Annotated in this window: 51 protein-coding genes and 7 pseudogenes (2 of these 58 only partly in view); 22 read left to right on the plus strand and 36 right to left on the minus strand. The window is 70.3% G+C overall.

Annotated features, from left to right (window positions below):
- A pseudogene (locus OG823_RS00255) lies at positions 1-13 on the plus strand (TetR/AcrR family transcriptional regulator); its annotated part reaches 77 nt to the left of the window's first position; the annotation flags it as partial.
- 545 nt (positions 14-558) lie between these two features.
- Here the strand turns inward: OG823_RS00255 and OG823_RS00260 are convergent.
- Positions 559-1,167 carry a TetR/AcrR family transcriptional regulator gene (locus OG823_RS00260; RefSeq protein WP_371476413.1) on the minus strand — a complete coding sequence of 203 codons (609 nt, stop codon included), beginning with the start codon at positions 1,165-1,167 and terminating at the stop codon, positions 559-561.
- A gap of 156 nt (positions 1,168-1,323) precedes the next feature.
- Here OG823_RS00260 and OG823_RS00265 point away from each other — a divergent pair, with 156 nt between their 5' ends.
- From OG823_RS00265 to OG823_RS00290, 6 genes and pseudogenes are all read left to right on the plus strand, one after another.
- Entirely contained in the window at positions 1,324-2,037 is a 714-nt protein-coding gene (locus OG823_RS00265) for an SDR family NAD(P)-dependent oxidoreductase (protein WP_371484252.1), read from the plus strand.
- A gap of 205 nt (positions 2,038-2,242) precedes the next feature.
- A pseudogene (locus tag OG823_RS00270) lies at positions 2,243-2,803 on the plus strand (transposase); the annotation flags it as partial.
- Between the two features lie 67 nt (positions 2,804-2,870).
- On the plus strand, positions 2,871-3,347 hold the full coding sequence (locus OG823_RS00275; protein ID WP_371484752.1) for a hypothetical protein: 477 nt from the start codon (positions 2,871-2,873) through the stop codon (positions 3,345-3,347).
- 121 nt (positions 3,348-3,468) lie between these two features.
- Positions 3,469-4,845, plus strand: coding sequence for an IS1380 family transposase (locus OG823_RS00280; protein WP_371476415.1), 1,377 nt, complete (start codon positions 3,469-3,471; stop codon positions 4,843-4,845).
- 172 nt (positions 4,846-5,017) lie between these two features.
- Positions 5,018-5,278 (plus strand): transposase, encoded by a 261-nt coding sequence (locus tag OG823_RS00285; RefSeq protein WP_371484254.1) that lies wholly within the window; start codon positions 5,018-5,020, stop codon positions 5,276-5,278.
- Between the two features lie 210 nt (positions 5,279-5,488).
- On the plus strand, positions 5,489-5,872 hold the full coding sequence (locus OG823_RS00290; RefSeq protein ID WP_371476417.1) for a barstar family protein: 384 nt from the start codon (positions 5,489-5,491) through the stop codon (positions 5,870-5,872).
- A gap of 163 nt (positions 5,873-6,035) precedes the next feature.
- On the opposite strand, the pseudogene OG823_RS00295 reads toward OG823_RS00290, so the two are convergent.
- The 4 genes and pseudogenes from OG823_RS00295 to OG823_RS00310 all read right to left on the minus strand — a co-directional run.
- A pseudogene (locus OG823_RS00295) lies at positions 6,036-6,521 on the minus strand (transposase); the annotation flags it as partial.
- A gap of 114 nt (positions 6,522-6,635) precedes the next feature.
- A pseudogene (locus tag OG823_RS00300) lies at positions 6,636-7,196 on the minus strand (Uma2 family endonuclease); the annotation flags it as partial.
- Positions 7,197-7,329: 133 nt separating this feature from the next.
- Positions 7,330-7,842 (minus strand): hypothetical protein, encoded by a 513-nt coding sequence (locus tag OG823_RS00305; RefSeq protein ID WP_371476419.1) that lies wholly within the window; start codon positions 7,840-7,842, stop codon positions 7,330-7,332.
- A 67-nt stretch (positions 7,843-7,909) separates the two neighbouring features.
- Complete coding sequence (locus tag OG823_RS00310; protein WP_371476420.1) at positions 7,910-8,584, minus strand: hypothetical protein; 675 nt, start codon at positions 8,582-8,584, stop codon at positions 7,910-7,912.
- 559 nt (positions 8,585-9,143) lie between these two features.
- Between OG823_RS00310 and OG823_RS00315 the strand changes: the two genes are divergently transcribed.
- The 3 genes from OG823_RS00315 (at position 9,144) to OG823_RS00325 (ending at position 11,490) form a co-directional block, all read left to right on the plus strand.
- Positions 9,144-9,563 (plus strand): transposase, encoded by a 420-nt coding sequence (locus OG823_RS00315; protein ID WP_371476422.1) that lies wholly within the window; start codon positions 9,144-9,146, stop codon positions 9,561-9,563.
- Positions 9,564-9,848: 285 nt separating this feature from the next.
- The gene (locus OG823_RS00320; RefSeq protein ID WP_371476423.1) at positions 9,849-10,334 is read left to right on the plus strand and encodes a tyrosine-type recombinase/integrase; all 486 of its coding nucleotides are present in this window, start codon (positions 9,849-9,851) and stop codon (positions 10,332-10,334) included.
- Positions 10,335-10,425: 91 nt separating this feature from the next.
- Positions 10,426-11,490, plus strand: a complete 1,065-nt coding sequence (locus OG823_RS00325) for an IS630 family transposase (protein ID WP_371476424.1) — start codon at positions 10,426-10,428, stop codon at positions 11,488-11,490.
- A gap of 544 nt (positions 11,491-12,034) precedes the next feature.
- On the opposite strand, the gene OG823_RS00330 is transcribed toward OG823_RS00325, so the two are convergent.
- The 4 genes from OG823_RS00330 to OG823_RS00345 form a co-directional block, all read right to left on the minus strand.
- Positions 12,035-13,102, minus strand: coding sequence for a YncE family protein (locus OG823_RS00330; RefSeq protein WP_371476426.1), 1,068 nt, complete (start codon positions 13,100-13,102; stop codon positions 12,035-12,037).
- Between the two features lie 185 nt (positions 13,103-13,287).
- Positions 13,288-13,548 carry a hypothetical protein gene (locus OG823_RS00335; protein WP_371476427.1) on the minus strand — a complete coding sequence of 87 codons (261 nt, stop codon included), beginning with the start codon at positions 13,546-13,548 and terminating at the stop codon, positions 13,288-13,290.
- A 207-nt stretch (positions 13,549-13,755) separates the two neighbouring features.
- Positions 13,756-14,985, minus strand: coding sequence for an LCP family protein (locus OG823_RS00340; protein ID WP_371476428.1), 1,230 nt, complete (start codon positions 14,983-14,985; stop codon positions 13,756-13,758).
- Positions 14,982-15,527, minus strand: coding sequence for a SigE family RNA polymerase sigma factor (locus tag OG823_RS00345; RefSeq protein WP_371476429.1), 546 nt, complete (start codon positions 15,525-15,527; stop codon positions 14,982-14,984). Before OG823_RS00345 ends, OG823_RS00340 begins: the two co-directional genes overlap by 4 nt.
- Positions 15,528-16,556: 1,029 nt before the next feature.
- On the opposite strand from OG823_RS00345, the pseudogene OG823_RS00350 reads away from it, so the two are divergent.
- A pseudogene (locus OG823_RS00350) lies at positions 16,557-16,850 on the plus strand (murein biosynthesis integral membrane protein MurJ); the annotation flags it as partial.
- A gap of 161 nt (positions 16,851-17,011) precedes the next feature.
- On the opposite strand, the gene OG823_RS00355 reads toward OG823_RS00350, so the two are convergent.
- A complete protein-coding gene (locus OG823_RS00355) occupies positions 17,012-17,674 on the minus strand; it encodes a ScbR family autoregulator-binding transcription factor (protein ID WP_371476431.1) in 663 nt (220 codons plus the stop codon).
- Positions 17,675-17,788: 114 nt separating this feature from the next.
- Here OG823_RS00355 and OG823_RS00360 point away from each other — a divergent pair, with 114 nt between their 5' ends.
- Both OG823_RS00360 and OG823_RS00365 read left to right on the plus strand, forming a co-directional pair.
- Positions 17,789-18,730, plus strand: coding sequence for a ScbA/BarX family gamma-butyrolactone biosynthesis protein (locus OG823_RS00360; RefSeq protein WP_371476433.1), 942 nt, complete (start codon positions 17,789-17,791; stop codon positions 18,728-18,730).
- 352 nt (positions 18,731-19,082) lie between these two features.
- On the plus strand, positions 19,083-19,772 hold the full coding sequence (locus OG823_RS00365; protein ID WP_371476434.1) for an HAD family hydrolase: 690 nt from the start codon (positions 19,083-19,085) through the stop codon (positions 19,770-19,772).
- A 101-nt stretch (positions 19,773-19,873) separates the two neighbouring features.
- On the opposite strand, the gene OG823_RS00370 is transcribed toward OG823_RS00365, so the two are convergent.
- The 3 genes from OG823_RS00370 to OG823_RS00380 all read right to left on the minus strand — a co-directional run bounded on the left by OG823_RS00370 (position 19,874) and on the right by OG823_RS00380 (position 23,544).
- Positions 19,874-20,527, minus strand: coding sequence for a DAK2 domain-containing protein (locus OG823_RS00370; protein WP_371476435.1), 654 nt, complete (start codon positions 20,525-20,527; stop codon positions 19,874-19,876).
- Positions 20,528-20,541: 14 nt separating this feature from the next.
- Positions 20,542-21,552 carry a dihydroxyacetone kinase subunit DhaK gene (locus tag OG823_RS00375; RefSeq protein ID WP_371476436.1) on the minus strand — a complete coding sequence of 337 codons (1,011 nt, stop codon included), beginning with the start codon at positions 21,550-21,552 and terminating at the stop codon, positions 20,542-20,544.
- Between the two features lie 756 nt (positions 21,553-22,308).
- Positions 22,309-23,544 (minus strand): amidohydrolase family protein, encoded by a 1,236-nt coding sequence (locus OG823_RS00380; RefSeq protein ID WP_371476438.1) that lies wholly within the window; start codon positions 23,542-23,544, stop codon positions 22,309-22,311.
- 134 nt (positions 23,545-23,678) lie between these two features.
- Between OG823_RS00380 and OG823_RS00385 the strand changes: the two genes are divergently transcribed.
- On the plus strand, positions 23,679-24,131 hold the full coding sequence (locus tag OG823_RS00385; protein ID WP_371476440.1) for a MarR family winged helix-turn-helix transcriptional regulator: 453 nt from the start codon (positions 23,679-23,681) through the stop codon (positions 24,129-24,131).
- Positions 24,132-24,462: 331 nt separating this feature from the next.
- Here the strand turns inward: OG823_RS00385 and OG823_RS00390 are convergent, their stop codons facing one another.
- On the minus strand, positions 24,463-25,449 hold the full coding sequence (locus OG823_RS00390) for an alpha/beta fold hydrolase (protein WP_371476441.1): 987 nt from the start codon (positions 25,447-25,449) through the stop codon (positions 24,463-24,465).
- Positions 25,450-25,592: 143 nt separating this feature from the next.
- On the opposite strand from OG823_RS00390, the gene OG823_RS00395 reads away from it, so the two are divergent.
- A complete protein-coding gene (locus tag OG823_RS00395) occupies positions 25,593-26,198 on the plus strand; it encodes a helix-turn-helix domain-containing protein (protein WP_371476442.1) in 606 nt (201 codons plus the stop codon).
- A 418-nt stretch (positions 26,199-26,616) separates the two neighbouring features.
- Here OG823_RS00395 and OG823_RS00400 read toward each other — a convergent pair whose 3' ends face one another.
- Positions 26,617-27,060, minus strand: a complete 444-nt coding sequence (locus OG823_RS00400; protein WP_371476443.1) for a hypothetical protein — start codon at positions 27,058-27,060, stop codon at positions 26,617-26,619.
- Between the two features lie 165 nt (positions 27,061-27,225).
- On the opposite strand from OG823_RS00400, the pseudogene OG823_RS00405 reads away from it, so the two are divergent.
- A pseudogene (locus tag OG823_RS00405) lies at positions 27,226-27,652 on the plus strand (IS6 family transposase); the annotation flags it as partial.
- 288 nt (positions 27,653-27,940) lie between these two features.
- Here OG823_RS00405 and OG823_RS00410 read toward each other — a convergent pair.
- The gene (locus tag OG823_RS00410; protein ID WP_371476445.1) at positions 27,941-28,240 is read right to left on the minus strand and encodes a DUF6342 family protein; all 300 of its coding nucleotides are present in this window, start codon (positions 28,238-28,240) and stop codon (positions 27,941-27,943) included.
- A 479-nt stretch (positions 28,241-28,719) separates the two neighbouring features.
- On the opposite strand from OG823_RS00410, the gene OG823_RS00415 reads away from it, so the two are divergent.
- Complete coding sequence (locus OG823_RS00415) at positions 28,720-28,875, plus strand: hypothetical protein (RefSeq protein ID WP_371476447.1); 156 nt, start codon at positions 28,720-28,722, stop codon at positions 28,873-28,875.
- A gap of 311 nt (positions 28,876-29,186) precedes the next feature.
- On the opposite strand, the gene OG823_RS00420 is transcribed toward OG823_RS00415, so the two are convergent.
- A complete protein-coding gene (locus tag OG823_RS00420; protein WP_371476448.1) occupies positions 29,187-30,383 on the minus strand; it encodes a hypothetical protein in 1,197 nt (398 codons plus the stop codon).
- Between the two features lie 285 nt (positions 30,384-30,668).
- Between OG823_RS00420 and OG823_RS00425 the strand changes: the two genes are divergently transcribed.
- Positions 30,669-30,836 carry a hypothetical protein gene (locus OG823_RS00425; protein ID WP_371476450.1) on the plus strand — a complete coding sequence of 56 codons (168 nt, stop codon included), beginning with the start codon at positions 30,669-30,671 and terminating at the stop codon, positions 30,834-30,836.
- A 138-nt stretch (positions 30,837-30,974) separates the two neighbouring features.
- Here the strand turns inward: OG823_RS00425 and OG823_RS00430 are convergent, their stop codons facing one another.
- The 17 genes from OG823_RS00430 to OG823_RS00510 all read right to left on the minus strand — a co-directional run bounded on the left by OG823_RS00430 (position 30,975) and on the right by OG823_RS00510 (position 50,974).
- The gene (locus OG823_RS00430) at positions 30,975-32,717 is read right to left on the minus strand and encodes a beta-propeller fold lactonase family protein (protein WP_371476451.1); all 1,743 of its coding nucleotides are present in this window, start codon (positions 32,715-32,717) and stop codon (positions 30,975-30,977) included.
- A 628-nt stretch (positions 32,718-33,345) separates the two neighbouring features.
- Positions 33,346-33,750 carry a hypothetical protein gene (locus OG823_RS00435; RefSeq protein WP_371484256.1) on the minus strand — a complete coding sequence of 135 codons (405 nt, stop codon included), beginning with the start codon at positions 33,748-33,750 and terminating at the stop codon, positions 33,346-33,348.
- A gap of 16 nt (positions 33,751-33,766) precedes the next feature.
- Complete coding sequence (locus OG823_RS00440; RefSeq protein WP_371476452.1) at positions 33,767-34,567, minus strand: DEAD/DEAH box helicase family protein; 801 nt, start codon at positions 34,565-34,567, stop codon at positions 33,767-33,769.
- Complete coding sequence (locus OG823_RS00445; protein WP_371476453.1) at positions 34,507-34,704, minus strand: hypothetical protein; 198 nt, start codon at positions 34,702-34,704, stop codon at positions 34,507-34,509. The genes OG823_RS00440 and OG823_RS00445 overlap by 61 nt, the downstream gene beginning before the upstream one ends.
- A gap of 197 nt (positions 34,705-34,901) precedes the next feature.
- Entirely contained in the window at positions 34,902-35,876 is a 975-nt protein-coding gene (locus tag OG823_RS00450) for a carbohydrate kinase (RefSeq protein ID WP_371476455.1), read from the minus strand.
- A gap of 114 nt (positions 35,877-35,990) precedes the next feature.
- A complete protein-coding gene (locus tag OG823_RS00455; protein WP_371476456.1) occupies positions 35,991-38,471 on the minus strand; it encodes a GH32 C-terminal domain-containing protein in 2,481 nt (826 codons plus the stop codon).
- A gap of 150 nt (positions 38,472-38,621) precedes the next feature.
- Positions 38,622-40,661, minus strand: coding sequence for a glycoside hydrolase family 32 protein (locus tag OG823_RS00460; protein ID WP_371476457.1), 2,040 nt, complete (start codon positions 40,659-40,661; stop codon positions 38,622-38,624).
- A 79-nt stretch (positions 40,662-40,740) separates the two neighbouring features.
- Positions 40,741-41,748, minus strand: coding sequence for a glycosyl hydrolase family 32 (locus OG823_RS00465; RefSeq protein ID WP_371476459.1), 1,008 nt, complete (start codon positions 41,746-41,748; stop codon positions 40,741-40,743).
- Between the two features lie 112 nt (positions 41,749-41,860).
- Complete coding sequence (locus OG823_RS00470; RefSeq protein ID WP_371476460.1) at positions 41,861-42,769, minus strand: carbohydrate ABC transporter permease; 909 nt, start codon at positions 42,767-42,769, stop codon at positions 41,861-41,863.
- Between the two features lie 3 nt (positions 42,770-42,772).
- A complete protein-coding gene (locus OG823_RS00475) occupies positions 42,773-43,765 on the minus strand; it encodes a carbohydrate ABC transporter permease (protein WP_371476461.1) in 993 nt (330 codons plus the stop codon).
- Between the two features lie 111 nt (positions 43,766-43,876).
- The gene (locus tag OG823_RS00480; protein WP_371476463.1) at positions 43,877-45,169 is read right to left on the minus strand and encodes an extracellular solute-binding protein; all 1,293 of its coding nucleotides are present in this window, start codon (positions 45,167-45,169) and stop codon (positions 43,877-43,879) included.
- A gap of 95 nt (positions 45,170-45,264) precedes the next feature.
- Complete coding sequence (locus tag OG823_RS00485; protein ID WP_371476464.1) at positions 45,265-46,332, minus strand: LacI family DNA-binding transcriptional regulator; 1,068 nt, start codon at positions 46,330-46,332, stop codon at positions 45,265-45,267.
- A 103-nt stretch (positions 46,333-46,435) separates the two neighbouring features.
- Entirely contained in the window at positions 46,436-46,729 is a 294-nt protein-coding gene (locus OG823_RS00490; RefSeq protein WP_371476466.1) for a hypothetical protein, read from the minus strand.
- Between the two features lie 227 nt (positions 46,730-46,956).
- Entirely contained in the window at positions 46,957-47,979 is a 1,023-nt protein-coding gene (locus OG823_RS00495) for a LacI family DNA-binding transcriptional regulator (protein WP_371476468.1), read from the minus strand.
- Positions 47,980-48,051: 72 nt separating this feature from the next.
- On the minus strand, positions 48,052-48,888 hold the full coding sequence (locus OG823_RS00500; protein WP_371476469.1) for an ATP-binding cassette domain-containing protein: 837 nt from the start codon (positions 48,886-48,888) through the stop codon (positions 48,052-48,054).
- Positions 48,888-49,883, minus strand: coding sequence for an ABC transporter permease (locus tag OG823_RS00505; protein ID WP_371476471.1), 996 nt, complete (start codon positions 49,881-49,883; stop codon positions 48,888-48,890). The genes OG823_RS00500 and OG823_RS00505 overlap by 1 nt, the downstream gene beginning before the upstream one ends.
- 125 nt (positions 49,884-50,008) lie before the next feature.
- Positions 50,009-50,974, minus strand: a complete 966-nt coding sequence (locus tag OG823_RS00510) for a sugar ABC transporter substrate-binding protein (RefSeq protein ID WP_371484258.1) — start codon at positions 50,972-50,974, stop codon at positions 50,009-50,011.
- 331 nt (positions 50,975-51,305) lie between these two features.
- Between OG823_RS00510 and OG823_RS00515 the strand changes: the two genes are divergently transcribed.
- Both OG823_RS00515 and OG823_RS00520 read left to right on the plus strand, forming a co-directional pair.
- Positions 51,306-52,271: a carbohydrate kinase gene (locus OG823_RS00515; RefSeq protein ID WP_371476473.1), complete on the plus strand. Its 966-nt coding sequence runs from the start codon at positions 51,306-51,308 to the stop codon at positions 52,269-52,271.
- Between the two features lie 268 nt (positions 52,272-52,539).
- Positions 52,540-52,833, plus strand: coding sequence for a putative quinol monooxygenase (locus tag OG823_RS00520; protein ID WP_371476474.1), 294 nt, complete (start codon positions 52,540-52,542; stop codon positions 52,831-52,833).
- A gap of 1,115 nt (positions 52,834-53,948) precedes the next feature.
- Here the strand turns inward: OG823_RS00520 and OG823_RS00525 are convergent.
- Positions 53,949-54,278: a hypothetical protein gene (locus OG823_RS00525; RefSeq protein ID WP_371476475.1), complete on the minus strand. Its 330-nt coding sequence runs from the start codon at positions 54,276-54,278 to the stop codon at positions 53,949-53,951.
- 67 nt (positions 54,279-54,345) lie between these two features.
- Between OG823_RS00525 and OG823_RS00530 the strand changes: the two are divergent.
- Positions 54,346-54,886: pseudogene (locus OG823_RS00530) on the plus strand (IS6 family transposase); the annotation flags it as partial.
- Between the two features lie 162 nt (positions 54,887-55,048).
- On the opposite strand, the gene OG823_RS00535 reads toward OG823_RS00530, so the two are convergent.
- Positions 55,049-56,428, minus strand: coding sequence for an FAD-dependent oxidoreductase (locus OG823_RS00535; protein ID WP_371476477.1), 1,380 nt, complete (start codon positions 56,426-56,428; stop codon positions 55,049-55,051).
- Positions 56,429-56,552: 124 nt separating this feature from the next.
- Between OG823_RS00535 and OG823_RS00540 the strand changes: the two genes are divergently transcribed.
- Positions 56,553-56,707, plus strand: partial view of an ArsR/SmtB family transcription factor gene (locus OG823_RS00540; protein ID WP_371476478.1) — the beginning only. Its footprint extends 202 nt past the window's final position; only the first 155 of its 357 coding nucleotides appear in the window; the start codon lies at positions 56,553-56,555; the stop codon falls past the right edge of the window.

Genomic DNA, 56,707 nt, shown 5'->3' on the forward strand with positions numbered 1-56,707 from the left:
CGGCGACAAGAGCGCCCTCTTCCGCAAAAGCCTCCAACGGTACGCGCAGACCCACCACCCGCTGTACGAGCAGGCGCTGTCTGGCCCCCACCCGAGCCCGAGCGCCGTTCTGGCCGCCTTCCTCCAGGTCGCCCTGAACCGTATCGCCGATCCGACGGTCCTGGATGGCTGCCTGCTCAGGGTGTCGGCAACGCAGTTTCCGGCGCTTGACGCGGAGGGCCGGGCGATGGTCCGCGCCATGATCGACGGTTTGCGGGCGAGGCTGGAGCAGGCGTTGCTGGCGGCGGGGGCCGGTGCGCAGGAGGCGGCAGAGCTGGCGTTGTGCACGCTGGCGACGAACAAATCTCTGGCGTACTGAGTGGTGGGCGCTGGAAGTCCTTCGGGGGTTGACTTGAAGCCCTCGTCCTGTGGAGTCCAGGTAGCGGACCGGACGTGCCACTGGTGCAGTTGCGCATGACGCCAGCGTGGCCCATCTGCAGCCAGCCGGGAGATCCGGATCTGGACCCGGTCTGTGGCAGCGAGTGTGTCCGTCCACGGGGGCTGGTTGGCCGCTGCGGGTCAGCCCCGCACCGCAGCCAGGCACTCGTCGTATAGGTCCATGATTTCTCCCTTGCCGTCGTTGGCGACCCACGTGATCGATGCGGCATCCAGGCACCCGAACGCCGTCGCAATTACCGCGCGGACCTTCGCGCCCTCGTTGCCGGTAGCTGCGTTCATACGGGTCTCGATGAGCGGCAGCAGGTCCTCCTGGAACCGCAGTCGCTTTTCGAGCCAACCGGCACGCAGAGAGGCGGTGTTGTGCAGGAGACGGAACCGCTCCAGGGCCTGCTCGCGGCTGTTATGCAGGGCCAGTACGGCAGCCACCCCTGCGCGCAGGGCCTCCCAGACGCTGACGTCGGCCGGCAGTTCGCTGATCGTGTCTGTCAGGACCTGCCCGAACCGGTCCTGGTCGCCGCCGAGAAGGTCCTCCTTGGTGCCGAAGTAGCGGAAGAGGGTGCGCTGGGAAACGCCGGCCTCCCGGGCGATCTGGGCGATGGTCGTCTCGTCGTAGCCCTGCTCGATGAACAGGCGCAAGGCTGTCTCGAGGATCTCTCGGGAGGCCATCTGTCGTGTCCGGTCCCACAGCGTGATCGGAGTCCTCGTCGCTGCCTTTGCGTCCTGCTGCATACCACCAGATTACCCGGCGCTGCCAAGACGGCACACCCATCCCATGTGACAGTCGCCGCCAATCTGGCATACGCTGCCATGAGTGGTGTGCGGCGCCGCCCACTGCCCCAGACAGAGCTGCTCACCCCCGCCCAGAAGTACGCAAAGGAGCGCATCATGCCTGCACCCACAGCTCTGATCACCGGTGGAACCAGCGGCATCGGCAAGGCGACCGCCGAACTACTCCACTCCCGCGGCTACCGCGTCATGGTCACCGGCCTCGGCAATGTCGCCAACGCCGGACTTCCCGAAGACGTCACGGCTGTCCGGGCCGACGCACGGTCCCTGCCGGACATCGACCAGGCGATCGACCAGGCGCGCCAGCAACTCGGCTCCCTCGACCTGCTCTTCCTCAACGCGGGCATCTCCCGCCCCGGCCCGATCGAATCAACCGACGAAGACGCCTTCGACGCCCTGTTCGACATCAACGTCAAGGGAAATTTCTTCACCCTGCAAAAGGCACCGCCGCTCCTCAACGAGGGCGCCTCGGTCGTGCTCACCGTGGGCGCCGCCGAAGGGCTCGGGGCCGCAATGACAGCCGCCAAGGGTGCTCTGCTGCCCCTCATGCGGTCCCTCGCACTCGAACTCGCCCCCCGCCGCATCCGCGTCAACGCGGTCAGCCCGGGAATGATCAACACCCCTGCCTACAGCAAGATGGGTGTCTCCCAGGAAATGATCGACTCCTGGGCCCGGGACGTCCCGCTCGGCCGCGTCGGTGCTCCCGCCGACATCGCCGAAGCCGTGGCCTTCCTCGCCTCGGACGCCGCCGGCTACATCACGGGCGACAACCTGACCGTCTCCGGGGGCATTGGTTTTCACTCCAACGCCTGACGAGTAATTTGGCTCTGACCTGGAAGGTTCACCGGGTCCAATGCTCAGCCCGGATCCACCGGGTGATCGCTACCAGGGAAGCCCCTGTACAACGAAGAGATGCCTTGCGACCTGCGATGATGGGAGTTCTCTAGGCTCCACCACGCACAATCAGCAAGGCATCTCGTAAGTGCAATCATCTCACGCTGTCCCGGCCGTCTCCGTCGTGTTCGACGAGCCGAATCTGATCGCGGACGCCGGACTGCTCCCGCTGGTCCGCCTGGCCGAGCGCGCCGGCCTGCCCGCCCTGGTCGGCGACAGGCTACGCATCGAAGGCACCGACAACGGTGCCGGCGCCAATCCGGGCGCGAAGGTGATGACGCTGGTCGCGGCGATGTGCGCCGGGGCCGACTCGATCGACGACACCGACCGGCTCCGGCACGGCGCGGTAGGCCGACTGTTCGGCGGGGTACGAGCACCGTCCACCCTGGGCACCTTCCTGCGCTCGTTCACCCACGGGCACAACCGCCAACTCCATTCGGTGCACCGGGACTTCCTCGCCCGCCTGGCCCGGACCACCCCCCTGCAGCCCGACGTCGACCGGGTGGCGTTCGTGGACATCGACCCCACCCACCGACGCGTCTACGGCCGCGCCAAGCAGGGCGCCGAGGTCGGACGGTTCAAGGGCGTACGCACCCTGCACCCGATCCTCGCCACCCTCTCCACCCCGTCGGCCCGCCCGGTTATAGCGGCGGTCCGACTGCGGCGGGGCAAGGCCGCCGACGCCCGCGGAGCCGGGCTCTTCACCGCCGAGGCACTCGCGGCCAGCCGGCAGGCCCGGCGCGAGCGGCACGGTGATCGTCCGCGCCGACAGCCAGCTCTACAACGCCGACGTCGTGGCCGCCTGCCGCCGGGCGAACGCCCGATTCTCCGTGACCGTGCGGATGAACCCGCACGTCGCCGCCGCGATCAGCGCCATCGACGAGGCCGCGTGGACGCCGATCCGCTACCCGGACGCGTTTGTGGACCCCGACACCGGCGATCTGGTCTCCGACGCCGAGGTCGCCGAGACCACCTACACCGCGTTCACCGGCCGCAAGAAGGCCGAGCACGTCACCGCGCGCCTGGTCGTGCGCCGCGTCCGCCGCCTGAACACCGAGGTCACAGCCGGGCAGGGCGAGCTTTTCGCGGCCTGGCGCTACCACCCGGTGTTCACAGACAGCCCGTTCGAGATGCTCCAGGCCGAGCTGCAGCACCGCCAGCACGCAGTGATCGAGCTGGGGGTGCCCCCTCTGGGGGAGTCATCGCGGACGGCAAGGGATCGGCCCTAACCTCGCGCTTTCATGAGCGGCTCGTCCAAACCTTGATCAAATAAACGGAGAGTGCTTCTGACCTGCAACGATGGGACTTGTCTAGGGTCCTGTCCGCTGCAAGGAAAGAAGCACTCTCCAGGTGAAGAAGCTTATCGGGTCCTACCCGCGCGTCCGCGTCCAGGGCGACGGCGGTGCGGTGGTCTCGCAGGCCGGCGGGGTGCTGCTGGTGGAGACCGTGCGCAAGACCGGGTTGGACACAGCGATATCGGCGGCGCTGGCGCCGTGGCGCAAACAGCGTGCGGTGCACGACCCGGGCAAGGTGCTGCTGGACCTGGCCCTGGCGGTGGCGCTGGGCGGGGACTGCCTGTCGGACGTGGCCGTGCTGCGTGCCGAACCGCAGGTGTTCGGGCTGGTGGCCTCCGACCCCACCGTCTCGCGCCTGGTGGAGACCCTGGCCGCGGCCGGGCCCCACGCGCTGACCGCGATCCGCCGGGCCAGGGCCGAGGTCCGCGAACGGGTCTGGAAGCTTGCCGGGGCCGATGCCCCCGACGCCGGAGGGCAGGTGATCGTGGACATCGACGGAGTGCTGGTGCTGGCGCACTCCGAGAAGCAGGACGCGACCGCGACCTGGAAGCGGACCTTCGGACACCACCCGCTGGTCGCGTTCGTCGACCACGGAGCGGGTGGTTCCGGGGAACCGGTGGCCGCACTGCTGCGGCCGGGCAACGCCGGCAGCAACACCGCCGCCGACCACATCACCACCACCCAGCTCGCCCTGGCCCAACTTCCCAAGCGCCACCGGCGTGGACGCCGCACCCTGATCCGCACCGACTCCGCAGGAGGCACCCACGACTTCCTGAACTGGCTGACCACACGCGGCCGGTGGCTGTCCTACTCGGTCGGGATGACGATCACCGACGCGGTCCACCAGGCCGTGCTCCATGTCCCGGCCCCGGCCTGGACGCCCGCGGTCGAACCCGACGGCCAGGTCCGCGACGGCGCCTGGGTCGCCGAACTCGCGGGCGACGTCCTCAACGGCTGGCCGAAGGGAATACGGCTGATCGTCCGCAAGGAACGACCGCACCCCGGAGCCCAGTTGAGGTTCACCGACGCCGACGGGATGCGCCTGACCTGCTTCGCCACCAACACCCCCGGAACCGCGATCGCAGCCCTGGAACTGCGGCACCGCCAGCGCGCCCGCGCCGAGGACCGCATCCGCGCCGCCCGCGACACCGGCCTGCGCAATCTCCCCCTGCACCACACCGCCCAAAATCAGCTCTGGCTGGAGATCGTCCAACTCGCCCTGGACCTCCTCGCCTGGATGCCCACGCTCGCCCTCACCGGCCGAACCCGCAGATGGGAACCCAAGCGCATGCGGCTGCGACTGTTCTCCGCCGCCGCCCGCCTGGTCACCACCGGCCGCCGCCGCATCCTCCGCCTGGCCAACCACTGGCCCTGGACCGACGTGATCACTACCGCGTTCAGCAGGCTGCAAGCACTACCGAACCCTGGCTGACCAGCGACAACGACCCACCCCGACGAGCAGCCGAACACCTCCGGAACCGTGGAATCCGACGCGCACCCGACGCGACAGTCGGGCCCTCGGCCTACCCACCACTACCCACACAAGCCGAAACGGCCCGCCGACCACGCCAACGGACCGTCATGAAAAATCGAGGCTAACCCACCTGCCCTCCGGCAACTTCCAGGCCAACAACGCCTGGCTCACCCTGTGGGCGATCACCCACAACCTGCTGCGGGCCGCCGGCAGCCTCGCCGGCTCCTTCCACGCCAGAGCGACCACCGCCACCCTGCGGGCCCACCTGATCAACGTCCCCGCCCGCCTCGCCCGCTCAGCCCGTCGGCAAACACTCCACCTGCTCGACCGATGGCCCTGGCAACACGCCTTCACCGACCTGTTCGACACCGCCCACGCCCCGCCCACCTGATCGCCGACCCGACCACCCCGCCCGCCAGGGCCCAACCGGAGCAAACGTGGAAGAGCTGGGCAGACCAGCGGACACCCCACGCCCTCCAGCCGGTCACCCCGATCAAGCCGCCGAAACGATCAGTTCGGAATCAGCCCGGTGGATTCGGGCTGAACAGCACGGGTTCAAAACGAATAGGCAGGCCGCCGGGCCGGACGTAGTCTGCGGGCTGTGACGGTGAGATACGTGTTGGACGGCAGCCAGGTCGAGACGCTGGAGGACTTCTGGCGGGTCGCAGGCGAAAGCATCGGTTGCGGCGGATACTTCGGCCGGAATCCTGACGCCTTCGCTGACTGCCTCCGCGGCGGCTTCGGGACACCGGACGACGGCAACTTCATGATCGAGTGGCGTGATCACGAAGCCTCCCGCCAGAACCTCGGATACCACGAGACTGCTCGTCAGCTCGAGATGTGGCTCGCCCGCTGTCATCCGACGAACAAGGCCCGCATGGGCGCCAGGCTTGCAGAAGCCCGCGCTGGACGTGGCCCCACCGCCTTCGACTGGCTGGTCGAGATCATTGAAGAGGAACTTCCGGGGGGCCTGCGTCTTCGTTAGCCTCGATCTTTCGTGACGGTCGGCCGGTTTGTCCGGCGGCCTGTTTCGGCTTGTCGGGGTGATGGCGGGCAGGTTGGCGGCCCGACTGTCGCGTCGGGTGTGCGCCGGATTCCACGGCTCCGGGGGCGTTCGGCTGCTCGTCGGGGTGGGGTTTTGTTGCTGGTCAGTCGGGGTGCGGCAGGGCTTGCAGTCGGGTGAACGCGCTGGTGATCGTGTCGGTCCAGGGCCAGTGGCGGGCCAGGCGGAGGATGCGTCGGCGGCCGGTGGTGACCAGGCGGGCGGCGGCGGAGAACAGTCGCAGCCGTAGGCGTTTGGGTTCCCATCGGCGGGCGGTGCCGGTCAGGGCGAGCATCGGCATCCAGGCGAGCAGGTCCAGGGCGAGTTGGACGATCTCCAGCCAGACCTGGTTCTGCGCGCTCTGGTGGAGGGGGAGGTTGCGCAGGCCGGTGTCGCGGGCGGCACGGATGCGGTCCTCGGCACGGGCGCGTTAGCGGTGCCGCAGTTCCAGGGCCGCGATTGCGGTGCCGGTGGTGTTGGTGGCGAAGCAGGTCAGGCGCATGCCGTCGGCGTCGGTGAAGCGCAACTGGGCGCCGGGGTGCGGGCGTTCCTTGCGCATGATCAGCCGCATCCCCGCTGGCCAGCCCTTCAGGACGTCGCCGGCGAGGCAGCAGAACGGGTCGCGCGAGTAGGACAGGACCATGTGGAAGGAGTAGACCTTCGCGATGCCCGGGTCGTCGAGGCCGGTGGTCTGGCCGGCCTGGACGAGGCGGTCGACGTAGGTGCCGCGCTCGAGGTGTCCGAGGTAAAGGCGCGGGGCGGGATCGAGTTCGAGGCGCCAGTAGTGCGCGATGCCGGCCGCTGCGTACAGCGACGGCTTCATCTTCTTGTCGGTGACCTGGGTGGACGGCGAGGCGATTTCGATCGCGACGACGATGTCGTGCGCGCTGAGGGTGGTGTTGGCGTCGGCGGCCGCGGCCGCGTCGGCGACGACCAGGCCGGGGATCAGCAGCCCTTCGTGCACGACGATGTTGACGGCCTCCAGCACCTCGAACGGGGCGGCGGATGCGGTGATCGCGGTGTCCAGGAGAGCGGCGAGTCGGGAGCTGGCCCGTTGGTGCGCGATCCCGGCGTTTGGGCTCATCAGCATCGCTCCGCCGACCAGTTCAATGCGGTGGTTGGTGTCCTCGGGCAGGGCCAGGACGTCATCGACGGTCCAAGGCCCGCTGTGATCGGCGACGGCATTGCCCACGCCCTGTCCTCCCACCGGGTGCTTGTCCTCATTGTGCCGGGAGGCGAGGACGTTGCCGCAGCGGGCGGCGCCCATCGCGGCGGCGCCGAGGGCGGCGTGCAGGGGCCGCCGGCCTGGGCCACGCGGCGGCCGCCCTCCAGCACCTCGCAGCTCCCTGCGGACAGACCACGGGGACGACCTCCCGCTCACGGACGGGTGTGCCCAGCGCTCAGTGGGGCGTGGTGGCGGTCTGGAAGGTGAGGTGGTGGGCCATGGCGCGGAGGTCGTCGGTGCCGGCGACGGCGAAGGTCTCGGTATCGAGGGTGGCGCTGAGGGCGAAGTAGCCGTCGCGGGTGATCGCGGTGGCGGTGACCGGGGTGCCGTCGAGGTGAAGGGCGGCGAGGTCCCCTAGGTCGGGGAGGGTGATCGGCGGCGGGGTGTCGTCGCCGTGGTTGGCGATGTAGGTCCGCAGGAAGCCGTCGAGGGTGAAGAGGGGCTGGACGCGGGCCTGGGCCGGGACGGGGCGTACGGTGCGCACCAGCAGCCGGTGCTGGCCGTCCTGGTGGTACTGGACGTCGACATCGGTGAGGAATCCGTCGGAGGCCTGACGGGCGTGCAGGGCCGTCCAGCCCGGGTGGGGATGGGCGAGGACGGCGACCCGGCCCTCGAACTCGCGCAGCGTCCGCTCCCAGTCGGGGCCGGCGGGGTGGTGGGGCCCTAGCGGGCCGGGGACGCGGATCATCGAGGTTCCCTTCTTGCGGTCCGGCCGGGGGCACGCGAGGTGCCCCCGGCCGGACCCGACGGTGGTGTCAGTTGATGCCGTAGTGGACGGTGACCGGCCCGGGGTAGCAGTAGGCGCCGTCGATGAGGGCGGCGTAGCTGCTGGAGCTGTCGATCCAGGCGCGGCCGTTGCTGGGGCTCAGGCCGCCGACGGTGCGGTGGCCGCTCCAACTCCGGCGCTCCGCGAGGCCGGAGGGGCCGAAGTCCTGGTGGCTGGTGCCGCCGGCGTCGGACAGGTAGACGTTCCAGTAGTAGAAGATCGCGGCGTCGCCGGCGTTCAGTTCGAAGCCGGTGGAGATGTCGACGGAGAGGTTGCCCAGCGCGATGCCGGACAACCAGGCCTTCCCGCAGGAAGGGGAGATGAAGTCCGAGTAGTCCTCCTGGATGGGCTGCACGCCCGCTCCGGTCTTCTTCACCGTCTTGCCCCATCGGACGGCGGCCTTCGCCTGTGCGGCGGTGTCCTGCTCGGGGGTGGCGTCCTTCACCACGGAGTACTCGAATCCGGCGGGGCTTGTCTTGATCGTGTAGCCGTGGGCCTCGGCCACCGCCTTGTCGTAGCCCTTGAAGACCAGGCCCACCTCGACCGAGGTCGCGGTCGGCTCCGTCGGGTCCGCCGTCGCAGCGGATGCAACGGGCGCCGCCATCAGCCCCGATGCCGCGAGTGCCACAGCCGCCGCGGCGGTGGCGAGCTTTCGATGCGTCATGTCCCTCCCCTTTCCAACAGACAGCCCCCCGGCTGTCAGAGACATGACTATCGAACCGCGGGCCCCACCGGCACCCTCCATAACGGAGGTGGCCAGATCACCCCGACCAATGTCTGAATACGAACAGCAGCACGGAAAAGAGGATCCTCCGGGAACGTCCTGGCGGCTACGGGCAGAAAACCACGCCCCAACCGCCCTACGCCGGACAGTTGTCACCGAGGCGGAGGCGCCAGCGGCGATGCGGGTAGTCCGGCCCCGCGGCCCCGCGTGGGGAAGCTGGGGACTCAGAGCGTGGTGGTGAACCGGGTGGTGTTCGGTGGGGTGGGTCGTGGATGCCTTGAACGTTCATGCTGGCCACTGGATGGGTGTAGACGAACGGGCCTCTTGGTAGGAGTGCGGTTGTCGAGACCAACCCTCCGGCCCAGGAGGCCCGTTGCCGTACCAGTTCACCATCCCTGTGCCGGGCGATGCCACTTCGGACACTCTGGCGTGTGACTGCTTCGTTCACCAGTACGGGGCAATCGCGGCGGGGCGGCGTGCGCCGCACTACCCGTCCGACATGACGGATGCGGAATGGGCCCAGGTCAAGGCCTCGATGCCGGTGCCGGCCTGGTTGGAGGGCCGGGGCGGACGCCCCGAGGCCTACTGCCACCGTGAGATGGTCGACGCAGTGCGCTACCTCGTCGACAACGGAGCCAAGTGGCGGGCGATGCCCGTCGACCTGCCCGCCCCGCGCAAGGTCTACGACCTCTTCCGCCGCTGGTCGCGCCACGGATACGTGCGCGAGCTCTACCAGCGGCTACGTCGCCTGCAGCGCAAGCGGGAGGGCCGGGCGGCCGAGCCGAGCGCGGGAATCATGGACGCGCAGTCGGTGGACGGCTCGGAGACCTACCCCGCCGCCACGCGCGGGATCGACGGTAACAAGCGGCGCGACGGACGTTATCTTGAGCCCGTTCTGGCCTGTCCCTCATGTGTGTGAAGCACCTCGAAGGTCCGCTGGTTTGCGTGGTGGATGCGGTTATCTGCCGCTATCCATCACGGACGAGCTGGAGGTGCGATGCGAGTGCAGCGGGTGTTGGCGCCGGACTCGGGGGCGGAGTCGTGGACGCTGTTGGGGAGCGATCTGCGGCCGGTCGGTCCGGTGGAGTCATTCCTGGCCTTCCTGTCGGCTGTTGAGCGGTCGCCGAACACCGTCAAGGCTTACGCCCACGACTTGAAGGACTAGTGGACCTACCTCGACGGCAAGGGCCTGGAGTGGCGGTCGGTGGACCTGGAGGCGATGGCCGGGTTCGTGGCCTGGCTGCGGCTGCCGCCGCCAGCCCGCGGCGGGGCCGTCTCGGTGCTGCCGACAGTCGAGCCCCACTGCTCGGCCTCCAGCGTGAACCGCAAGCTGGCGGCGGTCGGCTCGTTCTACGAATTCCACGCCCGCAGCGGTGTCGCGGTCGCCAACCTGCTGGTGGTGATGCGTCCGGCCGGGCGGCACCGGGCCGCGGCCACTTCCTTCAAGCCGTTCCTGCAGCACATCGCCTCCGGCAAGCCCGAGCGGCAGCGGACCATCAAGCTCAAGGCCGACCGGCGACGTCCCCGCGTCCTGACCGCCACGCAGGCCCAGGCGATCCTGGATGCCTGCGAGCACTTGCGCGACCGACTGCTGTTCGCGCTGCTGCTGGACACGGGGGTCCGGATCGGTGAGGCCCTGGGCCTGCGACACGACGACCTAGTGGCTCTGCTCGATAGGTGGACCTGGTAATTGATCTGTTGATGGTCGGGCGTCAGGCTGTCTCCAGGATCTGATCTTGGAGGTGGTCGTGGGGCGTCGTCCGGGAGTGTTCGTCCGGCGGATGAGCATGGAAGAGGGGCGTCGGCTGCAGCGGATCAGCCGGACCGCGAAGGACCCGGTGAGACTGCGGCGGGCGATCGTGGTGATGATGTCCGCGCAGGGCCAGTCGGTGCCGGACACCACCTCGTTGATGCAGGTCAGCGCCGACTACGTGCGGGACGTCATCCATGCCTTCAACGAGCGGGGGTTCGAGGCACTGGACCCAAAATGGAGCGGGGGACGCCCCAGGACGATCGGTAGCCAGGTGCGCGAGCACATCTGCCTGATCGCCCGGACGTCCCCCGCCGACTGGAAGATCACCGCGTTCTCCACCTGGAGCCTGACCAAGCTCGCCGAGCACCTGGTCAAACAGAAGGTCGTCCCGGCGATGAGCAGAGAGACCCTGCGTCGCATACTGCGCGAGGGCAAGGTCTCCTGGCAGACCACCACGACCTGGAAGTCCTCGAACGACCCGGACTTCATCGCCAAGATGCACCGGATACTCGCCCTCTACGACACTCCGCCCAGCGACGGCCGAGTTGTCTGCGTGGACGAGTTCGGCCCGCTGAACCTGCTGCCCCGCAAGGGCAAGGCGTGGCGCCAGGCAGGCTCACCGCGCCGGCTGCGGGCCGCCTACAACCGCTACGACGGGGTGATGCACATGCTCGCCGCCCTCGACCTGGCCACCGGGAAGATGTACTACCGCATCCGCCAGCGCAAACGCTGGCGCGAGTTCCTGGCCCTGCTCAAGTCCCTGCGCACCCGCTGGCCCGGTGAGAAGCTCTACGTCGTCCTGGACAACTTCTCCCCGCACAAGCACCCGAACGTCCGGACCTGGGTCGCGGCCAACAACGCCGAACTTGTCTTCCTGCCCACCTACGGATCCTGGCTGAACTGGATCGAATCCGAGTTCGCCGCCCTGCGCTACTTCGCCCTCAACGGCACCGACCACCGCAGCCACGGCGAGCAGAACGCCGCCATCGCCGCCTACATGCGCTGGCGCAACGCCCCCGCAGAGCCGAAGTCCAACTTCGCCCCCGACTCGCCGATACGCACCTGGACCGAGTACCCGGCGCTGGCCGCCTGACGTGCCCTGCCGACCCGCGCTACAGCTCCACGAGCCGTTCGGCAGCGGAGGGATCCGACGCGGATCCGTACCGCAACACCACATTCCCCGGGCGGAACGGCAGGTCGCGCAGGACAGGTGCCATGACGGCGAAGAGCGCATCGGCATCAGGGCCGTAGGCGAAGAGCACCACCTCACCGCCCCCGAACTCGTTGCCGTCGAACTCGCCGACATCGGCTCGTTCAATCGCCTCGGTCAGAGGTTCTGGGCCGCGCGGACAGCCGCCCGGTCGCCCGGCCCACCGAACCCATCGTCAGTCAGTCGATACCGCGCAATGACAGCGTGTTCGACGCTTCTCCCTACCGCCGTCAGCCGCATGAGTCACGCAGAAACGATCTCACCTCGGACTGACATCAGCGGATTTCCCGGCCAAGGATCCGAGCTGAGCCACTAGAACGATAGAGCCCCTAGACAAGCCTCATCGTTGCAGCTCAGAAGGAACTTTCGCTTTTCCGATCATGATCCGGACGCGACCCCGAATGAAACGCGCAGGCTAGTGCCGCCGTCACAGCCGGCCGGTGGCCACCCCCATGGTGTCGCCGGCGCCGACGGCGATGGGGGTCACCGCGTCGGTCGCGGTGTCGATTGCGAACACCGTCCCCTGGGGTGTCCCGTGGCCGTAGGAGCCGACCACGTAGGCGTTCTTTCCGTCGGGGGTGACGGCAACCTCCGAGGGAAGGAAGTACCTGCCGGACCCGTTGGTCGGCAGGGTGTCGCCGATGGGGATGGTCTTGGTGACCGTGTCGGTGGTGGTGTTGATCACCGACACCTTGCCCTGCTTGGCCTTGTTGTCGACGCCGACCACGTAGGCTCGTTTGCCGTTGGGGCTGATCGTCACGCCGCCGGTGCCGACGTCGGGGATGGTGTGGACGATCTTCCGCTTCGCGAGGTTGATCACGGAGACGGTCCCGTTGTTCCCGGTGACGTAGAGGCGCTTGCCGTCGGGGGTGACCGCCATGCCGTTGGCCGGCTCGTCGAGGTGGATGGTGGTGATGATCTGGTCGTTGGTGGTGTTGATCACGGACAGGCCGCCCTTGTCGCCGGTGACGTAGAGGCGCTTGCCGTTGGGACTGATCACCACCTGGTGGGGCCTGCTGACCTGGATGGTGGCGGAGACCTGCTTGGTGGCGGTGTCGATCACCGACACCTTGTCCCCGTGGAAGGGGTTCTGGACGGCCACGTAGGCGTGCTTGCCGTCGGGGGCGATCGCTTCCCCGTAGAGGATGTCGGGAGACAGTTCGCTCTGGTCGAAGGGGATGTTCGTGACGGTCGTCTTCGCGATGTTGACCACCGACACGTACTTGAGGGCGTTCGTCACGTAGAGACCGGCACCGTCAGGGGTGACCGCCACCTGGTCCGGGCCACCGCCGACAGTGGTGGTCCCGAGCCCCTGGACCCTGTTGGTTCTCGTGTCGATCACGTACACGTGGCCGTCGAGGCTGGTGACGTAGGCGTAGACCTGCGGTTTCGGCGGGTGCGGGGCGGCCGTGGCGGCCGTGGGTGTCAGGAGTGCCAGCCCTGACGTGACGGCCAACGCGATGGTTCGCCGTACAGCGGATCGCTGAAAGTGCACGTGGACCTCCGGATCGACGTGATGGTCTCTCGTGACACCCGGTGTACCGCCGTAGATGACCGGCCATCAGGGGATCAGTGCGTCAATCACTCGGAAGAGTGCCAGCACGAGCAGCACGCGACAGCCCCCGACGCGACAGGGGGTAGGTCGCGACAACCCCCGCGACAGCCCCCGGGAACCGGAGCTCACGCTGTGCGGTTCTTCACCGGGTAGAACTCGGCGTGCCGCACCCGGCCCTTCCCCCAGGGGTCGGCCGCCTTCGTCGAACAGCACGGCCATCCCCGGTGCCGCGCCCCGACAAGCCGGTGCTGGAGATCGTGGAGGTCGGCCGCGCGGGGGACGGCCAGGTAGTGGTGTCGCACTTCGCGCCGGGTGCCTGGCTCAACAACCAGAAAGCCCGCCGGGCGAAACTGTCGGCGGCCCATCTCACTCAGCTGGCCGAGCACGGCGTCGAGTGGGCACAGCGGGCCACCCCCGACCGGGCTGGCATGCCCGGCGGTACGCTGCCGAGGCGCTGGGAAAGCACTGGCGGCCGCCACCATGTGGTGGCGGCCGCCAGCAGTCTTCGGAGATGCGGTCAGCCCGCCGGTCCTCGGATCCGTCGGGGACGTCGTCGCGGCGACGACGAATTGGATGTCAGCTCGCGTGCCCGCTCAGTCCACGCATGGCACCCCGTTCACAGCCGGTGCCGCACTCGTTCCCTCACCGGTCAGAATCTCCTTCGCCTTGCCCGGCTCCGCCATCAGCACCATGCCCTTGTACTGCACCGGCAGCTCCGAGGTTGCCGCTCGCCCCTGCGCGAAGGCGGGCACCTGGCGGACGAAGTCGACCGGGCTCCACCCCTTGTCGACCACCATGTCCTCCTTCACCGCGTCGTAGAGCGCCCCCAGCTTGCCGGCGTCCGCCGTCACCCCGCCGGCACGCAACTTCTGCAATATCCCGGCGAGGAACGCCTGCGCCCGGCGCGTGCGCTGCAGGTCCGAGTCGTCACCCACTCCGTGCCGCTGCCGTACGAACGCCAGCGCCTGCGCGGGGCCGAGCTCGGAGCGGCCGGCGGGCAGGCTCGCTCCGCTGAACGTGTCGTCCACCGCACGGTTCAGGCAGATCGGCACTGTGCCAACGGCTTGCGCGGCGCGGTAGAACCCGGTCATCGTGACCTCTGCGAAGTGGTCTACCGGCACACCTGCCAGCTCTTGCACGGACCGGATCAACGCGGCCCGGCCGGCCTCCCGGCCGCGCCATCGCAGTTCGGCTCCGGAAACGCCCTGCCCCTGAAGGCGTGTCGTCTCCGCAGCCTCGGCCTGCGCATACACCTGGTTGATGGCAACCTTGGCACCGCCGCCGGCCGCGTCGACCAGCACGTCCCGGGGAATCGACAGCTGACGCGCTGTCCCGCCCCCGGCCGGAATGTGCACCAGCACCAGGGTGTCCGCCCTGTCCACGTCGGCTGACCCGGTGTGCAGCTCCCCGCGGAGCAGTTCCGCAGGCGCCGGTCGGCCCTGGGCGTCGGTTGTGGCGTCCAGCCCGATCAGCAGGATGGTCACCCCGCGGTCGAGCGGCGCCGGCGCACCCGCCGAAGCGGCGGCAAGCGCATCGGAGGCCCGCCCCGGCAGCCCGGACGGAAGGGTCAGCGCGCTCACCCCCGCCGCCACCACCAGGGTCAACGCGCCGGCCAGCATGACCGTCCGCCGCCGTCCCCGCCGGCGCCGCCGTCCGGCCTCCAAACCACCATCGACCAGCCGGGCGGCTGCGGCCACACCGAGACCGTCCGCGGCCCGTCCGAACGCCGTGCTCAACCGAACCTCGAACTCTTCTTCCCCGCCACTCACTTCGCCACTCCACTCACCGAAGACCCCATCCACCGAATCGTCCCGCCCGCTCACCGTGCCACCAGCTCCGCCAGGTCGGCCCCCAGGAGGGACCGCAGCCGGGCCAGCGCCCGGGTGCACCTGGTCCGCACCGCCGCCGAGCTGTCCTTGACAATCGCCGCGGTCTCCTCCACGCTCCGGTCCTCCCAGTAACGGAGCACCACCACCGCCCGGTCGCGCGGCGGAAGCTGGGCCAGGGCGTCGACCAACGCCAGCCGCAGCGCCGCGTCCTGCTCGGGCGCCGGCGCCTCCGGCAACACCTGGCTGGGCCGCTCGGCATTGCTGCGCCTGCGGTGGTGCGTCAGGTAGGCCCGGACCAGCACGGTCCGGGCGTAGCCGGCCGGGTTGTCGATCCGGCCTGCCCAGCTCGGCCGTTGCAGCCGGTGCCACTGCGTGTACATCTGGCCCAGTGTGTCCTGCACCAGGTCCTCGGCCAGGTGCGCGTCGCCCCCGGTGAGGAAGTACGCCGACCGGTAGAGCTGCCCGCTGCGGGCCGTCGCGAAAGCGACGAAGTCCTCCTCCGAGGCCGCCCGATGTCGAGCTGTGCCCACTGTCATCTCCCGTTCCCTCGCGGTATCCGTCCTATGACGACACGAGGGCACCCGAATGTTTCACAGCAAATTTCGACGGGCCGTGAGGTTCAGCTGTCCGGTGGTGGACAGGCAGCCGCCACACCTGCCGCCGGACAGTAGATCCAGCAGGCCTTTCAGCACTGCTGCTGGCACGGTTGATGAGCCGGCCAGACGGACGTGCTCACACCAGAGTGGGGCCGCGCGCTCGAGGAGATCGACCCCGTGGACTCCGGTCTGACCGATCACCTGGCGGGACGCCTACGCCACCACCCGGTCGTGGTGGCTGAAGTTGGACGGCCTGGTCGACCGGACCGTGCTTCCGCAGGACACGGTGTTCGAAGGCGAGCAGCTCGGCCAATAGGTGCTGGCGCAGCGGGCCGGGTGGCCGGGCCTGGGGGCCGATCAGCGGGACCTGCTGGCGGCGATCGGCATCGAGGCCGACCCCGAGCTGGCGGCCGCCGAGGCGAAGCCGGCGGTGTCCCGCACGGACCGGTTCCGGCAGGGCCTGGCAGCGCTGACCGCCGACGTCGAGCGCACGGCCGTCCCCGGGTGCCGCGCCCCCACAAGCAGCCGCTGGAGACCGTGGAGGCCGGGCCTGGAGGTGAGGACCAGGTGTGGTGTAGCGCTTCGCGCTGGGCACCCGGCTCAACAACCAGAAAGGCCGCTGGGCGAGCTGAGCCCGGGGCAGCCCGCGCAGCTCGCCGGGCACGGCGTGGAGTGGGCATGACGGGCAATGGGTTGCCCGGTCTCCGTTGTTGGGTGGGGCAGCCCGGCAGCGTCGGCCGCGATCGTCACGGAGTCCGCCGGCCGAGTACCGACGGGTACTGGTGACGAGACCATCTGACCGGGTTCGGCCGGCCGCGGAGCGTTTGATGACGAATTCCGAAGGACGCCGCCGGGCGACACCAGGCCCCCGCCGGTCGCCTATCCGACCCACTGCGAGGAGGCCGGAGGCGGCGTGCGGGCGGGTGATCTCCGGGCCGTAGGTAGGGCGGATGCTGGAGGGAACGCCGGATTCGGCGCGGGTGCGGGGGAAGCGGGGCCGGGGGGCATGCCGCTGCGAAGTCGGGCGAGGCGAAGAGCGGGCTGCAGCGCTCGTCTGTGCTGATGGCGGCGGGAACGATGGTGTCCCGGGCGACCGGGCTGATCGGACAGGTGCTGCAGGCCGGATCGCTGGGGACCGCGTTGCTGGCCACGACCTACAACCAGGCCAACGTCGTGCCGGCGAGCCTCTACTTCCTGCTCATCGGCGGAGCACTGAACTCGGTCCTGGTACCGCAGTTGGTCCGGGCCAGAATCAACCAGCCGGCCGCGGCCGGGCAGGAGTCGGCCCAGGGACCCGGACGCTCGATTCCTGGTCGCCCCGCGGGGAGATCCGACAGAGTGGCCGGGGAAACCGCGTTCTCGCGCGGTTGCGGCACCGCCTGCCGGAAGGGCCGCCCACCTCGCCTCCGCCGGTCGGCGACCGGTCAGTTCGAAGCGTGGGCGGGCGCCGGCAACTCGGACCGGGGCAGGGGGCCGCGCACGTCCGCGATCAGCGCGGCCGGGTCCGGGCGCGCCTGCAGGGCGGGGAGCAGGAAGTGCCACAGGTCGGTGAGATCGTCCTCGATGCCGGTCCGTCCGTCCAGGGCGTCCGAGACGGTGTGCAGCCCGAAGAAGGCGCACACCACTGCGTGGGCCGCCTGCGCGGGTTTGACGTGGGGCGCGAGTTCGCCCGCCGCGGCGGCCTGTTCCAGCAACGCGCGCACGGCGTCCGTCCAGTCCACGAACGGCACCGGCATGGCGACGTCGATGGCCCTGCGCTCGGCCCAGAGCCGGGCTCCCGCACTGACCACGATGTCGTCGCGGAAGGCCCTGGCCACGGCGTAGCTCAGTCGGAGCAGACGCTCCAGGGGCATTCGGCCGACCGTCGCCTGTTGCTCGATCAGGCGCGGCCAGGTGGCGAAGTGCTCCTTGATCACGGCGAGCGCGAGCAGTTCCTTGCTGGTGTAGTGGAAGTAGATCGCGCCGCTGGTACGGCCCGACAGGCAACTGATGTCGCTGATGCTCGTCCCCGCGTAACCGCGGTCGTTGAACAGTCGCGCCGCCGCTTCGAGGACGGCGCGTCGGGTCACTTCCGCACGGCTCTGCACGATTTCACTGTCCCCGTTCGAAGTGTCGGACCGACGGGTGAAACCTACCGGGTCGGCACTCCGGAGAGGTGTCCAAGACATGCGAGACCTGCGAGTTTGGTATTTTCTGTCTGTATGCATATAGGGGATCCGTCCTGCTGGCCGGGTCTGCTGCGACAGGCGGGACCGCTGAGCCGCTCGCAGACCGTGCCCCGCGAGTCGGTGCACCGTGTCTCGCCCGCCGAGGTACTGCTGACGGATGTGCGCCTGAGAAGGCCCGGCCGGTTCGAGGCCGCCGCGCGGTGGCCGCACTCCCATGTCACCGTCCCCTGTGGCAAGGAGGTTCGGCACAGTTTCCTGATGGTGGTGGAGACACTCCGCCAACTGGGCATCCACATTCCGCACCGCTATTTCGGCGTCCCGACGTCCATGCACTTCCTCATCACCGACCTGTCCTGGCGGATCGACGCCGCCGCGCAGCCGGCGAACCGGCGCGGGGCCGACGAGATCACCTGTCTGGTCGCGTCCGAACAGCCTCGGCGCGCGCCGGGCACCGGCCTGCTCACCGCACTGCGTCTGCGGGTCCGGTTCCTGGCTGGGGCGCGCTGCTTCGCCCACGCCGAGGGCGGCGCCCGGTTCGTCGACGACGCCCGCTACGCGAGCCTGCGCGGGCGGCCCGGACCGGCTCCCCGGGACCTCCCTCACGTGTCCGGCGACGCCGGGGCCGGCCTGCGGCCCGAGCCGGCGCGCGTGGTCGTGGGATCCTCACGCGACCTCCTCGTCGCCCGGTACGGCGACCGACTGTGCGTAGATCCGGCCGATCCGGGCCATCCCTTCTTCTTCGACCACCCCAGCGACCACGTGCCCGGGGTGGTGCTGCTGGAGGCCGCCCGCCAAGCCGTCGCGATCCGCAGCGCAGGCCGGCTGGTGCGGCCGGTCGCCTGCCGGTTCGGGGCGCTGCGCTTCACCGAGTTCGCGCCCCGGGCCCAGGTCGACTGCACACTGCACGGCCGTACGGCGGTGTTCCGGATCCGGCAGGCCGCCGGCGTCACGGCGGTCGGGGCGATGGACTACTGATCCGTCGGCGCCCGGTCGCCTGTGCGACGGGCCACTGACCCGCCGGTTCCCCTGCCGGCGGCGCGCCGGACCGCCGGCCGGTCACGTGCTGCGAAAAACTCCCCGCCGACACGCTGCGCGGTCGTTTGACTACAAAAATAACGAACGTAACGTTGCGACCGTTATGTCCGGACTGTCCCTCCGGACCGAGCGCCCCGGGCGACCGTCCCGGGCCCGGCTCCACGGCGCACCGCCGGTCGCCCGGCCGAGCGCAGTCGCCAGAGGTCGGGCCCTCGGCGCGCGGACCGCGCCGGCGCGGCCGCGGCCGTGCCGCACCGGGCGTGCTCTCCTCTCCCCAAGAAGGGCTACAGGCATGACTGCAGCGCGCGTTCTCGACTGGACCCCCAGCGCCGTCGTCTTCGACTGCGACGGCACCCTGATGGACACCGAACTCCACTGGCAGGAGGCGCGGGACCTGGTCCTGCGCGGCTACGGCGTCGCCCCGGACGCCGGTTTCGCGACGCGGGCCAAGGGACTGCACTACACGGAGTGCGGCCGGCTGATGGCCGAGGTCGCCGGTGAGCCGGCCCAGGCCGAGCCGATGACGGCCCACCTGCTCGACGCCTTCCGCAAGCTCGTCGCCGACGACCCCGCCACCATGCCCGGAGCCGCCGCACTCGTGCGCCGGGTCGCCGACTTCGCGCCTCTGGCGGTCGCCAGCAACTGCCCGCTCGACGTGGTCGAGTCCTGCCTGGAGGGCGCCGGGCTGCTGTCGTACTTCGCCCACGTGGTGGTGCCGGGGGACGACGTCCTGCCCAAGCCGGCCCCCGACGTCTACCTGACCGCGGCCGCCCTGTGCGGTGCCGAGCCGGCCGACTCGCTGGCGGTCGAGGACTCGTACTGCGGGATCCGGGCCGCGGGTCGGGCGGGCCTGCGGATCCTCGGCGTCGGAGCCCACCCGTCCGAGGAGGAGGCGGCAGCGGTCGACCTCTGGGTCCCCGACCTCGCCGAGCCCGGTCTCGTCGACTGGGCGAAGAGCCGGAGGTTCGCCACCACCGCCTAGGACCGCACGGCACACCGCCACCGCGCCCGCGCGAACCGGGTCGGGGCCGTGTGGGCCGGCACCGGCGCGCACGGCCCCGACGCTCCGTCCGGGACCGCGGCTCACCGCTCCCGCAGGAACTCCGCCAGGCCGGTCAGTTGCCGCCCGGCCGAGGCGAACAGCACGCCCACGCCCAGGGCGCCCGGATCGGGTACGCCGGAGGCCCGTTCACCCAGGTAGCTCGCCCGCCCGCGGCGGGCCCGCTGGGACATCGTGCTCCGCACCCCCGCGAACGCCGCGTCGGCCGCGATCGCCAGCGCCTCGTCGGGGCGGACGTCCGGGGCGAGAGCCTGCAGCGCTCGGGCCGCCGGATCGAGGGCGTCGACCAACGTCTTGTCACCCGGCTGGGCATCGCCCACTCGCTGCACGGCGGCCAGTCCCCCGGTGACTCCGGCCGCCAGGGTCGCCGAGGTCAGCCCAGGGCCGACGGCGACGGCGAGTTCCTGCAGGACGAGACCGAACAGCGGGCCGCTCGTCCCGCCGACCTCGTCCAGGAAGGCGGTGGCCGCCGTCCGAAGCGGCGCGGCGGCGGTACGCGGCCCGGGCGGCAACCGGTCCAGCGCCGCCACCGCGAAGCCGGTGCCCGTCCGGAGGTTGGCGCCGAAGTCGCCGTCTCCCACCTGCTGGTCGAAGGCGGTCAACTCGCGTTCGGTCGCCGCCACCGACATCGCGAAACGCCGCATCCACTCCTCGGTGAACGTGCCGTCGAAGTCCATTGCGACACTCCCTTCTAGCCGATGGCCGACCGGTTCCACTGCGGCGTGTGCGCCGGCGCGTCGTAGAGACCGAGGATCTCCTCGTCGGCGAGGAGCAGCGAGATCGAGAAGCCCCGCATGTCCAGGGCGGTCGCGAAGTCGCCGGCCAGACTCCGCGCCATCGGCGTCCCCCGGCGCTCCAGCACGTACGCCAGCTCGTTCACGACGGCGTACAACTCCAGCCGGGTCACCGCGCCGAGCCCGTTGACCAGCGCGATCACCGGCGTTCCGGCTGCGGGCTCCAGCGCGTCCCAGAGCGCCCCGGCCATCCGTTCCACCAGCGGGCCGAGCGGTTCGGCCGGCAGGGACCGCTCGGCCCGCTCGCCGTGGATCCCGACCCCGTACTCGAACATGTCCGCGGGGAGGTCGAAGGCGGCCCGGCCGGTGGCGGGTGAGGTGTGGGCCGCCGAGGCGACGGCCAGGCTCCGGCAGCGTCCGACGAGGGACCGGCCCATCGAGGCCAGCGCCTCCAGGCCGAGGCCGCCGTCCGCCGCCGCGCCGAGCACCTTCTCCACCAGGACGGCCGCCGCCGTGCCCCGTCGGCCGACGGCGATCTCCGCCGAGTCGGTCGCCAGGTCGTCGTCGACGAGGACGCGGGCACACGGGATGCCCTCGTGTGCCAGCCGCTCGGCGGCGATGCCGAAGTTGATGCGGTCGCCGGTGTAGTTCTTGACGATGTGCAGCACGCCCTCGGCGCCGGCCACGGCGCGGGAGGCCTCGAAGATCTGCCGGTTGTGCGGGGACGCGAAGACCTGGCCCGGACAGGCGGCGTCGAGCATCCCGGCTCCGACGAAGCCCAGATGCATCGGCTCGTGCCCGGATCCGCCGCCGGACACCAGGCCCACCCGGCGGGTCGGCGCGCCGTGCAGTGCGCGGACGAAACCGAGGTCGGAGTGATGGGCCACCAGGTCCGCGTGCACCCGGGCGAAGCCCGCCAGCGCGTCGGACACCAGCGACTCCTGGGCGTTCTCGAAGTACCGGGCCATGTCCGAATCCCCTGTCGGGCCGGAAGCCACCGCTTTTCGCGCGGACAGCCGCTTGTCGCGCCCATCCTGGGTCACCCCGGGGTGACTGGCAACCCGCCAACCCGCACTGGCGGCGCGCCTGCCCCGGTCGTCCGCCAGGCGCACGGCCGGGCGTACGGCGGTGCACGGCCCGGGCGTCCCCCGCTCGTCGCAGGCTCCGGGAGCACGACGCGACCGCCGTTCCGCGCCCGGCGCCCGGCCGTCGCCGTGAACGTCCGGCCGGCGGGACGGGGCCACTGTCCCTGGCTCCACCCCGCCGACAGCTCTCGGCTCACCGCGGCGGCGGCATGTACGCGGGGCCGTTCGGGTGATTCGTCGTTCAGTACCGAGGCCGGCCGAGGATCACCGAGCTATCCGCCCGCAGGTACTACCGCGTGCTGGCCGGAGTCCGAACCCGACGGCCACCTGCTCGCGGCCGACAGGCCTGCCGCGGTACGGATCGACCGGCCGACACGTTCTGCGAAGGCGCCCCGGTGACCGGCACGGACGAGGCGGTCCAGCCGATCGGCCGAGCCGGCGGGACGATCGTCCGGCACCGAGGATCATCGCGGTGACCCGGTCCAGTTCGTGGGCGGCCTGCTCGTCGTCGGGTGCTCTCCAGCTTCCTTGTCCTCGGAGACAGCCGCCGCTGAGGCATGGCTTCCAACGTATCCGATCCAGTTACCTGGGACTCTGCGTACCGGAGGTCTTCTCCCGGTGCGCAGAGCCGGTCCGGTGTCAGGCGGCGGTGAGGCGGGTGCCGCGGCGCCAGACGGCGCGGGTGTTAAGGGTGTCGCTGATGGTGGTGGTGGGGTCGCCGTCGACCAGGAGCAGGTCGGCTCGCAGTCCTGCGGCGATGCGTCCGCGGTCGTCCAGGCCGAAGCGGTGGGCGGGGGTGTGGGTTGCGGCACGCAGGGCCTGGAGGGGGGTCAGGCCGGCTTGGACGAGGTACTGGAGTTCGTGGTGCAGGCTGGCGCCGTGGGCCATGCCGCCCAGGAACGTCTCGGGCAGGGAGACGTCGGTGCCGGCCAGGATGTCGACGCCGGCGTCGTGGAGTGCCTTGACCGAGTCGAGGACGTCCTGCAGCCTGCCCTGGGGGTAGCCGTTGTAGCTGCTGTTCAGGGTGTCCAGCCAGGCCCGGTCCAGGCGGGAGCTGACCCGCGGGTCCTGGGCCAGGGCGTGGCCGGTGATGCCCATCATGGAGGCGTCCAGGACCACGCAGGGGATCACGAACGCGCCGGAGGCCGCGACCAGGTCGATGATCTCGTCGGTGTGCGGCTGGTCCATGAACAGGTGGGCCAGGCCGTCGATGCCGGCCTCGATCGCCATCCGGGTGGCATCCACGGTCAGGGTGTGGGCGACGGTGAGCATGCCGTGCCGTTTGGCCTCGGCGACCCCGGCGTTCAAGGTGGCCTGGTCGAGCATGGGCAGACCGGGGTGACCCTCGACACTGCCGTCGTCGACCATGAACTTGATGTAGTCCGAGCCCGACGCGACCAGCTGCGGGACGAAGTCGACGGCTTCCTGCGGGGTGCTGGAGAAGGGCATCACCGGCATGGTGGCCGGGCGCCGCTGCGGAGCCCCTTGACCGCCGCCGAACGTGAAGCCTTCGGGGATCAGCTCGCTGGGGTGGCCACCGGGCGGGGTGATCCCGAAGCCTGCGGAGCGCACGTCGGCGACTGCGTCGTTGTCCGTGATGTGCGCGCGGTTGGGTTCGGTGTTGATGCCCTGCATCTCCAGCTCGGTGGTCACTCCGAACCGCAGCGCCAGGGCGAGGGCGGGCTCGCCGGTGTGGACATGGGCGTCGAACAGACCCGGCAACAGGGTCCCGCCATCGGCATCGACCACCTGCGCCCCGGCGGGCACCGGGCCGCCGACGGCCGCGATCCGCGTGTCCTGGACCACGACGGTCCTCTCCTGCAAGACGCGCTCGCCGTCGAAGACGCGCGCGTTGGTGATGGCTGTGATGGTCATGGCCGATTCCCTTGCTCTGACATTCGATCCCGCGCCCGCGGGTCCCCGATGGACGGGATTACATGACACACAGCATACATATGCTTGACATCAGACTTGTGCATGCTCCGACTCCTTCGCTTAGAGTGGGGGGCATGAGCACTGACGACACACCCATGGACGACGAGACGCTGCTGGAAGGCATCGGACCGGACTTCTCACGGCTGCGCCGTCACGCTCCGACCTCCCGAAAGGACGCTTCCCGCCTCCTGGTCCTCAACGTTGTGGCCGACGCGACCGGTGAGATGACGGTCGGCACCCTGGCCGAGGAACTCATCACCGACCCGTCGGTCGCCAGCCGGATGGTCTCCGACTGCATCTCCGGCGGCTACCTGCGCCGCGCCGTCTCCCAGCAGGACGGCCGCCGCACCGTCCTGGAGGTCACCACCGAGGGGCACACCCTGCGAGCCCACTTCGCAGCCCAGCAGCGCCAGATCTTCGAACTCATCACCGCTCAGTGGGCTGCAACCGACCGCATCCGGTTCGCCCGCCTGCTGCACCGCTACGTCGAGGACAGCGCCACCTACCGCCAGGCAACCAATCCCTAGACCACCGGCCCGGCGGCTCCTGCATGGCCTGGACCCGATCGCCCTTCCTGCACCAGCAGCTGGAGTCAAATCTCACCTACCCAAGGGGATCCCCAGAGCACCGGGTGGAGTCAGGACTCACCTACATGTGGAGTCGCCCGCCCGTCACCTACCCAGCCAGGACGGGTTCTGCGAACGGCCACCTGCGGATTCGTGAGCAGTACCGGTGTGTTCGCAGAACTCTCGCAACTGGTCATTTGTGAGAATCACGCAGCACCCGGCCGTAGCCGCTGCGCTCGGGTACGCGGGCCGATCTGTTCCGTGCATGGAAGCCCCGGCCACGCCTGGCGGTTCAACCCGTGAGGGTGTTGAGCCAGCCGGTCAGCAGACGGTTGATCTCCTCGGGGTGTTCCTGCTGGATCCAGTGGCCGCAGCCCTCTACGAGGTGGGAGGCGGTCAGGCCGGGGAGGGTGGTGGGGAAGGCGTCGATAGCGTCGGACATCCAGGTGGTGGAGGCGTCCAGGGCGCCGCCGATGAACAGGGATGGCTGCTTGATCGGGGCTCCGCGGTGGGGGGCGAGGTCCTCCCAGTCGCGGTCCACGTTGCGGTAGCGGTTGAGGGCGCCCGTCAGACCCGTGCGCTCGAACTCTCCGGCGTAAACGTCGAGGTCGTCCTCGGCCAGCCAGGCCGGGAGGATGCCGGCCGGAAAACGGTCACGCAGCTGGCCGCCGTGGGAGACGAAGTGCGGCTCGGGCTCGCCCTGGGTGGGCATGGTGTCGGCGGACAGGGCGGCGTAGAAGCCCGCGAGCCAGCCCCGCACGTCAGGCTCGATCTCCGTCTCGGCGCGGCCGGGCTCCTGGAAGTAGGAGACGTAGAACTCCTGCTCGGGGCCGCCGATCTGGTCGAAGATGTCGGTGGGGCGGGGGCCGCCGGGCGGCGCGTACGGGACGCTCAGCAGGGCGACGGCCCGGAAGACCTCGGGGTGGAGCAGGGCAGAGGTGGCGGCGATGTTGGAGCCCCAGTCGTGGCCGACGACCACCGCGTTCTCCTCGCCGAGGGCGCGCACGAGGGCGACGTTGTCCTCCACCAGGTCCAGCATCCGGTAGGCATCGGTCTCCGCAGGCTTGGAGGAGCGGCCGTAGCCGCGCACGTCGAGCGCCACCGCCCGGTAGCCGGCCGCGGCGAGGGCCGGGAGCTGGCGGCGCCAGGAGTACCAGGACTCGGGGAAGCCGTGCACGAGCAGGACCAGCGGGCCGGTGCCCTGCTCGACCAGGTGCAGGCGCCCGGCAGGGGCATCGACGGTGCGGTGGCGGAGTGCGGCGGACAGCTCGGGCTGCATGGGGTCTTCTCTCGGTTCGCGGGTGGACGCAGGTACGCATCGATCATGCGGCGCAGCGACCGTCCACCGCGATTACCCTTGCCAATCTGGCAAACTTGCAGGACAGGATGGTGGAACGGCACGTCCGGAAGGGAGCAGAGCGGGTGACAGGCGACGAAGTGGCCGACACGCTGGCGGCGATGGGCCCCCGGCTGCGGGCCGCACGCGAACACCGCGGCTCCACGCTCACCGGCGTCAGCTGCGCGACCGGCATCGCCCCGAGCACGCTGTCGCGGATCGAGACCAGCCGACGCAAGCCCACCCTGGAAGTGGTGCTGCAGTTGGCGAAGGAGTACGGCGTCTCCCTGGACGAGCTGGCCGGCACCGCTCCCGCCGCCGAGCCCCGCACCTCCGCGCTCCAGCGTTTCGGCGACGACAAGGCGGTGCTGCCGCTGACCCGGTACGTCGGGGGCCTGCACGCCCACAAGCACGTCCTACCCGCCGTCCAAGAGCCGCCCGCGCGGCCCCGGCAGGTCTCCCACGACGGCTGGGAATGGCTGTGCGTCCTGTACGGGCGGTTGTGGCTCGCACTCGGCGACCAGGACCTCGTCCTGAGTGCCGGGGACGTCGCCGAGTTCGACACCCGCAATCCCCATGGGGTCGCGAACGCCGGTCCCGGCGGCCCGGTCGAGTACCTGATCATGTTCGGGCCGCAGGGAGAGCGCCTGCGACCGCGCACCCCGCCCGCCCCCGGCCCCAGGGCCCGGTAGCAAGCAGCGAACGAACGGCCTGACGTCTTCCGAGCACAGGGCCCGGTAGCAAGCAGCGAACGAACGGCCTGACGTCTTCCGAGCACCGGAGCGTTGCGGCTGCCGGGCTTCCTACGCCGTCAGCCGAGCCGCCGACCGGCCCGAGGTCTCGGGTTGACCGTCGTGGTCGGCGGAGCGGACCTGCCTTTTCACTACCAGCGAGTACGTTCCGCGGCTGCGGGAACGGCCGGCCCGCGAGCACGGGCTGGTCCAGGACGCGGTCGAACGTGGTTGGCCTCGTGAGGTCGAACGGCACACCGCGATCTCCGGCCGGATCTGCGAACTCCTCGAAGAACTCGGTGAGTCCACTGCCTCAGACGCGCTCGGGGATGCGTATCTCTTCTTCGAACCGGTTCATTGACGTCCCGTCGCAACGCGGTCAGGAGCCCACCGGGGTGCCGTCGGGCTTCCGCCCGACGGCCGACGCGAGGACGGCGGGGAGGTCGGCTGCTGGGACGGCGGTGCGCACCTCCGCCAGGACACGGGGGAAGTCGTCGTCATCGATGCGACCCAGGTACTCCTGGCGCAGCCGGTGGATGACCTCGACAAGCTCCGGCCGCAGCCGCATCCAGGCGCGGGACCTGCGGATCTCCTCCTCGACCCGATCCATGAACCAGCGCATGACCTGGTACGGGATGTCCAGGTGTCCACCCCGGGGGTCGAAGCACAGCATCGGCTCCCGCACCGGGTCCTCGTCGGGGACAACGGCGGTCACAAGAGCTCGTTGATCGGCGACAAGGTGCAGTTCCAGATACCAGGCGTCGTCCGGGACCGAGTACATCACGGTGATCGCGTAGTCGCCGTCGGGGTGCGGGAAGGGCATGGCCGCATGCTGCCACAGCCGTTCGGCGGCGGTTCGCCAATATCAGGTGTGGACGGTCACGCAATTCCCCCAGGCTGTCATCCCGTCGTTCCGGAGGATGCTGTCACGTTGTCGGGCGGTCTGGGATGATCTTCGGGCCATCGGTGTCCGGGAGGGGAATCGTCCGTGTCGTCCGTGCTGCCGTCGTACAGCAACCACCGATATCCGGTGGAGGTCATCTCGCATTGCGTGTGGCTGTACTTCCGCTTCCCGCTCAGCTTCCGGGAGGTGGAGGAGCTGATGCTGCAGCCTGGTGTGACCGTGTCCTACGAGACCATCCGCCGCTGGTGCCTGAAGTTCGGGCAGGCCGAACGGCCTGCGCCGGCGGCGGCCCGCGGCCCGCGACAAGTGGCACCTGGACGAGGTCTTCGTCAAGATCAACGGTGAGCGGCACTTCCTGTGGCGGGCCGTGGACCACGACGGGAACGTGCTCGACGTCCTGGTCCAGTCGAAGCGGGACGCCAAGGCCGCCAAGCGGTTCATGGCCAAACTGACGAAGAAGCAGTGCCGGGTCCCCCGGGTGCTGGTGCTGCCATCCGACACGTCATCTGGGACCACATCACCGGCGCCGCCGGCCTGCCCGCCGCGGCCTGAACCAGACCCACCAGCAGGGCCCAGACACGCCTCGACGCGACGTCACACAATCAAGCATCCGACACCGTGACAGCACCCGGACAGCCCCTCCCCGGCCGCGCACCGCCCCGCCCGTACGCAGGTACGCAGAGCCCGTTGCGCACGCCGGTGCGCAAGCCGCAGGGCCGATCGCGCAGGATCGCCGGGCCGGCCGAGCACGCGGAGGCGGCCCGCCGATCAGGTCGGCGGGCCGCCTCGCACTACAGGATCAGTAGGACAGATCGCCCTGTCCCTGGATCACACGGCCGGCGATGTAGAGGTCGCCGGCGGAGTCGAGAATGGCGATGACCTTCTTCTCGGTTCCGTGGAAGGTGCTGAAGACGATCCTGTCCCCCTCCTGGCTGGTGGAATGGTTCGTGTTCACCGAGAGCTCGATACCAAGCGGCGAGCTGATGACCACGTCCTGCTTTCCGGCATCCGAGAACTTCGGGCTGGGCCGCAGCCCGATTCGCCCGTGAGTATCGCCCTCGTCCCAGTCCGTCGCCACGCCGAGATCCACGTCAGGCATAAGGTACCCCTCGATATCCGGCGGCACCGTGCTCCCGCCGTGCGGCCGCATACTTCCGCGACAACAGGCAGAATGCACTCACCGCACCCATTTAGCGTTTCCCGGCCACGCGGAGTGCAGGCCAGGTCGAACACAATGAGTAACCTATGCCGCTGGACCGAAAGTGTCACTAGTCGGAATTGGTTCACTTATTCTTCGGCCTGATCTTGCTTGACTGCAAAGATCCTCGCGAAAGACCCACTCGCCCCACGCACATCAAAAAGCCGGTAGGAGGACGTACCCGACCAGCTACCGCCCTCGATACGGCAGTCTCGAATGGGCTAAAACTGACTGGAAATCACCATCGCGATTCCGGAGCAACTCCCGTGACAGCGACCTTTGCCCCTCCAGCACTGCATCCGGTCACCCCGCGTCCAACCCGGAGCACCGCCCGGTACTGTCAGGCGGGTCAGTCGGCGCGGACAGCCAGGGAAGAAGTGATGCGTACCCAGGACGTCGTGGTCGGCGAGACCGATATCGCGAGCACCCTGGCCAACTGCAGCTGCCGCTCGGCCAGCCATCGCGCGAAGGCCCAGTCCGCCGGGCGTTCAGCTCTGAGTCGTCTGGGGCTGTGGGCCGCCGACGGGCTTGGGTGAGCCTTCGCCTTGGCCCGGCCGGGCGGGTGCGTACGCACCCGCGTACCCGGACCGTGGCGCCTGGGCCTGCGGTCCGGACGCAGCTGGCCGCGAGCTGGAGAAGAACCGGCCGGTGAACGCCACGTTCTACGGCGTGAAGAGCGCCGAGTTCCAGGCGTAGCCGTGCGACCTGGTGGCCCGCCGCTGCCTTCCCGGGGGCGGCGGGCCACTGCTGTGACCTGCGTACGAGGCGCCGGGTGCTCATCGCGGCGACGAGGTCAGTGCCGGTCGTCCGACACTGCGGGCGGCCAGGGCGCCGGGGCCGGTTGTTGTCAGGCGGGGTCGTCCCAGGTGAGGAGGACGTAGCCGTCGCCGCCGTCTCGGCCGGCGGTACCGACCTCGCCGTTCTGGCCGTCCTTTCCGATGTTCTCGGGCAGGTACTCGCTGTGGCCGCCGCGCGCTCCGGCGCCTCCGTCGCCGCCCTGGCCCCCTGATCCGCCGTCGCCGCCCTGGCCGACGCCCTCGGGCAGCGCGATCGAGCTGTCGTTGATGGGGGAACCGCCCTCCCCGCCGTAGCCGCCGGCGCCGCCGGCGCCCGCCTGCCCGCCCACGGCGGGCGCATCGGAGTTGAACTGGGCTCCCTCGCCCCCGGGACCGCCGCCCATGCCCGAGCCCCCGGCGGTGCCCCGTCCGGCGGTGGCGGGCGGGTCCCAACGGGAGCCCTCGACCGAAGCGCCGATCTGTGCGGCACCGCCCGAGCTGGGCTCGCTGGCCACGCCGCCCTGGCCGGGCTCTCCCCCGTCGCCGCCCCGGAACATGTACTTCGGGGGGTACTGGCCGATCGGGTCGACTCCGTAGTCGCACTTGGACCCGGTGTTGCCGGAGCAGCCGCCCTGGCCGCCCTTGCCGCCGCCTGCCGCGTGGGCGCCGCCGCCTCCGCTGACGTCCAGGAGCCAGCCCTTGCTGGGGTCGGTGATGTTGGAGCCGCTCCCGATTCCGCCGTCGGCGGGGTTGTAGGCGTCGTTGCCCGCCGTGCCGGAGCCGTTCTTGCCTCCTGTGCCGCCCGTGGTGTTCGCGGTGTTGGCGCTGCCGCCCTTGCCGCCGGTCCCGACGAAGATCTTCAGCGTTTGGCCCGGCGTGACGGTGAAACGGCCGGTGGCGTAGGTGCCCCCTCCGCCGCCGGTCCCGCCCGCTCCGCCGCCGCCACCGGCTCCCCCGCCGCCACCACCGTGGCGGACACCCGCGACGATCCCGGGAGAGGTCATCGTGCCGCCCCCGCCACCGCCCGCGCCACCGGTGGCGCCCCCCGCCCCGCCACCGCCCGCACCCCAGATGTACGCGGTGATGCTGGTGACGCCCTCGGGCACCGTGAACTCGGTCCAACCCCCCGTCGTCGTGAACGGCGCCTGGCAGACACCCTGGTCACACGACACGTCAGCAGACTGCGCGGCCGCCGTCGAGGCCGGCAGCGCGGCCGTGGTCACCGCCAGCAGCGGCACGGCGAGCAGAGCTCTGAGTACGGTCTTCAAGGAACACTCCATCGCTCGGGGGTCAGTTCGCACAGACCGGGTCGCATACGACCCGACCGCAGCCCACCCAACCCTCCGAAACGGTTCCGGAGCGCCCCAACACGACCCGGTTCACCTGAACAGGCGACAGTCCGCGCCGTCCGCCCCGCCACCGGAAAGCGACCGGCTCCGGACCGCTTGACCGGAGGTCTGGCGACGCACGGCCACCGACGGCCGCGAACGCACGGGGCGCGCTCAGTCCTCGGATCCGTCGGCCGGCCTGGCAAGGGCGCCCGACCCCAGCCGGTGGCAACCGCCCGGCGCGGCCTCGGGCACAGCGACATCCTCAAGGACCGGCTCCAGGAACGGGGCCCTCTCGACGGCGAGCAGCCGGGCCTGCCCGTCGCCCTGGACAGGGGTATCAGTGGCGGGTTCGGAGAACGGGCGGTACAGCAGGCGACGGTGTTCGGCTGACCCTTCTCCCCGAACTTTGATCAGTCTCATCGAAGTATGAAGGGTGGGGCCGATCGCCGAGCCGAGGGCGACCTGCCCTTGTACAGGTGGCAGTGCCCGGCGGGCGGGGCTGGCGCCTGCCCGCCGGGTGGTACCGGGTCAGCCCGAGCAGGTGGCCAGGAGGATGCTGACGACGGTGCAGGTGGCGGTGTCGCTGTCGTTGCCGGCGTCGGGGTCGGCCGGTGCCGAGGCGGTGCGGGTGCCGGTGACGTGGGCGACGCCGAGAGAGAGCAGGTGCAGCGGGATCTGGAACGTCTTGCTCACGGCGGCTCCGTTGGCGAGCGCGCCGTAGGTGCAAGTCACGGTGCCCGCCGTGGTGGTGCATCCGGCGGGGAGGTTGGTGGCGGTGGCGCCGGGCGGCAGGGTGGCCGTCACGGTCGCGGAGGTGAGCGGCGCGGGGCCGGTGTTGCGGGCGGTGAGGGTGTAGGTGAGGTAGGGCACCAGGATGCCCAGGTGCGGCTGCGCGGTGACGTCGACGGCGACGTCGGAGGCCGGCGGGGTGTTGACGGTGGTGGACTGGGCCGCGGTGTTGTTCGCGGAGGCCGGGTCCGCCTCGGTGGCGGCAGCAGTGGCGGTCGCAGTCACCGTGCCGGTCGCGCCCGTGGTCACGGTGACCGTGACGGTGGCCGAGGCGCCGTTGGGCAGGGCACCGAGGGTGCAGGTGACGGCCGGTGCGGTGATGGTGCAGGTGCCCTGGGAGGCGGTGGCCGAGGCGATGGTGTGTGCTGCGCCGGACAGGGTGAGCGTGGCGGTGGTATCGGTGGCGTTGCTCTGGCCCCGGTTGGTGACGGTGGTGGTGTAGGTGAGCGGGTCGCCCTGGCTGACGGGATCAGCGGAGTCGGTGACGGCCACCGTCAGGTCTGCGGTCGGTGCGGCCGCTGCTCCGTGGCCGAAGGCGATGGCGTACGGGAAGGAGCCCAGCGGGAAGGTCGCGGTGACGGTGTTGGTGGCGGTGCTGATCACCGACACCGTCCCGGCGTAGCCGTTGGGGACGTAGAGGTGGGAGCCGTCGGGGGTGGACGCGGACTCGAACGGGCCGTTGCCGACGCCGACGGTCGCGGTGACCGTGTTGGTGGCGGTGTCGATCACCGACACCGAGGACGAGCTGTTGTTGCTGACGTAGACGCGGGACCCGTCCGGGGACAGCGAGAGGCCGAACGGGCCGATGCCGACCGCCACCGTGGCGGCCACGGTGTTGGTGGCGGTGTCGATCACCGACACCGACGCGCCGTTCTGGTTGCCCACGTAGGCACGGGTGCCGTCCGGGGTGAGCGCGATGCCGTTCGGCTTGGCGCCGACGCCCACCGTGGCGGTGACGGTCTTGGTGGCGGTGTCGATCACCGACACCGTGTTGCCGTTGTTGTTGGACACGTAGGCGCGGGAGCCGTCCGGGGTGAGCGCGATGCCGAACGGTCCGCTGCCGACCGCGACCGTCGCGGTCACCGTGGCGGTCGCGGTGTCGACGACGGAGATGCTGTTCGCACCGAAGTTCGCGGTGTACAGGGTGCTGCCGGTCGGGGACAGCGCGAGCTTGACGGGGCTGGAGCCGACCGCGACGGTGGCGGCCACCGTGTTGGTGGCGGCGTCGATCACCGACACCGACCCGGAGTCGCTGTTGGCGGTGTAGACGTGCGCCAGGTCCGGGGAGACCGTGACCCCGGTCGGGCTGCTGCCCACAGGGATGGTGGCGACCGTCGTGTTGGTGGCGGTGTCGAGCACCCTGACCGCGTTGTCCATGAGGTCGGCGACGTACGCCACCGGCGCGGGCGCGAGCGCGAGCGCCTGCGCGCTCGGAGCGGCCACGGCGGCCAGTCCGGTCACGACCAGGGCAGCGGACGCCACCAGCGCGGTGACCCGCCGACGCCACCCGCGGGGCGACGGGCGTAAAGCAGAACGCGAGGACATGGGATGCCTCTCCATCTCGGTGTCCGCCCGCGCCGGCTCCCCAACGGCAGATGAGCGTGGCCGCCATCGGTGGCCCTGGTCACCGCCACCGCAAGAGGCCCGCGACGATCCGAACATCCCAACTGACCGACGGGAAAGCCCCGCCACCAACGAGCATGCTGGCCGCGATCACCGCCCGGGGCCCGAACATCACATCCCGGCGCCCACGCCACCGGCAACGACCGAAAACCGCCGTGAGGCCGCTCGGAAACCACCAGACCACCGCCCGCCCGATTCATCGCGGGACCGGCCAGGAACCGCCGCCCTCCCCAAAAGCTCCAAGCAGCTCCGTTCGGCCCTTCTGAACCCTGTGGTCAAACCTCGATGAGACAAACCCTCGCCGCTCAAACGTCGGTGGGGCGGGTCAGCAGCCCACCGCGAGGCCGTGCCCCAACCCTGGCCCAGCCCCCAGTCGAAAACACTCCCACCTGGGATATGGCCTGAGACCGTCCCGGCAAAACCAGGCAAACCGGGCGGGCTGGGACAGCCCGGGGCAAGCCGGCCGCCGCCCGCCAGGCGCAGCGGTTCAGGCGGTGGCGATGTCGGCGAGGGCGGCTTGTAGACGGCGGATGGCGTCTTCGGCTTCGGCGTACTGGGCCGGGGTGGCGAGGACGGCGCCGAAGCTGCGGCCGAGGTCGGCGGGCAGGGCACGCCAGTGCAGGACGGGGGTCAGAGCGGTACTGGCTGCGGCCAGCAGCCAGGCCAGGGGTCCGTGGATGCGGGAGGTGGCGATGGCGAGGACGGCGAGGGCCTCACGCAGGTCCTCCAACCGGTCCACCTGCGCCTGCTGAGCCTGGGCGGGGCCGACGGCGGCGGCCAGGTCGGCCGCGACCTGCGCAGCCAGGGCACGATCGGCACCGGTGGGCTCCCACACCTTCTCCCGCCGCTGCCGCCCGGCCTCCTCGGCCAAGCCCTCGATGATCGTCTTCATCTCCACGCCGCTCACCCTAACCACCAGCGACGGGACCGGAGCCAGCGGGCCGCCTCCGGGCCAGCGGCAGGACGGCGGCGGAGCGGGGAGCGGGCGGCCTCCCGGAGAGGCACCGCCGTTGCCCTGTCACCAGGGACTGTCGCACCCCGGCCAGCACGGGGGAACCGGGTCTTGCCCCGGCGCAGCTCCAGGTCCGCGACGGCGCGAAGCACCGCGATCTGCAGGGCCAGGCGCAGCAGTTCCCCGTTCGACCTCTGGGACCGCAGGTCGGCAACGGTGGGGAGGCTGAGGAGTTCGCGCAGCTCTTCGTCGGTGACGACGTGCACCAGCACGCGGTAGTCGGCGAGGTAGCCGTGCTCGATGCCCTGTCCGAGGGTCCAGGTGAAGACGCTCTCGCCGTAGTGCGGGTGTCCGTCATGGAGCAGAGCGCGGGCAGCTCCTGGCCGTCGCCGCCCGCGGTGCGGTCGGCCAGGCCCGGCTTCGCCTTCGAGTCGTCGACGATCTTCGGGGTCGCGCTGAAGTACAACCGGCGCAGCGCGGGGACCTTGTCGTCGGAGTGGATCGCCGCCCACGCCTTACCTTCGGATCCTGCCGTCCGGTGGGCCTCGTCGATGATCACGGCGTCCCAGGCCGGGAGGCCGCACTCCTTGTGCGCCTTCACGATGCGCTCGAGGGAGGCGTAGGTGGCGTAGACGGTGACCGGCTCACCCTCCTTCTCCGAAGCGACCAGGCCGGCGATCCGGGCGGCCTGCGTGGTCACCTGGGCGTGGACGCGGCCGCCGGCCTCCCGCTCTCCAGCGCCTCCGCCCGCGAGCACGCCGCCGCCGCAGGGCCCCGACGCCCGCCCTTGAGCGACCAGGCGCCGGCGGTCTGCTCCAGCAGCTCGATCGTCGGCACCAGCACCAGCACCAGCACCAGCACCCGGCCCTTCGCCGCCAGGCGGCCGGACCGCAAGTCGGCACAGCGAGGGCACTGGACAACAACGACGGTGGCGGAGGGACAGCCCAGCGACGACCGGGCCGACGCGCCGACCCCGCCGGATCAGCCAGGCACGGCCGGGCACGCGGGCCGGCCGGCGGACAGCCCAGGAAGAACGGGTGGAAAATGATCGGCGGCAGCGGAGGGGCGCCCGACACCTTGAGCTCACACTGTCATCTCCCTGGAGCCGGGATCGGGGTGGCGGGTATGGCCTCCTCGCCCGAGCCGGCGGCAAGTTCATGGGCCGTCGGGGGGTTCGCCCCGGCTCTGGAGACTGTTAGCGACGCAGCCGTTCCGGCGTGGCGTAGCACGGAGGTCATGTCCGGCGCGGTCAGCGAGGCGATCGCGTCACGGCTGGGCGCCAGGGTCTGCAGGGTGTGCAGTGTTGCGGACATGAAGGCGTCACCCGCGCCGACGGTATCGACGACTGTGGTCCGACGCGCCGGGACGAGGACTGTGTGGGAGGCGGAATAGGCTGTCGCCCCCGCGCTTCCCCGAGTGATCAGCACCAAGCACGCTCCGAGCGAAAGCCAGCGGGCCGCCACGGTGATTTCCGGCTCGTCTGGGTAGAGCCAGGCAATGTCCTCGTCGCTGGCCTTGACCACGTCTGAGAGGGCCACGCACCGCTCCACTTGCGGCAGCGCCTCTCGGCTCTCGCCCATGAGGGCGGGCCGGATGTTGGGGTCGTAGCTGATGGTTGCGCGCTGCCGCAGAGCCTGGACGAGTGCGAGGGTCGACTCGGCGCCGGGAGCGGCGACGGCCGCAATGGAGCCGAAGTGGACGTGCCCCGGGGGCACGGCGAGGTCCGTCGAGGCGGGGGCGCTCAGCGTCCACGCGATGTTGAAGGTGTAGGAGGCCTTGCCGTCCCGGTCCAGGTCGACCCTGGCGGAAGGTGTGCGGACGGCGCCGCGCTGGCCGTCGGTGAGCAGCCGCACACCGGCATGGTCGAGGTGGTCCCGGATCAGCGCCCCGTAGGGGTCGTTGCCGAGTTGGGTGAGCAGCGCGACCGGGCGGCCCAGGCGGGCGAGCCCGTGGGCGACGTTGGCCGGGCTGCCGCCTGGGTGGGCGACATCGGGGCGGCCCGCTGCGCGGACGATGTCCGCGACGGACTCCCCTATGACCAGGATCTCGGCGGGGGGCGGGTTCACGAGGTTCGGACTCCCGTCGGGGGGGCGGTGGGGCGTGGCGGTGGGGCGGTGGAGAGCGCTCGGGCCGCGGCCCGGCACGGTGCTGCTGGAGCTGTGCCGGGCCGCGGGGTCTGGTCACTTCCAGATCGATTTGAGTTGCCACGCCTTGAGGGTGTCGAGGGTGGCTGTGCCGTTGTCGGCGAAGGCGCTGACGCCGGTGCTGGTGGTGTCCGGGAAGATCTGGTCGGTGAGGGTGACTTGGCCCTGGTCGGCGAAGACCTCGACGGAGGAGGCGTCGACGAGGATGTGGAGGGTCACCGCTCCGTGGTCGAGGGCCAGGGGGGCGGTCTTCACGTTGGGGAAGGCTGGACTGAAGGCGGTGGCGCCGGAGTGGGTGCGGTCGAGGTAGAGCTTCCCGGTGTGGGTGTCGTAGCCGATCTGGGTGTACTGCTGTCCGGCTCGGGTGCGGATGTTGAGTCCGAACTTGCCGGCGGTGCCGGCGGTGAGGTGCGCCGTGAGCTCGAGGGTCTTGCCGTTGACGTTCAGTGGTGTGGTCGTGTTGGAGACGGTCAGGTTCTTGGCGCTGAAGGTGGGTCCGGTGCGGAGTGCGTTGAGGCTGTCCACAGGTTTCTGCACGAGCTGCACTCGCCCGTCGATGGTGCGCAGGGAGAGCGTGCGGGGGAAGGTTTCGGCGCCCTTCCAAGGGGTTGTGGGGGTTTGGTTGGCGTAGTCCCAGTTGTTCATCCAGGCGATGCCGACGCGCTGGCCGCTGGGGGTGTCGTTCCAGGTGTTGGCCGCGTAGAAGTCGGCGCCGTAGTCGACCCAGTGGGCGCGTTGGTTGGCGTCCAGTGCGGGTGCGTTGCTGAGGCTGAAGTCGTCGGCCAGGATGTGTCCCCAGCCCCCGTTGCTGTGGTCGACGATCTGGATCTGGGCCTGCTTGCCGACCAGGTCGCTCATGTCCCAGGAGGTCCAGTCCAGGTTCTCGCTGTTCGCGCCGGTGGCGGAGCGGACGACCTGGCCGTCGACGATGAGGTTCACGGAGGTCTGGGTGTCCCAGGGCTTGGCCGGGGCGTCGGCGAAGAGGATGTCGCCCACCATGAGGTGTCCCCAGCCGGTGGATCCGTTGCTCTCGTCGACGATCTGGATCTGGGCCTGCTGGCCCCGGTACTGGTTCACGTCCCAGTTCGTCCAGGTGAGGTTCGGGCTGTTGTCGCCCGTTGCGGTGGCAACGACCTTGCCCCCGATGATCAGGTTGGCTGCGGTCGGTCCGGCCTGTCCCCAGGGGTGGTTGCCGCCGGCGATCTGGAGGTCGATGTAGGGGCTGTTGACCGTGAAGGTCGGGGAGGTGATGGCTCCGGTGCCTGGATCGCCGTCGGGGGCGAAGGTGTCGAGTGCATTGGGGCTGATCTGGCCCGGCAGGCTCTCGCTGGAGGGGCCGGAGTTGGCGAACGATCCCGTGCTGGTCCATCCGGTGCCGTAGGTGGCGCCGGAGAAGTCCTCGAAGACGGTTCCGGGAGGCAGGGTGCCGTAGGTCACGGTGTCGGGGGTGTAGGGGTTGTGGCCGCCGCCGACGAGGAAGTTCAGGTGGGGCTTGGTGACCGTGAAGGCGGGCGAGGTGAGCGTGCCGGTGGAGGTGTCGCCGCCGTGGTAGCTGTTGGCGAGGTAGGTGCCGGAATTTCCGGTGACGGGCTGCTGGTCGGGGAGGGCGCCGGTTGCGGGTGCGGTGCCGAAGGCGGTGCCGGTGGTGGTCCAGTTCCCGTAGCTGCCGGACTCGTAGCCGTCCAGGGGGTCGCCGGGGGGCGGGTTGTAGGTGGCCGAGTCGTCGGAGGTGAAGTTCGTGCCGTCGAATTCTCCGGTGGTGTACTGCACGCCGGTGCTGCCGACGCTCACGCTCAGGACCCACTTCGTGTTGTGTGGGTTACCGTCGACGGGCAGCTGGTAGAAGTCGGGCATCTCCCAGACTCCGCTGGTGGAGCCTGCGGGTCCGAAATCGCTCAGGTGGGTCCACTGCTTGAGGTCCGGTGAGCGGTAGAAGGAGACTTTGTGCTGGTCGGACAGGGTGATGACCATGAGCCAGCTGTGCGTGGGTGCGTACCAGAACACCTTGGGGTCGCGGAAGTTCTGGGAGTGGAGGTCCAGAACGGGGTTTGCGGCGTAGCGGGTCCAGGTCCGGCCGTTGTCGGTGCTGTAGGCGAGGGACTGCGTCTGGTCCCCGTTGGCCATCTGGCTGGTGTAGTAGGCGACCATGGGCGGGTGTCCGGGGGTGCCGAACCCGCTGGTGTTGTCCTTGTCCACGACGGCGCTTCCGGAGTAGAAGGCGCTGCTGCCGGGGTCGGGCTGCGGGCCCGTCACGGGGATGTTCTGCCAGTGGACCAGGTCCGAGCTGACTGCACCCTGCCAGGTCCCGTAGCTGTACAGGTAGTAGCGCCCGTCGCGGTAGACGAGGCCGTTCGGGTCTCCTATCCAGTTGTCGGGGAGGGTGTAGTGGATCTGCGGCCGGTAGGGCTCGTTGTAGGCGGTCGCTGCCGGGCTGCCGGCTGCGGTGAGCGCGGGGAGCGCCACTGCGGCAGTCAGTGCGACGGCCAGCATGCGGCGGCGCCGACGGGGTTGGTGCATGAAAGGCCTCCTGCTGTGACGGGGGAGCGCTTCGTCGGGTGATGCGGGATCTGGTGAGAGTCCTTCGGCGGGCTTGGGTTTCGTGGTGTGGGGAGGGTGGGGCGGGGTTTCCCGCAGGCTGGGTCCCCCCGCCCGTGGATCGGCCGGTGCTCAGTCGCTGAGGACGAACTGGTCGGTGATGAGGTGTCCCCAGTTCCCGGTGGCGTCGTCGAGGATCTGGATCTGTGCGGTCTGTCCCTGCAGGGTGGAGAGGTCCCAGCTGACCGGTCTGAGCACGCCTGTGTCGTTGCCGGTCGCGGTGCGCACGGGCTGTCCGTTGACGAGCAGGTTGACGCTGGTGGCGCCGGGCTGACCGAGGGGGTGGTTGCCACCGGCGATCAGGAAGTGCAGGGAGTTGCGGTCGATGGTGAAGCCGGCGGAGGTGATGGTGCCGGTGGCGGCGTCGGCGCCCGCGAAGGTGTCCAGGACCTGCTTGCCGACTGAGCCGGTCAGGATCTCGGCGCTCGGTGCTGTTCCGGCGAAACTGCCGGTGGTGGTCCAGCCGGCTCCGTAGGAGGTGCCTTCGAAGTCGGCAAGCGGTTTGGCCGGTCGCTGGGCGACGTTGGCGAATTCGGTGATCGTCAGGTTGGTGAAGGTCGCGGCGCCGCCGCTGGCGAAGAGGTTGATGCCGCCGTCGGCCGGGTTGGCGAAGACCTCGCTCGAGTGCACGTAGCGGCCGTCGTCGAGGAAGTACTCGATGGTGGTGCGGTCGACGAGGATCTTCAGGTGGGCGGACGTCTTGGTGCGGTCCCAGGGCGCGTGGCTCTCCTGGTGCTGCCCTGTGGTGTCCGGGCTGCCGGTCTGGGCCCGGTTCAGGTAGCTGTAGTCGTGGTAGATCCCGGCGTCGGCGTGTCGGGTGCCGTCCGCGGAGACGCGCAGTTGCACGCCGACGTTGTCGAGTGAGGTCCAGCTGACGTCGGCGTCCAGTTGGTAGGCGTTGCCGTGGTAGCTCAGGGGGGTGGAGCCGTTCACGGTGACGGTGCCGAGACTGGTGGTCCGGGTTGCGTGGGAGGCGAGGGCCGCAACGGGCTGCGAGGCCAGCGCGTAGCCGTCCGGGTAGTGCTTGAGGCTGATCTGGCGGGTGATCGAGTCGGTGCCGTTGAAGCCGTCGTTCGTCCAGGTGGGAGTGGTGTGGGGGTAGGCCCAGTTGTTCATCCAGGCCATCGCGAAGCGGTGGTCGAGCGGGGCGGCCGGGTCTTCCCAGGTGACGCCGCCGTACCAGTCGAACCCGTGGTCGAGCCAGCGCGGTGCGGTGCTGTCGGGGATGAAGGTGGTGCCATTGAAGGTGCCGGTCCAGTACGCGTAGGTGTTGGGGGCACCGGTCAGGTAGCCGTTGGCGCTCATGCCCAGTACCCAGTGCAGCGTGCCGTCGTCGGCGCGCAGCTGGAAGAGGTCGGGGCATTCCAGGGAGCCGAGGCCGGTGTGGACGGAGTCCGAGGCCCAGGTCCAGTTCTTCAGGTCGGGGGAGGTGAAGAAACCGATCCGGTCGCCCTCGGTGGCGAGCAGCACCCAGCGCTGGCGCCCGGCGTCCCAGAGCACTTTGGGGTCGCGGAAGTCGGCGCGGCCGGCGTTGGGGATGACGGGTGTGTCGCCGTAGGGGCGGAAGTTGCGGCCGCCGTCCGTGGAGAACCACAGGAATTGGGCCTGGGGGCCGGAGCCGTTGGCGATCTGGCCGGCGGTCGGGTGGTCCATCTGGGTGACCAGCATGACGATCGCACCGGCGCCGAAGCCGGCCGTGTTGTTCGTGTCCACGACAGTGGACCCGGACCAGAGGTCGTAGTTGGCGTTGGTCTTCTTCGGGGCGGCGATGCCTTGGTCCTGGAAGACCACGTTGTCGGTGGTGGTCGCCATGCGCCAGGCGGTGCCGACCGTCTGGTCGTAGTCGGCGTTGTAGAGGTAGTAGTACTGGAAGGCCCCGTTGACGTAGATGGGCCGCTGCGGGTCGTTCTTCCAGTGGTCGGGGACGGTGAAGTGGTAGACGTCCCGGTAGGTGTCGGCGGCCCGGGCCTTCGGCGGGGCGGTGGGGCCGAGGACCGTCGCGGCGAGCGCGAGGAGAACGACCAGGCCGAGCCGCAGGGCGGTTCTGGGGTTTCTGCGTCTGTACGCCTGTGGGGCGGGGGTGTGGGGGTGGTGCGAAGAGCGGGAGAACACGTCGGCCTCCTGGCCTTCTCGATGGGTGGCGGGAGCCCGCCGGGGCCCTGTCCCGGGGCCCCGGCGAAGAGTGTGGGTGTCAGGCGCCGGTGGCCACGGGGGTGCAGTCGGCGCTCAGGACACCGGTCGGCGTGGGGGCGTCGACGGTCAGTCGGCGGCCGTCCCAGGCCACCGGCATGGGGTCGCTGATGCTGCCGACGAAGGCGCCGTCAGGGCCGGTGTGGTGGAAGGCCATCAGGATCCAGCGTTCGTCGGCGCGGCGGCGGATCAGCTTGCCGCTGTAGAAGCGGTCGTCGGTCACCTGCTCGGCGGCGTCGATGTCGTAGGGACCGAGCAGGCTCTGCGCCGGAGCGGCCCAGATGCCGCCGCGGGTGCCGGTGGCGCGGCGCTGCTGCGAGGCGTGCTCGGCCAGGCAGGAGAAGAGCAGCACCGCCTGGCCGTCCACGATCTCGGTCTGCGTCACCTCCAGCTGCCCGAAGCCCCGGACAGCGGGGGCCGAGAGGGGTGGGCGGACCTCCCAGTGACGCAGGTCGGTGGAGACCGCGTGGCCCACGACGCCGCGCTCGAAGGCCGGCCCGTGGGTGGCCCGGGCGGTGATCAGCATGTGCCAGCTGCGGCCGGCCGGGTCGGGGAAGACCCACGGGTCGCGGAAGGCTTCGTCGTGCCACTGTCCCTGCTGCAGCGTCTCGTACCAGCGCGGGTCGGCGCCGAGGGGAGGGGTGTCGGACTTGTGCCAGGTCATCAGGTCGGGGCTGGTGGCGTAGCCGATGCGCTGGATGTTCTTGCCCTCGGGCGCGCGGGTGGAACCGGTGTAGAAGAGGAACCAGGTGCCGTCCGGGTGGCGGACCACGGAGCCGGTCCAGGTGGCGAGGTCGTCGAAGGCGGGGACGTCCGCGCGGACCAGTGCGTCCTGGACGCGGGTCCAGTGCGTGAGGTCGGCCGAGACGGCGTGGCCGATCGAGGCTCGGTAGTGCCGGGCCTCGGGGTCGTGGAGGGCGCGGGAGGCGTAGAGGAAGAACAGGTGGTACTGCTCCCCGTCGTCGGCGAACCAGAAGTCCCAGACCCAGGAGTCGGGCAGAGCGAACATGGAGGCAGGGGCCTTTCGGGGCATGCCTGTGCAGCCGTGCCGGCCGCGCCGAGGCGCGGCCCGGACGCGGGCGGTACAGGCGGTCGTGGGAGGAGGGGTGGCGGCGGCGGGGTCAGCCCTTGACGCCGCTCGCGGCAACGCTGCTGACGAAGGCCCGCTGGAAGGCGAGGAAGACCAGGAGCACCGGGATGGTGATCATTGAGGCGTACGCCATGACCTCGCCCCAGGCGGTGGTGTCCTGGAAGAAGTACTGCATGCCGACCATGACCGGGCGCAGTTTCTCGTCCTGGACGACCATCGAAGGCCACAGGTACTGGTTCCAGGCCGGCAGGAAGGTCAGGATCGCGACCGTTGCGAAGGCGGGGCCCGACAGCGGGACGACGATGCGGCGGTAGATGGTGAACCAGCCGGCGCCGTCGATTCTGGCGGCCTCATCCAGCGAGGTGGGGATGGTCGAGAAGTACTGGGCGAACAGGAAGATGGAGAAGCCGTTCGCCACGAACGGGATGATCTGCACCTTGTAGCTGTCGAGCCAGCCGATGTCGTAGACCAGGCTGCCGTCCTGGAAGAGCAGCGTGGGCAGGTGCGCGACCCAGTAGACCATCGGCACGGCGATCGTCTCGAACGGGACGATGAGGGTGGCGATGACCAGCATCAGGACGAGTCTGCGGCCCTTCCAGCGCAGCCGGGAGAGCGCGAAACCTGCCATCGAGTTGACGACCAGGCCGAGACCGACGATCAGCACGGTCACCAGGATCGAGTTGAACAGGAAACGGCCCACGGGGACGCGGGCGAAGACGCCCCTGTAGTTGTCCAGGCTGATGTGGCCGGACGGGAGGAAGGCGCGCCAGCTGTCGGTGTCGGAGAGGATCTGCCCGTCCGGCTTCAGGCTGGAGACGAACATGAAGACCAGCGGGAAGAGGAAGAAGAGGGCCAGGCCGGTCAGTACCAGGTAGGACCAGACGCGGCGGCGGCGGCGCAGCTGCCGTTGCGCGTGTGGGATGTCGTGGGATCGGGCCATGGTTCAGTCCTTGTCGCGGGTGAGGAAGCGCTGCACCAGCGCGATGATCAGCACGATGACGAAGAAGATCAGCGAGAGCGCGGAGCCGTAGCCGATCTGCTGCTGGCTGTAGCCGACCCGCACCGCGTGGTAGACCAGGGTGGTGGTCGAGTCGACGGGTCCGCCCTGCGTCATGACGTCGATCTGCACGAAGAGGCCGAGGGCGGCGATCGTGATGGTGATCAGGACGAAGACCCTGGTCGACCGCAGGCAGGGCCAGGTGACGTTCTTGAACTGCTGCCAGGTCCCCGCGCCGTCCATGCGGGCCGCTTCGTAGAGCTCCTGGGGGATGGTCTGCAGTCCGGAGAGCCAGATCAGCATGTGGAAGCCGACGGCCTGCCAGATCGAGAGCACGATGATCGCGCCGAGGGCGGTGTTCGGGTTGTTCAGCCAGGCCGTGCCCTGCCAGGCGCCGAACGTGACCGAGTTGATGAAGGAGTTCACCAGCCCGTTGCCCTGGTACATGAACTTCCACAGAATCGACACCACGACGATCGAGGTGACGACGGGGATGAAGAAGATCACGCGGAACGCGGTCACGCCCCGGATCTTCTGGTTGACCAACAGGGCCAGGAAGAGCCCGAAGCCGGCCTGGACCGGGACGACCACGGCGGCGAAGGCGAAGGTGTTGATCAGTGAGTGGAAGAAGCTCGGGTCGATGGTGAAGGCCCGGACGAAGTTGTCCCAGCCCACGAACCTGGTGGGCTCCGGTGAGATCAGTCGCGCGTTGGTGAAGGCGAGCGCGAAGCCCAGCAGGACCGGCACTATCAGGAAACCGAGCAGGAGGAGGATCGCCGGCGCGGCCATCGCGATGCCGGCCCGGGTCTCGGCGCGGCGGGCGCGCCCGGTCGCCCGGCGGCCGGCGCGCCGCGCGGTGGCCGGAGAGTCGTTGGCGGGGGGAGCGTTCTGAGGGGCGGGGGCGGCGGAGGTGCTGTCCAGCCGATAGGTCGCCGTCATGAAGGGATGCCTTTCCGGAGCGATCGGCGCTCTGGCCGCCGGCCGCCGCCCGGTCCGCGCACGGCGGCGTCGGGCGGCGGCCGGGTCGGGGCCCCAGAAGGGGCCGACCCGTCAGCTGCCGTAGTTGTTGTTCGACGAGATGTCGCTGTCGATCGCCTGCACCGCGGTATCCAGCGTCGACTTCACGTCGGCGCCGTTCATGATGTCCTTGGCGGCCTTCTCGAAAGTGGTCGAGATCACCGGGTAACCGGGAGTGGCCGGGCGGGCGAGTGCGAACTTCTGCGACAGTTCGGCGAACTGGTGCAGGGAGCCGTTCGGCCCGAAGTACTTCGAGGCGGCGGCGGCGGTGCTGGTGGAGGGGATGACGACCTGGCTGTCGGCGAAGTCGGTCAGGTACTTGTCCTGGAAGCTGTACTGCAGGTAGGCGCGGGCGCCCTCGCTCTGCTGCGTGCCGCAGGCGGTGGAGATGCCCCACTGCCAGGAGGCGCCGCCGATCTTCGCGCCGTGGCCGAAGTCGACCGGCGGAAGTACCAGCAGATCGGACCCGACCTTCTGCAGCGCGTCCTGGGCGTTCCAGACGCCGGTGTAGCTGAGCGCCACCTTGTTGTCGATGAAGTTCTGGTTGCCGACGGGGCCGTTGTTGTTGGTCCAGCCCTTCTTGAAGGCCTGCTGGAACCAGGTGAAGAAGCGCACGGCGTCGGGGCCGTTGAGCTTGCCGTCGGCGGACTTCATCGCGGTGCGGTCGATCTCGTCGCCGCCGGCGCTCGCGAGCATCGGGGAGTAGGCGTAGGACCACCACTCGCCCTTGTCGGCGGCGCCCAGGTCGAGCGGGGTGTCGTAGCCGGCGGCCTTGAGCTTGGCGTTGACCGCGTTGAACTCGTCCAGGGTCCAGGGCTGGTCCACGGTCGGGACGCGGACTCCGGCCTCGGTCAGCACGGACTTGCGGGCGAAGATCGCCATCGCGGCGTCCCAGTACCCGGCGGAGTAGACCTCGCCCTTGTAGCGGCCCACGGCGGTCGGCAGCAGGCCGTCGATGAGCGAGGAGGGCAGGTTGAGCGGCTGGAGGTAGCCGGCCCAGGCCCAGTTCGGCATGATCGGGCCGTCCATGTCCATCAGACAGGGCAGCTTGTGTGCGGCGGCAGCCGAGGTGATCGCGTCGTTGTAGGAGCCCTGCGGGAAGTTCTGCTGGACGACCTGGTACTTGCTCTGCGAGGCGTTGAAGTCGGTGATGATCTTCTTGTAGACCGCCAGTTCGCCGGGGTTTCCGGCCGAGTGGGTCCACATGGTGATCTGGACCGGACCGCCGCCCGACGCGGACCCGTCGTGGCTCGCCTTTGCGCAGCCGGTCAGGGAGACCGAGGCGAGAAGGCCCGCCGCTGCTATGATGGACAGGGATTGACGCACGATTATGTCCCTTTCTGGGGTCGACGCCCTACGTCGGCCCCGGTGCTGGTGGCAGCTCCAACTGCCAACCAGTAAAGGTGAGTCCGCCGTCGGTCTCAGATAGAAGCTGGTTCCGACGGCGGACCCACGGAGTCCCGACGAATGATCGGGCACGGCATGAGGAGCGGGACGCCGGGCTCGGTCTCCCGCAGGCCCAGAGCGACCTCCATCGCCCAGCGCCCCATCTCGTAGTGCGGCAGTGCGACCGTGGTCAGCGGCGGGTCCAGTTCGGCGGCGACCAGTTGCTGATCGTCGTAACCCACCACCGACAGGTCTGCCGGGATGTCCAGGCCCGCACGGCGCGCGGCGGAGTAGACACCCATCGCCATACGGTCGTTGAAGCAGAAAATCGCGGTCGGCCGGCGCTCGACGGGCAGAGCGAGCAACTCTTCGGCCGCACCCCGGCCGCCGCTTGCATCCGTGGTTCCCCGCACGTGCAGCAGCGGGTCGGCGGTGATTCCCGCCTGGGCCAACGCCGAGAGGTAGCCCTCGTGACGCAAGCCGCAGGCGACGAGCCCGGTGTCTTCGAGGCCGTCGACGTAGGCGATCCTCCGGTGGCCGGCAGCGATCAGCTCCTGCGTCGCGGCCGCACCGCCGGCGCGCTCGTCCGGCACCGTCGCGGGTCGGCTGTCGCCCACGGGTCGGCAGTCGAGAAAGACCGTGGAATCCGGCAACCCGGCCGGCGCGGCCACCACCCGGTGCCACATCCGGGCATAGATCATCGCCTCCACCTGCTGCCCGACCAGGGCCGCGATCGCCTGCCGCTCCCGTTCGACGTCGTCATCGGTATCCACAAAGACGACCAAGTAGCCGTGCTCGCGGGCCAGGTCGTTCACCCCCGCCAGCATCCGCCCCGCGAACGGCGTGGTCACGATGGTGTCGGAGATCAGCCCGATCGTCCGGCTGCGCTGCGTACGAAGGCTGCGCGCAACGGAGTTGGGGGCGTAACCGATACGCACGGCGGCCTCGCGCACCCGCGCCTGCGTCTCCGGCGAGATGCGGGTGCGTGTACCGGGGGCGTCACTGAGCACCATGGAAACGGTGGCGGTGGACACCCCCGCCGCCGAGGCGACATCCGCCATGCGCACCCGTGCCATCGACGATCCCTTACTGTCCGGCTTCAACCAATGTGTTTAATCGATTAACTCGATGTTAATGAGTATGCAGTCGGCCCGATACAGCGTCAAGGCATGAAGCAGAGTGTGATCCGGACGTGATCATCCGCCGCTACCGGCAGGAAAGCCCCAGCTCGGGGACGGTGAGGACAGCACGCGAACGGTCGCGGCACGCACGACCCGCACCCCGCCGGACCTTCAGGGCAAGCGCGGTGCATGCTCTCGCCGCCGCCAGGACGCGGACCTCGCCCGGGGCGCAGGTCTCGGCGGCCATCGTGGCGCGCATCCTGGTCGGGCCGCCGCCGATCGCCGTGGTGAGGCCGTAGCGGGCGAGCAGCCGGGTCTGCACCGGGGTGTAGTGCACCTGGGGGCGGTACTGCTCCTGGAGGGGCGCGGTGTCGGCCACCGCGGGGGATCCCCTGCGGTCAGTCCGAGGCAGACGGCGGTGGCCAGGACGGCCAGCGAGGAACCGCGGGTACGTCGGGACGCGGGCATGGGAGCTCCTTCGCAGAGCTTTGGGTGGGGGTGGGCGCGATCGCGGCTCGTCGGGGCATGGCTGCGCCGAGGCACGGCGGAAAGGCGGCGGTCGCGGCGACATGGCGGGCCGTTGGTGGGGGCGGCGGTGCGGTACTGCTAGGCGGAGGGCGGAAGCTCGCCGGATCCGCGGGGGATTAGACGGGTGGGGACGGTGACGGTGCGGGCCCGGGTGCGGTCACCGTCGAGGCGGGCGAGGGCGATCTCGGCTGCGGCTGTGCCGATGACGGCCGGGTCCTGGGCGACCGTGGTGATGGCGGGTTCCAGCACCTCCGCGAACGGGAGGTCGTCGAAGGAGACGAGGGCGATGTCGCGCCGGCCGGCGCGGGCCATGCCGCGGACGGTGCCCATGGCGGCGAAGTTGTTGGCCGCGAGGATCGCGGTCGGCGGGTGTGGGCTGTGCAGCACTCGCTGGACGGCCTCGGCGGCCTCGGCCTCGGTGTGACCGTCGAGTACGAGCGAGCGGTCGTAGGGAAGGTGGGCGGCTTCGAGTGCCTCGCGGTACCCGGCGAGGCGCTCGCGGCGGGTGTAGAGGGTCACCGGGCGGTCGCCGATGAAGGCGATGCGCCGGTGCCCGCCGGTGATGAGGTGGGCGGTGCCTTCGCGGGTGCCGTCCCGGTTGGAGCTGACCACGCTGTCGGCGGTGATCCCGGTGCCGGGGCGGTCGAGGAAGACCACCGGCATCCCGCCGGTCCGGGCCGCCCGCAGGTGGGCGTGGTCGGCCGCCGCTGCGGGCACCACCATCAGCGCGCTGACCCGGCGGCCGAGGAAGGTGGTGATCAGCGCCCGTTCCCGCTCGGGGTCGTCGGCGCTGGAGCCCATCAGCAGGGTCAGCCCGCGCTCGCGCACCGCGCTCTCGATGCCGCCGGCGACGGTGCCGAAGAACGGGTTGCCCATGTCGGGGATGATCAGGCCGACGGTGCTGTCCGGGCCGCCGACGCGCATGTTGCGGGCCATCAGGTTGGGCTGGAAGCCGAGCTTCTCGACTGCCGCCATGACCTTCTCCCGGGTTGCCTCGGAGGTGGGCCCGTCGCCGTTCAGGACCCGGGAGACGGTCTTGGCGCTGACGCCGACCTCCTGGGCCACATCGTGCAGCGTCGTGCGACGGGGCGACGAGGCCATGTACCCACCGTTCGGCTTCGCCGGGCGCGGGCTCCGGTGGTGTTCAGCGGGGCCCGCGCTCGGACTGTCTGGTCAGTTGGGGCGGACTCCGGCGGCCTTGACGGCCCGGGCGTCCGCCACGACAGTACCGCCGTGCTCCTGGTCGACGCTGAGGGCGCCCGTCATGATGGCGACGACCTCGGACATCGTGTAGTCGGAGGGCTTGATCAGGGCCTCGCGCCGCCCCATCCGGTGGACGTGGATGCGGTCGGCGATCTCGAAGACGTGCGGCATGTTGTGGCTGATCAGGACGACCGGCAGCCCCTTGTCGCGGACCCGCCGGATCAGGTCGAGGACCTGTCCGGACTCCTTGACGCCGAGCGCCGCGGTGGGCTCGTCCATCACGACGACGCTGCGGGCCCACGCGACCGAGCGGGCGACGGCGACGGCCTGGCGCTGACCGCCGGAGAGGGTCTCCACCGACTGGGTGAGCGAGCGCAGGCCGATCTTGAGGTCGGCCATGTGCGCGGCGGCCTCCTCGCGCATCCGCTTCTTGTCGATCATGCGCAGGACGCTGCCGAGCGGGCCGGGCCGGCGCAGTTCGCGGCCGAGGAACATGTTGGAGGCGATGTCCATCGAGGCGGCCACCGCGAGGTCCTGGTAGACGGTCTCGATTCCGTGGGCCCGGGCGTCCTGCGGTCCGTTGAAGCGGATGACCTCGCCGTTCAGGCGGATCTCGCCCTCGTCGGGGGTGACGGCGCCGGTGAGGGCCTTGATGAGACTGGACTTGCCGGCGCCGTTGTCGCCGATGACGGCCAGGACCTCGCCGGGCAGCAGGTCGAAGTCGGCGCCGTCGATGGCCGTGACGTGGCCGTAGCGCTTGACCAGACCCCTGGCCTGGATCACGGGGATGGGAGTGGGAGCGCTCATCAGCGGGTCCTCTTCCGGGAGATCTGGTCGACGGTGACGGCGAGGATGACCAGGACGCCGGTGATCAGCGTCTGGTAGATGGATGCGACGCCCATCAGCTGGAGGCCGTTGCGGAACACGCCGACGATGAGGGCGCCGACCAGGGAGCCGAGCACGCTGCCCCGGCCGCCGAAGAGGCTGGTACCGCCGAGGACCACCGCGGTGATGCTGTCGAGGTTGTCGGTCTGTCCTGCCTGCGGGTCGCCGACTCCGGTGCGGGAGATCAGCAGCAGCGCGGCGAGGCCGTAGACCAGTCCGGCGAGCGTGTAGAGGCCGATGGTCAGGCGGCCGGTGCGGATGCCGTTGAGGCGGGCGGCCTCGGAACTGTTGCCGAGGGCGTAGACGTGCCGGCCCCAGGGTGTGCTGCTCAGCAGGTAGGCGAACACGCCGAACAGTGCGAGGGCGACGAGTGAGCCGTAGGTGACGTCGGTGCCGCCGAGCGGAAAGGTGGTGCCGAGGAACGTCAGCTCGCTGGGCAGATCGGTGACGGTCTGCTCGTTGGAGTAGATGTGGGTGAGCGCGAAGGCGACGTTCAGCATGCCGAGCGTCACGATGAACGGTGGGAGCGGGATCAGCTTCACCAGCAGACCGTTGACCAGGCCGAAGCCCGCACACACCGCCAGGCCCAGCACGATCGCCACCAGCGGCGGAACGGTCCCCTGGGCGGCCGTCCTGGCGATCACGATCGACCCGAAGGCCATCACCGCGCCGCAGGACAGGTCGATACCGGCCGTCAGGATGATCAGCGTCTGTCCCACGGCCAGCGCCCCGACGACCATCACCTGCTGGATGATCAGCGAGAAGTTGCCGCCGGAGAGGAACTGGTCTGTCGTCAGGGAGAAGAAGGCGCAGGCCAGCACGAGTGCGGCGAGCGGGCCGGCCGTCGGGGCGGCCACGAGCCGGCGCAGCGTTGTGGGCCCGGTGAGGTTCCCGTACGGGGCGGTGGATGTGGTCATGAGAGGTCCTTGCCGGTGAAGCGGATCGCGGGCGCCCGTCGGGCGGCATCGCGATGGGTGGAAGCGGTCCGGACCGGGTCGGGGCAGGAGAGCCGGACCGGACCGCTGGTTCGGGGAGGGGTAGGTCAGCCCCAGCAGTTCTCCAGGCCGTAGGAGGTGTCGCGGGCGTTGACGCCGTCCAGGGGCTTGTCGGTGATCAGGTTGACGCCGGTGTCGGTGTAACCGCTCGCCTTGGTACCGGACTTGGCGAAGGCGACGACCGCGTCGAGGCCCTGGGACGCCATCACCAGGGGGTACTGCTGGGAGGTCGCGGCGATCTTGCCGTCCTTGACGGCCTGGGTGCCGGTGCAGCCGCCGTCGACGGAGACGATCAGGACGTCCTTCTCCCGGCCCTTGGCCTTCAGGGCGGTGTAGGCGCCGAGGGCGGCGGGCTCGTTGATGGTGTAGACGACGTTGATGTCGGGGGACTTCTGCAGGCAGTTCTCCATCGCGGTCTGGCCCTTGGCCTGGTCGCCGCCGGTGTCCTGGGAGCAGACCACCGACGGGTCGCCCTCCGCGATGCCGAAGCCCTGCAGGAACCCGTCGTGGCGCAGCTGGCCGACGGCAACGCCGGGTGCGAGGTCCAGGGTTGCGATCTTCGCGGTCTTGCCCGCCATTGCGGTCTTGGCGTACTGGCCGATCAGCTGGCCGGCCTTCTTGTTGTCGGTGGCGAACAACGCGTCGGTGCCGTCCTGGGGGTCGGTCGGGCTGTCGAGGGCGATGACCAGGACGCCCTTGTCCCGGGCCTTCTTGATCGCGGGCAGGATCGCCTTGGAGTCGCTGGGGGTGATCAGGATGCCCTTGACGCCGGCGGCCACCATGTTCTCGATGGCGGCGATCTGGCCTGCGTTGTCGCCGTCGAACTTGCCGGCAGCCGTGCTGAGCGTGGCGCCGCTCTCCTGGGCGGCCTTCTGCGCGCCTTCCTTCATCTTCACGAAGAAGGGGTTGGTGTCGGTCTTGGTGATCAGGCCGACCTTGACGGCTCCGCCGGCGGAGCCGGTGTCGGTGGAGCTCTTCGAGCCGGAGCCGCACGCGGTGAGCGTGAGCGCCATGCCGCCGGCCAGGAGGGCTGCGCCGGCTCTGATCAGGGTGGGGCGGGTGGCGAGGGACATCGTGGCTCCTGGGGGGTGCGGCCCGGGGTGGTGAGGGCGTGATCGGCGGTATCGGAATGTCATCGTTGACTTATGTCAGCGTTGACATCCGCTTGGGAGAGATGATGAAGTCTGCGAGACCCGGGTCACAAGCCCCACAGGCGTAACAACTGGGTAACGCAACCGCAATCATCCCCGCTGACCTGCGGCAACAGCTCCGTGAAGTCAGCAGTCCAGATCTGGGACCGTTCGGTCCCGGCCCCCAGACCCCACTCCCCCGAAAGGCGCACCGATGGTCCAGCGCCCGATCGCTGTCCTCGGCGAGTGCGTCGCCGACGCTTTCGCCGACACCACCCAGCCCCGCCCCGGCGAGCTCGCTCTGCGCGTCCTGCCGGGCGGCGGGCCGGCCAACACCGCCGCGGCACTGGCCCGGCTCGGCACCCCCACCCGCTTCCTCGGCCGGATATCCTCCGACGCCTTCGGCGCGCTCTTCCGCGCCCACCTGGCCTCCTCCGGCGTCGACCTCGCCGGCGTCGTCGCCGCCCCCGAGCCCAGCACCCTGGCCATCGCGACCCTCGACGAGCACGGCCAGGCCCAGTACTCCTTCCACGCCGAAGCCACCGCCGACTGGCAGTGGACCGGGGCCGAACTCGCCGCCGCCCTCCCCCAGGACGCCGCCTGCCTGCACACCGGCTCCCTCGCGCTGGTGCGCACCCCCGGCGGCGAGCGCATCGAGGAACTCCTCACCCGCGCGCGCGGCAGCGCGACCGTCTCGATCGACCCCAACGTCCGCCCCCTGCTGGTCGATCCGGCCGTCTACCGGGCCCGCCTGACGCGCTGGTGCGCACTCGCCGACATCCTGCGCCTGAGTTCCGACGACCTGGACCTGCTGATGCCGGGTGTGACGCCCGAACGTGCCTGTGACGCCTGGCACCTGGCCGGGGTGCGACTGGTGGTGATCACCCTGGGCAGCCGCGGCGCGGTCGCGTCCCTCGACGGTGTCCGGGTGTTCGCTCCCGCGCCGCGGGTCGAGGTCGTGGACACCATCGGCGCCGGCGACTCGTTCACGGCGGGCCTGCTCCACCGGTTGTCCCGGGCCGGGCGCCTGGGTGGACGACTGGACGACCTGGCCGTCGACGAGGTGTCCGACGCCTGCGACTACGCGGCCCGGGTCGCCGCCCTCACCTGCTCGGTCGCCGGCCCGAACCCGCCGTGGGCGCATCAGATGGAGTCCGAGCCGGCGGCCGCACCCCGCTGACGGCCGGGCCTGCCCCGCTGACGGCGGCCCGGACCCGCCCCGGGCAGCACCGCGCCCGCCGGACAGGCCGCGACCCGCAGCCGGGCCGCTCCGCCCGGCCCACCGGACCGACGGCTGCCCGGGCCGCCGCCGCGCCGTGCCCGGACGCCCCCGGGAGCGTGCGCCGGTACGGCCGGGTATCACAAGCGGCCGGAGACCAGCCGGTCTCCGGCCCCGACACGCTGTGCGGGCGCAGCCCCCGCTGACACCCTGACGGAAAGGAAACGGCATGAACAAGACCCTGCTGGCCGAGTTCACGGTCAAGCCCGGCTTCGAGGAGCGGGTCGCCGCCCTGGTGGCGGACTTCGCCGCGACGGTCCGGGCGGAACCCGGCAACCTCGTCTTCGACGTGTTCACCAAGGAATCTGAGCCCCGCGCGTACTGGATCTTCGAGGTGTACCGGAGCGAGGCCGCCTTCGCGGAGCACATCGCCGCACCCCACGGGGGGCCGTTCAACAACCAGCTGGTGCGGATGATCGAGGAGAGCGCGTCCGTCCTGACTTTCCTGACCTCCACCGGCTGAACAGGCGCCCGGCCTGGCGCGGCGCGCTGCACCGGCCTTGACCGGGAGGATCCGTCTCCGGTCGCTCCGGTAGAGTCCGGGCCCCGCCGGGCCTCTACCGCAGGCACGCTTCGCTCCGGGCGCGCGCGAGGCGAGCGCCCAGATATTTCCGCCGCCCGCCGCCCAGGCTTGGCCGCAGAGCCGCCCCAGGGCGGCGCCATGCCCTCGTTCCCGCGCGACCCGTTCCCCTGGGCCGCCACCGCGCCGCGAGCAGGGGGTCCGGCATGCGGGCATGCGTCCTTCCCCCGCGCCGGCCAGCGGAGCGGGCGGTGACATCACGGGAGGACGGGCGTGCTGCGAGGTTCCCTCCAAGCACACCCGCCGCTCGGTGCACCCGTGCCCCCCGACGTGACAGGACACGGATTCGTCACGAGCCGTTGACGCGCCCACATCGAGGCGCAACCCGTCACCAGGATGCCAAATCGACTTGGCACCAATGCCAGAACCGTTTCGGCCGAGCATGCCGGAGCCGGGACCGGGCTAGGGCTTGTGTGATGTTGTGATCAGCCAGGGGTCGGCAAGAGATCATCGATCCAGATCATCGAGGCGCGAAGCTGGAGGCCGGCGAGGCAGCTATCGGGGGTCTTGTCGAACCGGGTGGCGATGCCTCGCCAGGCCTTCAGCTTGATGATCAGACGCTCGACGGTGGTCCTTCGGATCCCGGACCCGGTGTCCCAGGTGCTGCAGCTCCGGGGGGTCTTTCGCCGCGCGCACCTGCGGGGAAGAGCTGGGCTTCCTCGTGGGCGTTGTGCCCGGTGACCTGCTCGATCAGCCGTGCCACCGGGCGGTCGAAGTCCGGGCCCTGCGCGCCGCGAAGCGGCTGGCCCGAAGGGAGGCGCGGACCCGTGCCCCTTTTCCCTGTCGTTCCTGGGTTCTCCGCCGAACCTCTATTCCCCGGGGCAGGGTGTAGCTGGATGCGCCTGGGGCAGACGCAGCTGCGGAGGTTGACCCCGGGCCGCTGCCTGGACCGGGCGGACCCGATCCCGTACCCCCGGCTCCGCCACAGCCCGAGCCCGAGCCGTCACCCGTTCCAGGCCCGGAGCCGCGGCCTCAGCCGGGTCCTTGCCGGCGATCCCTCACATGTGCCGGACGTCCGTGGCGATGACCGAGTACTTCCAGTCGGTCCGCTTCTCGAAGGCGGTCGGCTTCTTCTGGTGCCGCCCGGCAGGGCGGACCCGGCGCACGGGCAGCCGCATGCCGATGGGCCAGCCGGGCCGGGTGTTCAGGCCGGTCAACTCCGCGACGCTGTAGCCCTCCTGGACCTCTCCGCTCTGCCGTAGGGAGGTCTCCCACGCACTGGCCGGCAGCTTCGCGATCGCCTTCTCGTCGTCCTCGGTGATCGTCCAGCCGACCAGGTAGCGCACCGTGCGTCGGGCGGTGTTCAACGCCTCCAGGGGTGCTGTCACGTTGTCGGGCGGTCTGGGATGATCTTCGGGCCATCGGTGTCCGGGAGGGGAATCGTCCGCGTCGTCCGTGCTGCCGTCGTACAGCAACCACCGATATCCGGTGGAGGTCATCTCGCATTGCGTGTGGCTGTACTTCCGCTTCCCGCTCAGCTTCCGGGAGGTGGAGGAGCTGATGCTGCAGCCTGGTGTGACCGTGTCCTACGAGACCATCCGCCGCTGGTGCCTGAAGTTCGGGCAGGCCGAACGGCCTGCGCCGGCGGCGGCCCGCGGCCCGCGACAAGTGGCACCTGAACGAGGTCTTCGTCAAGATCAACGGTAAGCGGCACTACCTGTGGCTGGCCGTGGACCACGACGGGAACGTGCTCGACGTCCTCGTCCAGTCGAAGCGGGACGCCAAGGCCGCCAAGCGGTTCATGGCCAAACTGACGAAGAAGCAGTGCCGGGTCCCCCGGGTGCTGGTGACCGACAAACTCCGTTCCTACGACGCGGCCCAGCGCGAGCTCATGGCCTCGGTGGAGCACCGCGCGCACAAGGGCCTCAACAACCGGGCCGAGAACTCCCACCAGCCGACCAGGCACCGCGAACGCGCCATGAAGGGCTTCCGCACGGAGCGACCCACCTGCCCGAGGGGCCGGGCCAGGAGAGTCGAGCCAACGGCTGAACAACGGACTGGTAGGCACAGGATCCGGCCGAGCTTCAGTCTTGGGCCAGCCCGGGTAGGGCCGCGACCGGGCTCCCTGCCCGGTCGCGGCCCTGCGGCGCGGATCAGGTCAGCAGCAGCCGCCGACCGGGGCCTCCTCCACCGGAGCGCCGATGCTGATGGCAACCGGGACGGGTGCGGCGGCCGGGGCCGCGCAGCAACCACCACCCGCACCCTGCTCGGCGCCGGGCTCATCGAACAGGCCCGCGCCGCCGCAGACCCCGGTCTCGGGCAGCGTGAGCTCGACGCGCTCGGCAGCCTCGGTGTCGCCGGCCAGGGCGGCGGCGATCGAACGGACCTGCTCGTAGCCGGTCATGGCGAGGAAGGTGGGGGCGCGGCCGTAGGACTTCATGCCGACCAGGTGGACGCCCTGCTCCGGGTGGGAGAGCTCGTTGACGCCGTGCGGGTAGACGGTGCCGCAGGAGTGCTGGTTGGGGTCGATCAGCGGGGCGAGCGCGGTCGGGGCTTGGAGGCGCTCGTCCAGGCCGAGCCGCAGCTCGCCGAGGAAGGACAGGTCGGGGCGCAGGCCGGTCAGGACGATGACCTCGTCCAGGTCCTCGGCGCGGTGGCCGTCCTCGGAGACGAGGGCGAGCTTGTCGCCGGTCTGCTCGACGGCGGCGGTGCGGAAGCCGGTGAGGGCGCTGGCGTAGCCGTTCTCGACGGCGGCCTTGGCTGCAAGTCCCAGGGCGCCGCGGGCGGGGAGCTGGTCGGCGCTGCCGCCGCCGAAGGTGGAGCCGGTGATGCCGCGTCGCAGGATCCACACGGTGTGGGTGCCGCTCTCCTGCTTGGCGAGGTCTGCGAGCGTGGCGAGGGTGGTGAAGGCGGAGGCGCCGGAGCCGACGACGGCGGTGCGCTTGCCCGCGTACCGGGAGCGGACGGCGGGGTCCTTCAGGTCCGGGACACGGTAGGAGACGCGGGTGGCGTGGGTCTTCTCGCCGATCGCGGGCAGGCCGTCGGCGCCGAGCGGGCTGGGGGTGGACCAGGTGCCGGAGGCGTCGATGACGGCCGGCGCGGTGATGCGCTCCTCCGTGCCGTCGGCGCGGGTGGCGTGGACGGTGAAGGGCTGGTCCTCGCGGCCGGAGTCGACGACGCGGTCGCGGCCGGCGCGGGCGACGCCGGTGACCCGGGTGTTGTAGCGGACCGTGTCGCCGAGGGCGTCGGCGAGCGGCTGCAGGTACAGCTCGGCCCACTCCGCGCCGGTCGGGTACGCGGCGCCGTCGGGGCGGGTCCAGCCGGTGGGAGCGAGGATCTTCTCGGCGGCGGGGTCGACGAGTTCGGCCCAGGTGGAGAACAGTCGGACGTGGCCCCACTCGCGTACTGCGGCGCCGGCCGCCGGGCCCGCTTCGAGCACCAGGACGTTCAGGCCGCGCTCGGTGAGGTGGGCGGCGGCGGCCAGCCCGATGGGGCCGGCGCCGATGACGAGGACGGGCAGGTCGGAGCCTTCGGACATGGCGGTGGTCCCCTTCGAGACGAGGCGGGTCGATGACGATGGCCGCCCGCTTGATTCGACAAACGTCGATGTGATGACGATCTCGACCTTGCCACCCAGGATCGACGGATGTCAACATAGACGCATGTCGAATCTGGAGTTGTCGCCGGTCCTGGAGCCGGACACGGTGCTGTGCTGCCCGCCGATCACCTCGGCCGAGCTGTCCGCCGAGGACTCGGTGCGGATGGCCGCGATGTTCAAGGCACTGTCCGACCCGGTCCGGCTGCGGCTCTTCTCGAA

Source organism: Kitasatospora sp. NBC_00315, assembly GCF_041435095.1.
In the GTDB taxonomy this organism is placed as follows: domain Bacteria; phylum Actinomycetota; class Actinomycetes; order Streptomycetales; family Streptomycetaceae; genus Kitasatospora.

Excerpts from the sequence above, each read along its gene's own strand:
- OG823_RS00260 (WP_371476413.1), bottom strand. The coding sequence starts at position 1,167 with ATGCAGCAGGACGCAAAGGCAGCGACGAGGACTCCGATCACGCTGTGG.
- OG823_RS00265 (WP_371484252.1), top strand. The coding sequence starts at position 1,324 with ATGCCTGCACCCACAGCTCTGATCACCGGTGGAACCAGCGGCATCGGC.
- OG823_RS00305 (WP_371476419.1), bottom strand. The coding sequence starts at position 7,842 with ATGATCCGCGTCCCCGGCCCGCTAGGGCCCCACCACCCCGCCGGCCCC.
- OG823_RS00310 (WP_371476420.1), bottom strand. The coding sequence starts at position 8,584 with ATGACGCATCGAAAGCTCGCCACCGCCGCGGCGGCTGTGGCACTCGCG.
- OG823_RS00315 (WP_371476422.1), top strand. The coding sequence starts at position 9,144 with ATGACGGATGCGGAATGGGCCCAGGTCAAGGCCTCGATGCCGGTGCCG.
- OG823_RS00325 (WP_371476424.1), top strand. The coding sequence starts at position 10,426 with ATGAGCATGGAAGAGGGGCGTCGGCTGCAGCGGATCAGCCGGACCGCG.
- OG823_RS00345 (WP_371476429.1), bottom strand. The coding sequence starts at position 15,527 with ATGACAGTGGGCACAGCTCGACATCGGGCGGCCTCGGAGGAGGACTTC.
- OG823_RS00360 (WP_371476433.1), top strand. The coding sequence starts at position 17,789 with ATGCATATAGGGGATCCGTCCTGCTGGCCGGGTCTGCTGCGACAGGCG.
- OG823_RS00365 (WP_371476434.1), top strand. The coding sequence starts at position 19,083 with ATGACTGCAGCGCGCGTTCTCGACTGGACCCCCAGCGCCGTCGTCTTC.
- OG823_RS00370 (WP_371476435.1), bottom strand. The coding sequence starts at position 20,527 with ATGGACTTCGACGGCACGTTCACCGAGGAGTGGATGCGGCGTTTCGCG.
- OG823_RS00375 (WP_371476436.1), bottom strand. The coding sequence starts at position 21,552 with ATGGCCCGGTACTTCGAGAACGCCCAGGAGTCGCTGGTGTCCGACGCG.
- OG823_RS00380 (WP_371476438.1), bottom strand. The coding sequence starts at position 23,544 with ATGACCATCACAGCCATCACCAACGCGCGCGTCTTCGACGGCGAGCGC.
- OG823_RS00385 (WP_371476440.1), top strand. The coding sequence starts at position 23,679 with ATGAGCACTGACGACACACCCATGGACGACGAGACGCTGCTGGAAGGC.
- OG823_RS00390 (WP_371476441.1), bottom strand. The coding sequence starts at position 25,449 with ATGCAGCCCGAGCTGTCCGCCGCACTCCGCCACCGCACCGTCGATGCC.
- OG823_RS00400 (WP_371476443.1), bottom strand. The coding sequence starts at position 27,060 with ATGCCCTTCCCGCACCCCGACGGCGACTACGCGATCACCGTGATGTAC.
- OG823_RS00410 (WP_371476445.1), bottom strand. The coding sequence starts at position 28,240 with ATGCCTGACGTGGATCTCGGCGTGGCGACGGACTGGGACGAGGGCGAT.
- OG823_RS00415 (WP_371476447.1), top strand. The coding sequence starts at position 28,720 with ATGCGTACCCAGGACGTCGTGGTCGGCGAGACCGATATCGCGAGCACC.
- OG823_RS00435 (WP_371484256.1), bottom strand. The coding sequence starts at position 33,750 with ATGAAGACGATCATCGAGGGCTTGGCCGAGGAGGCCGGGCGGCAGCGG.
- OG823_RS00455 (WP_371476456.1), bottom strand. The coding sequence starts at position 38,471 with ATGCACCAACCCCGTCGGCGCCGCCGCATGCTGGCCGTCGCACTGACT.
- OG823_RS00465 (WP_371476459.1), bottom strand. The coding sequence starts at position 41,748 with ATGTTCGCTCTGCCCGACTCCTGGGTCTGGGACTTCTGGTTCGCCGAC.
- OG823_RS00470 (WP_371476460.1), bottom strand. The coding sequence starts at position 42,769 with ATGGCCCGATCCCACGACATCCCACACGCGCAACGGCAGCTGCGCCGC.
- OG823_RS00475 (WP_371476461.1), bottom strand. The coding sequence starts at position 43,765 with ATGACGGCGACCTATCGGCTGGACAGCACCTCCGCCGCCCCCGCCCCT.
- OG823_RS00495 (WP_371476468.1), bottom strand. The coding sequence starts at position 47,979 with ATGGCCTCGTCGCCCCGTCGCACGACGCTGCACGATGTGGCCCAGGAG.
- OG823_RS00500 (WP_371476469.1), bottom strand. The coding sequence starts at position 48,888 with ATGAGCGCTCCCACTCCCATCCCCGTGATCCAGGCCAGGGGTCTGGTC.
- OG823_RS00505 (WP_371476471.1), bottom strand. The coding sequence starts at position 49,883 with ATGACCACATCCACCGCCCCGTACGGGAACCTCACCGGGCCCACAACG.
- OG823_RS00510 (WP_371484258.1), bottom strand. The coding sequence starts at position 50,974 with ATGGCGCTCACGCTCACCGCGTGCGGCTCCGGCTCGAAGAGCTCCACC.
- OG823_RS00515 (WP_371476473.1), top strand. The coding sequence starts at position 51,306 with ATGGTCCAGCGCCCGATCGCTGTCCTCGGCGAGTGCGTCGCCGACGCT.
- OG823_RS00520 (WP_371476474.1), top strand. The coding sequence starts at position 52,540 with ATGAACAAGACCCTGCTGGCCGAGTTCACGGTCAAGCCCGGCTTCGAG.
- OG823_RS00535 (WP_371476477.1), bottom strand. The coding sequence starts at position 56,428 with ATGTCCGAAGGCTCCGACCTGCCCGTCCTCGTCATCGGCGCCGGCCCC.